This is a genomic window from uncultured Photobacterium sp., assembly GCF_947039875.1.
In the GTDB taxonomy this organism is placed as follows: domain Bacteria; phylum Pseudomonadota; class Gammaproteobacteria; order Enterobacterales; family Vibrionaceae; genus Photobacterium.
Window position 1 is genome coordinate 1 of record NZ_CAMRAN010000007.1, and the last position, 57671, is coordinate 57671.

Consider the following 57671-nt stretch of genomic DNA (forward strand, 5'->3'; position numbering starts at 1 on the left):
TGAAGCCGGTAGTGAAGCCGGTAGTGAAGCCGGTAGTGAAGCCGGTAGTGAAGCCAGTAGTGAAGCCAGTAGTGAAGCCAGTTGAAAAAACCAAACCAGTTATAAAGAAACCTGCGACAACAAGTTCTGCATGGGTGATTAAAATGGGTACGTTTGGTAATTTTGATAACGCGAATGCTTTGCTTGCAAAACTGCGCTTGAATGGTTATCGAGCACAATTAATCCCACGAAATGCTAAACCTGGTCAATATGTAAAGGTGATTGTGGGTCCTGATGTCTCAAAAGCGAAGCTAACGGGGCAAATTGCAGAATTGAAAAAAATTACTGGTCTAAATGGTAAATTGAACCGATTTGATGCAACAAACCCTTAGGTAAACGTTTGCGTAAGCGTTTTTTCTGTTAGAATACCCATCAACAAAACGAGCAATAACAAAAATGATCTGGATTGATTATGTAATACTGGGCGTGATCTGCTTTTCAGCAATGGTGAGCTTGGTCCGTGGTTTTGTTAAAGAAGCACTGTCATTAGTGATTTGGTTTACTGCGTTTTTTGTCGCAAGTAATTTTTATACTGAATTGGCGGTTTATTTTACTAACTTCAATGACAAAATGTTGCGTAATGGTAGTGCGATTGCCGTGCTGTTTATTGCGACATTGATTGTTGGCGCAGTGGTAAACTATGTTATCGGTCAATTAGTGCAGAAAACAGGTTTGTCTGGCACTGATCGTGTTTTAGGTGTTGTTTTTGGTGCAGTTCGTGGCGTGCTTATTGTGGCCGCAGTATTGTTCTTTATTGATACCTTTACTGGTTTATCTAGCTCAGAATGGTGGAAAAAATCTGAGTTAATACCTCAATTTGGTGCAGTAATAGAATGGTTCTTCGAATATATCAAAGAAAGCTCTAGCTTTTTACATAGCATTAAATAGTGCAAGATTAACCGCGGTTGCTGACGCTATTGTTTAAAACGGTAACGTCAGCAGCTGTTATTTTATGCAGAACGAGGATTAAGGGAATGTGTGGTATTGTTGGAATCGTGGGATCAACCCCGGTAAACCAGTCTATCTATGATGCACTTACAGTGTTGCAGCATCGCGGCCAAGATGCTGCTGGTATTTGTACCTTAGAAAGCAATCGTTTCCGTCTGCGTAAAGCGAATGGTTTAGTTCGTGATGTCTTTGAAGCTAAACATATGCAGCGCTTACAAGGTGATGTGGGTATTGGACATGTGCGTTATCCAACGGCAGGGAGTTCTAGTGTCTCAGAAGCTCAGCCGTTTTATGTGAACTCTCCTTATGGTATTTCTTTAGCGCACAACGGTAATTTAACCAATGCTGCGGATATTCGAGAGACCTTATTTGAACAAACCAAGCGTCACGTTAATACAACTTCTGATTCGGAGATTTTACTAAATGTGCTTGCCAACCAACTAGCACAGAGTCAAAGCTATCCAATCAGTCCGAATGATATATTTAAAGCTGTAAGCGATGTCCATAGCATAGTAAAAGGGGCTTATGCCGTTGTTGCTTTAGTTATCGGCCATGGTTTAATTGCCTTTCGTGATCCTAATGGTATTCGGCCATTATGTTTAGGTAAGCGCGAAGAAAACGGCCAAATAGAGTATATGGTTGCGTCAGAGTCGGTGGCCTTAGATGCGGTTGGTTTTGATTTTATACGTGATGTTTCACCTGGCGAAGCGATTTATATTACCTTTAATGGTGAGCTTCATACGCAGCAATGTGCACTTAATCCACAGCTTAACCCATGTGTGTTTGAGTTTGTCTATTTTGCACGTCCAGATTCCTTTATCGATAAAGTGTCGGTTTATGGCGCGCGTTTAGCGATGGGCACTAAGCTAGGCGAAAAAATCAAGCGTGAATGGGCTGATATTGATATTGATGTTGTGATCCCCATTCCGGAAACCTCATGTGATAGTGCACTGGAAATTGCGCGTACGTTAGATAAACCTTATCGCCAAGGATTTGTTAAAAATAGATATGTTGGCCGTACGTTTATCATGCCGGGTCAGCAGATGCGTCGTAAATCAGTCCGTCGTAAATTAAATGCGATTCGTTCTGAATTTAGAGATAAAAATGTATTGCTGGTAGATGACTCAATTGTTCGTGGTACTACGTCTGAGCAGATCATTGAGATGGCGCGTGATGCCGGTGCAAATAAAGTCTATTTAGCGTCAGCGGCGCCTGAGGTTCGCTTTCCAAACGTCTATGGTATTGATATGCCAAGTGCTAATGAGTTAATTGCGCATGGTCGTGAAGTGGATGAAATTGGTAAATTAATCGGTGCAGATGGTCTGATTTTCCAAGATTTAACTGATTTAGTGGCAGCGGTAGCTGAAGGTAATCCTGATATTACATTATTTGAAACATCAGTATTTAATGGCAGTTATGTGACTGGTGATGTTGATCAACACTATCTTGATTACCTTGATGCGTTACGTAATGAAGATTCAAAATTACAGTCTGAATTACAACAAGATTTAGCAAACCTTGAGCTATATAACGAAGGCATGTAATTTTACAGATGAAATAACGCTAAAAGCGATGGACTAATATCTGTCGCTTTTTTTTTGATAAGTAAGTGCGCAATTAAGTCATGATGCCTTATCTGTCTTTATCTATTGAGACATTCTCGGGTATAAGAGCAGTCAGGTCTTCTTGTGGCTTAATGAACTTGATCACTTCATCATAGATTGTGATTTATAAGAAAAAATAGAGGGGAGTCGGTTGATATTGGTTTTATGGCGAAGATTACTTGGAAAATGGAAATGCCGCTCCTAATTTATTTGGCGGCATTTTTTCTTTGTTTGGGACTAATTAGTGTTTTTCAAGGTCAAAGTAATGACTTGCAAAATCAATAAATAGACGTAGTTTTTCTGGTTGGTAATCACGGTGGTTATAAATCAAATATACGTCACGTGGGTTAGCTGACCAGTTTTTAAGTACCTGTACCACATCACCTGCTGCAATGTATTTTTCTAACATTACGTTTGGCATTAGTGTAATACCTAGGCCTGCACTACATGCTTTACGAATGACATTGAGTTCACTTGCTTCAAAGCGTGCGCGTTCGTTAATTGTAACTGTTTCGCCATTTTGGTTGGTTAAGCGCCAGCGTAACAGCGGATTACCTTTTAATAGCGTATGTTCATGCAGATCCTGAGCATGCTTAGGTTCTGGGTTCTTCTTAAGATAATCAGGACTTGCGACTAGAATATCTTTTACTTCGTTAATGCGACGTGCAATAAGGGTTGAATCGCGTTGAGGGCCAACCCGGAACATAACATCCCAGTCGGTTGGATCAAGTTGATCGGGTTCATTGCTCATAAATAACTGAATACTGATCGCTGGATGTTCCTGCATAAATGCAGTTAACAATGGCTGTAGCATTACCTTGGTGATATTGGCTGGTGCAGCAATGCGTAGTTTACCTGCTGCGCCTTTGCACTCTTCACTGATATGCTCTGTAGTATCAAGTAACTGTTGTAATAGTGGCGCACAGTCATGATAAAACTTCTGACCAGCTTCAGTCAGCGACAATTTACGAGCATGACGATTCAAAAGGCGAATGTTAAGGCCTTCTTCAAGTGCTTGGATGCGACGAGTTAGCGTCGCAACGGGAACCTGTGTCTTGCGTGATGCAGCTGTATAACTACCATTTTCCACAACCATGCGGAATAGGTTTAGATCGTCAAGTTTCATATCAAAGTCATTTGTGAAAACTGATAATGGGTAATTGTATAACAAAACGAGTCAAAATCACCCCCTTTTGTTATGTATTTTAAATAAAAATATGTTATGCGCTATGTTTATTGATCTGAGATGGATTTTTATGAATTTTTCAAAGTTTTAACATCTCTATGTTTGAGGGTTAAATATAAACAGTTATGAGCAATTAATTTATTCTCTATACTTAGTGATAGCACATGCGTGAAATATATCCATATAATAAAATTTGGTGATCGTAATTGGTATTGCTAAATTTAGCTTATACACTCATAGACGTAGTCATGAAAAAGGAGAGACTTTTGCTTAAAGGGAAAAACATACTTATCGTAGAAGATGATCCTGTGTTTCGCACCATGCTTGTTGGTTTTTTAAATAGCCAAGGCTGCCACGTGAGAGAAGCAGAAGATGGCTTAATTGGGCTAAGAGCTCTAAAAGATGAGATTCCAGATATACTATTATGTGATTTGTCGATGCCAGTCATGACGGGAATGGAGTTTGTTGAAGAAGTTGCACTGCAATATCCAATGATACCCGTAATTGTCATTTCGGGTACTGGCAACATGACTGATGTCGCTCAAGCATTACGGTTAGGGGTTAAAGATTTTTTAATTAAACCTATTGATAATATTATGATGCTGAAGTCATCTATTGTGTCAGCATTAAAAATGCAAGATAGTGCGAGACAAAAACAGCAAGATTTTTCTCAGCGTTGGGTTGTCGGTGGCGATGATTCGGGTTTAGTTGAAGAAGAATTACAATGGCATATTTCAGAATTAAAAAATAACCCTCAGGCTGCCCGTGAATTATTAATGGGGTTAATGCCGGACCTTCAATCTCGCTGCGGACGCTGGAAGCTAAGTTATCGGGCGTTACAAGCAGCAGAGATCTCGCCTGTCATCTTTGATTATATCTGGTTAATTGACGGTCAACTGGCATTCTATATGGTAGATACCAGTTCTGGCGGTGAAAATAGCACGGCAACGGCATTATTAATTAGGGCATGTTTTAACGATTTTTTACGCCAGCAAGGCAATTATCTAAGTAGTGTACAGCACTTAGTGACTCAAATTGAATTAGGTTTACAGTACTCTGGTTATGCGACGCCAGTAAAAGGCCTATTTGGTGTGTTCAATTTAGCAGAGAAACAATTGCATCTTATTGCGGCAGGGCTTGGTGGAAAGTTACAAGTGGGTGAGCAGTGTGCAATGATAACCGCAGGGCAGTGGTTAGGTGATCGAGCCTGTGATAATCCACTTGCTATTTTACCTATGTCTGATCTTGGGGGACGATTATCTCTTTGTGATATTGAACATGCTAATTTTAGTGTTAATTTCGAGACGGTTATATAATCTTATAATATTGAAATACAAAAAAGGGAGATGCATCGCTGCATCTCCCTTTTTATTTTATATCACAATTAAGCATTAGCTGGTTGTGGTTTTGTCTCGCTGTCATTATCCACTGCGTCTTCTGCACCGTGCATCCACGAGATTAGCTTGTTAGAGAATAACAATAGTAATACGCCTGCAACAACCGCAGTGATCGCAATACCAGAGAAGATTGCTAATGGACCTGCTTGACCGATACTTGCACCAACAACACCTGCGATGTAGTTTGCGATTGCGTTAGCACCAAACCATGCCCCCATCATTAATGATGCTAGGCGTAATGGCGCTAATTTAGTTACCATTGATAGACCAATTGGTGATAGACATAACTCACCAATAGTATGGAAGAAGTAAGCACCGACCAGCCACATCATTGATGTTTTTACGGTTACATCACCATTTTGTTCTAGTGCAGCACCGATCATACAAGCAAAGCCCAGTGCAAGAGAGAACATTGCTAACGCGAATTTAACCGGTGAATTCGGTTCACTTTTCCCCATTTTAACCCATAGCGCAGCAAGAAGCGGTGCACATAGAATAATGAAGAATGGATTCAGTGATTGGAACCATGCTGCTGGTACTTCAAAGTTACCAATCATACGGTCAGTATATTCTTGAGAATAAATATTCATCAGGCCGCCAGCTTGTTCAAAGCCAGCCCAGAATACGATAACAAAAGTACACATCACTAAAATTACTTTTAAACGATCACGTTCAATTTTCGTCAGTGGTTCTTTTTTACCACTTGCATTTTTTGCTGCGTCGCGTACGGCTGCTGGTACCGTACCGATATCGCCTAAATAGCGTTGAGCAAAGAAAACTTGAATTAATAAACTCATTAGCATACCGATGCCTGCGCATAGGAAGCCTGCTTTCCAGCCATAGACAGCAGATGCTGTACCTGCAATAACACCCGCAAGTAATGAACCAATATTGATACCCATGTAGAAAATAGTGAAAGCACCGTCACGACGGTTATCTCCTTCAGAATATAAGTCACCGACCATAGTTGAAATATTGGGTTTAAATAGACCGTTACCTACAATAAGGAATGCCAAGCCGATGTAGAAAGTAGTAACGGCATGGGGATCAACCACACTATGCGGTAAGGCTAGTGTAAATTGACCAATAGCCATTAATACGCCGCCAATAATAATGGAGCGACGTTGACCTAAAATGTTGTCGGCAATCCAACCACCAATAAGAGGAGTAAAGTAAACTAAGCCAGTGTAGATACCGTATAAGTTAAGCGCTTCTTCTGTGGTCCACCCAAGACCACCATTAATGGTTTTATCTGTTAGATATAAAACCAGAATTGCTCGCATAGCGTAATAAGAAAAGCGTTCCCATAGCTCTGTTCCAAATAAAAGGAACAAGCCTTTTGGGTGGCCCAGGAGGGTACCACTACTATTATGACTCATAGGATTCTCTATTTTATTTTAATTAGTGTGTGTTTGCTCATTCATGTAGGTTTATAAAGCACAATATATTTAACTGCAAGTTTTTACATTTAACAAACAATGATAAAACATTATAAACATCTGATAAATAAGTAATTGTGTATTTAACGTCCAGTTATGAAAAATCAAATTTCATTCTGTAAAGCTATATCTTACACTATTCTATAATTGAGAATTAGTTTTTTGTATTGTTTTCACGGTTCGTACTGGTTGGTTATATCATCAGTTGAGAATATTCATATATGTTACAATTGAGAAGGTAAATATTAGCTAATAATATCGTATTAGTATGTCAATATAGAATATAAATGCAGTGAGTTACCTCCTTAAATAGAGCTAATGATGATAGATGTAAATCAGTATTAATTTTGGTATATACTAATGAAAGTTAACATTTTATTGGGGGGATAATGAAAGATTGGTATCTACTTTATTGTAAGCGTAGTGAACAAGAACGCGCAGTGATAAATCTTGATCGTCAAGGGGCTGAATGTTATTACCCTCAGGTTGTGGTAGAAAAAATTGTTCGTGGTAAACGTTGTGAATGCTATGAGCCGTTATTCCCAAGCTATGTTTTTGTTACTTTTGATCCTGAACAATTAAGTTTTACTACGGTACGCTCAACGCGTGGGGTCGCAGATTTTATTCGTCAGGGAGCAATGCCTCAAATTGTTAGTGAAGAGCTTGTTTATAATTTGATGCTCAATGAAGATAATGATTCATATAAAGATATGTTTGAATCATTACCTCAGCAAGGGGATAAATTAATCTTAGAGCAAGGTAAATTTAAAGGTCTTGATGCTATTTATCATGAGCCGGATGGTGAAAAACGCTCATTTATGCTGATTAATTTGCTGGGTAAACAAGTAAAAGTCAGTATAGAAAATACCGACTTAGTGAAAAAAAAATATTAACAGCAACAAAAAAGCGAGTATGTTGCTACTCGCTTTTTGTATATCCCATTATTCGCACTATTCTTTGTGCATATGTTTACGCTGAATGATATTGTTCACAGGCTAGCAATGTATTCTCAATTAAGGTTGCTACCGTCATTGGTCCTACACCGCCAGGGACTGGAGTTATATGCTTTGCACGCTGACAAGCGACATCAAATTCAACATCACCACATAACTTGCCATTTTCAAGGCGATTAATACCTACATCAATGACTGTTGCGCCAGGTTTAATCCAATCTCCAGGAATGAAATTAGGTTTACCGACTGCAACTACTAAAATATCAGCTTGATGAATATGGCCTTCAAGATCTTGTGTAAAACGATGGCAAGTTGTTGTTGTTGCACCTGCCAGCAAAAGCTCTAATGTCATTGGACGTCCAACAATGTTCGATGCACCGACAATTACTGCATGCTTACCACGTACTTCTATATTGTAACGCTCTAATAACGTAATAATCCCTTTTGGCGTACATGAGCGTAATTTAGGAATACGCTGGCTAAGACGGCCGACATTATAAGGGTGGAAGCCATCAACATCCTTTTCTGGATCGATGCGTTCAAGAATTCGTGTGCTATCCATACCCGCAGGTAGCGGTAATTGCACGAGAATACCGTCCATTGTGGGGTCTTGATTGAGTTCATCAATCAAATCGAGTAATTGCTGCTCAGATGCTGTGCTGGGTAAATCGTATGATTTTGAAATAAAGCCAACTTCTTCACACGCTTTGCGTTTACTACCAACGTAAATCTGCGAGGCAGGATCTTGACCTACGAGAACAACCGCTAACCCAGGTGCGCGTAATCCGGCATCGGTGCGAGCTTTGACTCTTGCAGCAACTTCTTGTCGTACAGTTTGGGATATGATTTTCCCATCAATAATTTGAGCGCTCATGGTGATCCTTTGTTGTGTTGGTTAACGTATCAACGCTGATATTGTGGCAGATTACAAATGTAATTACCATTAAGCAAACGTTTGCTATTTGATAATATATTGAAATTGAATCAAGAATTAAGGTAAGAGTAGAAAATGACGAATAAAAAGAATGTTGCCGAAAGAAATTATCAGTAGGGAAGAGGAGGAATGTTTGACGTGGTTTGCTTGAAATATTTGCTTAAATAGGGTGTTTTTGTTGTATATTTAACCAGTTAGCCATTTGATATCGGAAAAATAGAGTAAAGGGATTGACCTTACCTTACAGCTACGTATAATCCTGCCTCGTAGCTCCTTGCTACACAATGATGCGCCCTTAGCTCAGCTGGATAGAGCACGTCCCTTCTAAGGATGTGGTCGCAGGTTCGAATCCTGCAGGGCGTACCATCTCTTCTCTTCATTATCATTTCTTTGATTCATCAATCTCCTATTTTCTAGTATTAGATCTATTTCACGACTATTTTTCTATTCTACTATTGTTGAAATTTTTCCTAATTAGCTCGTTTTTCCGACATTTAAACTAAAAAAAAGGGTTTTAAAGCGATTATTTTCATTTTTCCCCTTGAAATGATATTTCTAGCCCCTATCTTGTAAGGCAGTTAAAGAGATCGCTCGCGTTTAAAGGTATCTACCTCGACGTCACGCTTACGTGTCGTTATAATAGCGCGCTCTGATAAGTAGGTGACCTACTATCAGAATCTTGATGAAAGAATTTAGGCGTTATGGTTTTCGAGCTGTAACATGAAAGGATGCCACCGTCAGTAAATGGCTGTTCGGCAACACCACTCAGAAAAGCTGAGTAAGTTTTGAGGTTAAATATAATGCAAGTTACCGTTGAAACCACTGAAGGTCTAGAACGCCACCTAACTATTACAGTTCCTGCTGCAAACATCGAAGATGCTGTTGCTGCTGAACTACGTAAAATTGCTAAAACTCGTCGTTTCGACGGTTTCCGCCCAGGTAAAGCACCAATGAAGATGGTTGCTAAAATGTTTGGCGCTTCTGTACGTCAAGACATCCTAGGTGAAGTAATGCACCGCCACTTTATCGAAGCTATCGTTAAAGAAAAGATCAATCCAGCAGGCGCGCCAACTTTTACTCCAGTAGAAATGGCTGAAGGCAAAGATCTAGTATTTAAAGCTTCTTTTGAAGTTTTCCCTGAAATCGAACTAGTTGGTCTAGACAAAGTTGTTGTTGAGAAGCCAGTTGTTACAGTAACTGATGCTGACGTTGACGGCATGCTAGATACACTACGTAAGCAACAAGCTACTTGGACTGACGTTGAAGCAGCAGCTGAAGCTGATAGCCGTGTAACTATCGATTTCGTTGGTACTATCGATGGCGAAGAATTCGACGGCGGTAAAGCTGAAGGTTTCGCACTTGCTATGGGCCAAGGTCGTATGATCCCTGGTTTCGAAGAAGGTGTTGTTGGTCATAAAGCAGGTGACGAATTTACTGTAGAAGTAACTTTCCCTGAAGAATACCATGCAGAAAACCTAAAAGGTAAGTCAGCAGTGTTTGCTATCACTCTTCATAAAGTTGAAGCACAACAGTTACCTGAACTAACTGAAGAGTTTGTTGCTAAGTTTGGCATTGAAGATGGTTCTGTTGAAGGTCTTAAGACTGAAGTTCGTAAGAACATGGAACGTGAGCTTAAGCAAGCTGTTAAAGGTCGTATCAAAGATCAAGTTCTTAACGGTCTTGTTGAGCAAAACGACATCACTGTTCCTGCAGCGCTTATCGATCAAGAAATCGAAGCACTACGTAAGCAAGCTGCACAACGTTTTGGCGGCGATGCTAAGAATATGCCTGAACTACCACGTGAATTGTTCGAAGAGCAAGCTAAGCGTCGTGTAGTTGTTGGTCTATTAGTTGGTGAAGTAATTAAAGCTGAAGAACTAGCAGCAGACGAAGAGCGTGTTAACGCAATCATCGCTGAAATGGCTTCTGCATACGAAGATCCAACTGAAGTAGTTAAATACTACGCAAGCAACGAGCAGCTAATGAACAATATGCGTAACGTTGCTCTAGAAGAGCAAGCAATTGATGCACTTCTAGCTAAAGCTCAGGTTTCAGATAAAGAAGTTAGCTTCAACGATCTAATGAATCCTGCTGCTTAATTTACTGAAATTGCTGTAGAGATTTGAATTATCTCAAGTCTTCTGCTAACAATGGTCCGTGTGAATACTTTCATTCGGGCCATTTATTTTAGGGAAATAAGATTATGAGCTACCAAGCACAAAACGGCATGTCACCGATTATGGATGCGCTGGTACCTATGGTGGTCGAGCAGACTTCTCGTGGTGAGCGTTCTTACGATATTTATTCCCGTCTCCTAAAAGAGCGTGTGATTTTCTTAACCGGTCAGGTTGAAGATCATATGGCTAACTTAGTTGTAGCCCAGTTGCTATTTTTGGAGTCAGAGAATCCAGACAAAGACATTTTCCTTTACATTAACTCTCCAGGCGGTTCAGTAACAGCGGGGATGTCTATCTATGACACCATGCAGTTTATTAAACCAAATGTTAGTACAGTATGTATGGGCCAAGCATGTTCAATGGGTGCATTCCTATTGGCTGGCGGTGCTCAAGGTAAGCGTTATTGTCTACCTAACTCTCGCGTCATGATCCACCAACCACTAGGTGGCTTCCAAGGCCAAGCATCGGATATTCAAATCCATGCACAAGAAATTCTAACGATTAAACAACGTCTGAATGGCTTATTGGCTGAACATACTGGTCAACCATTAGAAATTATTGAGCGTGATACAGATCGTGATAACTTTATGTCTGCAGATCAGGCAGTAGAGTACGGTCTTGTTGATGCTGTATTGAGTAAGCGTGACTAAACTGTGTTATTTTGCAATTCGCGATGCGGGTTTAGTAAAGCAAAATAAGTCGACTTGTTATACACTCAAGACAAGACAATGATGGGATACCCCAATAAAGAGGTTAGCGAATGACAGATAAGCGAAAAGAGGGAAGTAGTAGCAAGCTACTTTACTGCTCTTTCTGTGGCAAAAGTCAGCATGAAGTTCGCAAGCTAATTGCTGGTCCTTCTGTTTATATTTGTGATGAGTGCGTTGATTTATGCAACGACATTATTCGCGAAGAAATAAAAGAAGTAATGACAAAAAGCGATAGCGACGAGCTGCCGACACCGCAACAAATTCGTGACAACTTAGATGATTATGTCATCGGTCAATCACATGCTAAAAAAGTGTTGGCTGTTGCTGTATACAATCACTATAAGCGTCTACGCAATGGCGATAAAAATAGTGATGGCGTTGAATTAGGTAAGAGTAACATCCTACTTATTGGTCCAACTGGTAGTGGTAAAACATTATTAGCTGAGACACTAGCGCGTATGCTTGATGTTCCATTTACAATGGCTGATGCAACAACATTAACTGAAGCTGGTTATGTTGGTGAAGACGTTGAAAACATCATTCAGAAGTTGCTACAAAAATGTGATTATGACGTAGCTAAAGCCGAGCGCGGCATTGTCTACATCGATGAAATCGATAAGATTTCACGTAAGTCGGATAATCCATCAATTACACGTGATGTATCAGGCGAAGGCGTTCAGCAAGCATTGCTGAAGCTAATCGAAGGTACCGTTGCTTCTGTGCCACCACAAGGTGGTCGCAAGCATCCTCAACAAGAGTTCTTACAAGTTGATACTTCTAAGATCCTATTTATCTGTGGTGGTGCATTTGCAGGCCTTGATAAAGTTGTTGAGCAACGTGTAGCAACAGGTACAGGCATCGGTTTTGGTGCTGATGTTCGTTCAAAAGATCAAACAGATACACTGAGTGATTTGTTTAAGAAAGTTGAACCACAAGATTTGGTGAAGTACGGTTTAATTCCTGAATTCATCGGTCGTCTACCTGTTACTGCAACACTTGGTGAACTTGACCAAGATGCGTTAGTTCAAATTCTACGTGAGCCTAAAAATGCCCTTACTAAACAGTATGCAGCATTATTAGCGCTTGAAAATGTTGAATTAGAATTCCGTGATGATGCGTTGATTGCTATTGCTAAAAAAGCGATGGAGCGTAAGACAGGTGCTCGTGGCCTACGTTCTATTGTTGAAGCAGTATTACTTGATACTATGTATGAGCTTCCGTCTCTAGCTGGTGTGAGTAAAGTTGTGATTGATGAGTCTGTAATTAACGGTGAGTCAGAACCATTACTGATTTACGAAAATACAGAACCACAAGAAACGGCTAGTGCTGAGTAAGTACTCAATATCTGCGTATAAAAGCTAAAAAAGGGAGGCTTTTGCCTCCTTTTTTATTTTCTGACATTTCATACATTGAAACTTGATGCTTTACCCCCATATACTCAATATAAGCTAACTCTAATCGTATTAAATAACTATGCTGTATCCAGCCGAGTTATTTAATACGATTAGTATGGACAGGAAGAGAGAAGAATATGAACCTGGAGCGTTCTGAGCGCCTTGAGATCCCGGTTCTACCTCTACGTGATGTAGTGGTATACCCTCATATGGTTATTCCATTGTTTGTGGGCCGGGAAAAATCAATTCGTTGCCTTGAGTCGGTAATGGAAAACAATAAACAGATTCTGTTGGTCGCTCAAAAAGAAGCAGCCACAGACGAACCGTCGATCGCTGATCTTTATGATGTTGGTACCATTGCAACGATTCTTCAGTTATTGAAACTACCGGATGGTACAGTCAAAGTGTTGGTTGAAGGCCAACAACGTGCCAAAGTTGAAGATCTGGCTGATGATGAGTTTTTTACGGCTAATGCTGAGTTTTTGGTTACGCCAGAAATGGATGAGCGTGAACAAGAAGCTCTCGTTCGAACAGCGATAAGCCAGTTTGAAGGCTTCATCAAACTAAATAAAAATATTCCACCAGAAGTATTAACATCGTTGAATGGCATTGATGATGCTGCGCGTTTGGCTGACACCATCGCAGCACATATGCCATTGAAATTAGCGGATAAGCAAAAAGTGCTTGAAATTGTTGATATCACAGAGCGTTTAGAGTTCTTGATGGCAATGATGGAATCTGAAATTGATCTGATGCAAGTTGAAAAACGTATCCGTGGACGCGTTAAAAAGCAGATGGAGAAAAGTCAGCGCGAGTACTATCTTAACGAGCAAATGAAAGCTATCCAGAAAGAGTTGGGTGAGCTTGATGACGCGCCAGATGAATTTGAAGCGTTAAAGTTAAAGATTGAAGCATCAAAGATGCCAGCTGAAGCGCGTGAAAAAACAGAGCAAGAGCTGCAAAAATTAAAGATGATGTCACCGATGTCAGCCGAAGCAACCGTTGTTCGTGGATATATCGATTGGATGCTGAGCGTGCCTTGGCACAAACGGTCTAAAGTGAAGAAGAATTTAGCGAAAGCTGAAGAGATTCTAAATGCTGATCACTATGGTTTAGACCGTGTTAAAGAACGTATTCTTGAATATTTAGCCGTTCAAAGCCGTGTTAATAAGCTTAAAGGCCCTATCCTTTGTCTTGTCGGTCCTCCTGGTGTTGGTAAAACCTCGCTAGGTCAATCTATTGCTGCTGCAACGGGACGTAAATACGTGCGCATGGCATTAGGTGGCGTACGTGATGAAGCGGAAATCCGTGGTCATCGCCGTACTTACATTGGTTCAATGCCTGGTAAATTAATTCAGAAAATGGCAAAAGTGGAAGTGAAAAATCCACTATTCCTATTGGATGAAATTGATAAGATGTCTTCTGATATGCGTGGCGATCCTGCTTCAGCATTACTTGAAGTTTTAGATCCTGAGCAGAATAGTTCATTTAACGATCATTACTTAGAAGTTGACTACGACTTATCAGATGTCATGTTTGTGGCAACCTCGAATTCAATGAATATTCCAGGGCCATTACTTGATCGTATGGAAGTGATCCGTCTTTCTGGTTATACCGAAGATGAAAAACTGAACATTGCGAAAAATCATTTACTTGAGAAGCAAATTCAACGTAACGGATTAAAGTCAAGTGAGTTAACGATTGAAGACTCTGCATTAATGGGGATTATTCGTTACTATACTCGTGAAGCGGGTGTACGTAGTCTTGAGCGTGAAATTTCTAAGCTATGCCGTAAAGCTGTGAAAGAAATTTTGTTGAACAAAGACATTAAACACGTTTCTATTAGCCAAGATAATCTTAAAGATTATTTAGGTGTGCAGCGTTGTGATTACGGTAAAGCTGACGAAAGCAACCGTATCGGTCAAGTGACAGGTCTTGCGTGGACAGAAGTCGGTGGTGATTTATTAACTATCGAAACAGAAGCTATGCCAGGTAAAGGCAAGCTTACATACACCGGTTCTTTAGGTGATGTAATGCAAGAGTCTATTCAAGCTGCAATGACAGTAGTACGTAGTCGCGCTGAGCGTTTAGGTATTGCGAGTGATTTCTATGAAAAGCGTGATATTCATGTTCACGTACCTGAAGGTGCAACACCTAAAGATGGCCCAAGTGCGGGTATTGCAATGTGCACTGCATTGGTATCAAGCTTAACAGGTAACCCTGTACGTGCTGATGTTGCAATGACGGGGGAAATCACGTTACGTGGTGAAGTATTACCGATTGGTGGCTTGAAAGAGAAACTATTAGCCGCTCACCGTGGTGGTATTAAAACGGTGTTAATTCCAAAAGAAAATGAACGTGATCTAGAAGAAATTCCAGAGAATGTTATTGCTGATTTGGAAGTGCGTCCAGTGCGTTGGATTGATGAAGTACTCATGTTGGCATTGCAGAATAATCCAACAGGCATTGAGTTAGTCAATGTACAAAATAGTGACCTAGAGCTAAATTAATTAAAGAAAAAACGCTTTCAAGAGTAAAAAACTTGTCAGCGTTTTTTTGTGTGGCTATAAGGTATATCTAATCCGCATTATGCGAACTAATTTTAAGCCTTGATAGTTGATTATGATGAGCTATCAAAGCAATAATATTTTTTATTTGATTACTCTTTACGCGAATACAGACTTAACTATCGCGTGTAATCAAGGTTCATTCAGAGGATCTAATTGTGAACAAAACCCAACTAGTTGATAAAATCGCAGAAAGTGCTGATATTTCTAAAGCATCTGCTGGCCGTGCTCTTGATGCCCTCATTGAAACTGTAACTGAAACCCTAAAAAGCGGTGATCAAGTTGCATTAGTTGGTTTTGGTACTTTTTCTGTTCGTGAGCGTGCAGCACGTACTGGCCGTAACCCACAAACAGGTGCAGAGATCCAAATTGCAGCGGCAAAAGTTCCAGGTTTTAAACCAGGTAAAGCGCTTAAAGATTCTGTAAACTAAAACATATTGGCCATTGTGCCATTATGTTGTCATGTTTTCATGGCTTAAAAATTGCTACCGGAAAGGGTATACTTACTCGGTACAATCAAAGCGCATCGGTTGATGCGTTTTTTTTACATAAAATAGCCTCATAGCAACAGACTACGACAAATATCTTGTGAGATATTCATCATCGCGTTGTTTAATTGCGTTTATGTAACAATTCTCTATGCTGTATGTGGCTTATCGGTCACAGGTTATCTATATTGATAGAGCCAAGTTAATTAAAACAAGAGTATCGATATAGCAGTAGCTATTCAGTTGTTGTTGTATAACATGTAGTAAATAGTATGGTGCAGTCATCATGGTGATGTCAGTAGCAGTGTGCATTAATTTGATAGTAGTTCGAAACCGAGCCAGATCGAACAGTAGGAGAGACGGCAGATTATGATGGAGCGATTGCGCGAAGGCGCTAACAGCATCTGGGTTAAGATTATTCTAAGCCTAATTATTTTATCTTTTGTATTTGCTGGCGTCGGCAGTTATCTGGCGAGTGGAAATGAGCAAGTTGCAGCAAAGATTAACGGTAAAGATATTAGCCAACGTCAATTTGAGCAAGTTTATCAAAGTGAGCGTAACCGTATGCAGCAGCGTATGGGCGATTATTTTTCAACTTTGATGAGCGATCCCGCTTATGTGAAGCAATTCCGTCAAAGTGTATTAGATCGTATGGTGAATGATGAACTTATTCAACAGCGTGCTAATAAACTTGGTCTTAGTGTTAGCGATGCACAAGTAAAACAAGAAATTCTTGCGATGCCTGCATTTGCCGTTGATGGTGTATTTAGTAACGAGCAATACAACATGGCATTGCGCCGTGCTGGCTTTACTCCTGATCAGTTTGCAGAAACTATCCGTAAAGACATGCTACGTCAGCAATTCCTTTCAGCACTACAAGGTAGTGACTTTGTGTTAGCCGATGAAGCTGATGAGCTACGTAAGCTTGAATCACAGCAACGTGTTGTTCGTACATTAACATTAAACCTTGCTGACTTTACTCAAAAAGTAAAAGTTACCGATAAAGAAGCGCAAGATTTTTACGATCAAAACCCGAATTTGTTTACTCGACCAGCACAGATCAAAGTATCTTACGTTGAGCTATCAGATAAAAGCTTAACCAAAGATATTAAAGTATCAGAGCAAGCTGCTGAAACGTACTACAAAGATAATCAAGCTAAGTTTAGTTCTGCTGAAGAGCGTGAAGTTAGCCACATCTTAATTAAAGGTGATACAGCGGCTGCCAAAGCGAAAGCAGAGGCATTACTTGCTAAGCTACAAAGTGGCGCTAATTTTGCTGAAGTTGCTAAGCAATCATCTGATGATACGTTCAGTGCTAAAGATGGCGGTAAATTAGAGTGGTTCACTAAAGGCATGATGGATCCAGCATTTGAGCAAGAAGCTTTTGCCCTTGCTAAGCCTGGTGATATGTCTGGCCTTGTGAAGTCATCATTTGGCTACCACATCATTTTACTTGATGGTATTAAAGCTGGAAAAGTAAAACCATTTGTTGATGTTAAAGCAAAAATTGTTGCTGAATTACAACAACAGCAATCGGCTGACGAGTTCTATAAGTTGAAAAGTAAGCTAGCTGAAGTAGCCTTTGAATCTCCAGATTCACTTGATGCTGCAGCTGAAGCTGTTGATGCTAAGATTGTTAGCACTGGCTATATCACACCAGCGGCTGAAAAAGGTGTGTTGGCTAACAAACAAGTTCAAGAAACACTGCAAAGCCCAGAGGTTCATGATGATGGTATGAATTCTGACGTAATTGAAGTGGGTCCTGAGCATGTGATTGTGGTACGTGTTGATGATGCGCGAGCTGAAGCGGTATTACCGTTTAAAGACGTTGCTGCTAAGGTGAATGCATTGGTTGCGAACCAAAAAGGTGAACAACAAGCACAAGCTAAAGCTGATGAGATCATTGCTGATCTTCGTAAAGGTAAGAATGATATTGTTGTTAAAGATGGCTTCAGCTTTTCTGGCGAACAAACAATCAATCGTTCAGGTCCAAATGTAAACATTTCAAATGTCGCGTTTAGTTTACCTAAACCAACAGCAGATAAAGCAACTTACGGCATGGCTCGTGATAAAAACGGTAATGTTGAAATTATCGCGCTTGATAAAGTTGTTAACATGAAGTTGGCTGGCGAAAAAGTAAATAGTCAGTTTGCAGAGCAAATTGGGCAGATGTTTGCTCAAGAAGATCTAGCTGCGACGCTAAAAACATTGCGTGAATCAGCTGAGATTAGCTACCCAATGCAAGACGCATCGAAAGATTAATTGAAACTGTAATGTAAATAGACGGGGCGCTTTGTGCGGCCCGTCTTTTTTTTGACTAAAAAATATCGACTGTCATTTCAATAGGAGTTCAATTGCATATTATTCGTGTTCACTTTCAAAAGGAATAGAATGAACATGACAATAAAATATCAGCTGTTTAAAGCCATCGTTGTAGCGGGAACACTAGTATTAGCCCCTGTAACTTATGCCAATCCTGATCAGCACAAAGGTATTGATATTATTGTGAATATTAATGATGCTAATGCCGAACAGCTTGATAAGTTATTAGTAGGAATAGGGCCGGATAAAGCTGAAAATATCATTCAATATCGTATTAAGTATGGCAAGTTTGCTTCTGCTGATGATCTTGCAAAAGTCAAAGGTATTGGTGTGTCAACAGTCGATAAAAATCGTAAGCGCATTAAGTTGTAGTGAACAATTATATAGGCTTTATTTATTACGACAGGCCACCAGCGCCTGTCGTTTTTATTGAGCACTATTTAAGCTTTACGGGTTGTGACAAGCGCGATAATTGCACCAGATATAGCCCCTATTAAATGGGCTTGAGTGGCAACTTGTACCCCTATTAATTCAGCTGAACTTGCTGAGCCGCCAAAGCATTGTTCCCAACCTATCTTGGCTATGAGCCCGACAAATAACAACCAACCGCCTTTGGTTTTAGTTTGAATATCACGTACCGTTCCCCATGCAAATAAGCCATGTAATACGCCTGAAAACCCTGCATACCAAGTAATCTGTGTGGCAAAGAGTCCTAAACCTATGATGGTACTGATGCTTAAAATTAATAAGTTATAATAACGCGGTGTAAAATGGGCGCGGAAAATAAAGCTGATAATAATAAATGCACCCGCATTCATAGCGAGGTGAATCCAATTGGTGTGGGTAATATTTCCTGTTAGGATCCGCCATACCTCGCCATTAAGTATCGCTTGGCGATCCCATACTAACAGTGGCTGTAGTTGGGGGATTTGAGCAATAATCCCTATAATTAATGCGATAATAATGTAATTGCGAATAGACAAGGCAACCTCAATGAGTCGGTATTGTGAATACTGTGGTAAGGCAAAAAAAGCTTGTATTTGCCACTGGATTGAAAACATCACAGCAACAACGGAAATCTGGATCTTACAGCATCCATCTGAAATTAAACGTGCGATAGGTACAGCAAGAATATTATCACTTTCTCTACCAAATAGCCGACTTTGGGTTGGAGAAGATTTTTCTGATAATGATGAACTTAATATCTTACTGGCTGATCCTGAGCGTGATGTGTATGTCGTCTATCCCGGTGAAGGTTCGGTGCCGATATCGAGTGTTGCTGCAATGGCAAATAAGCAACGTCTACAAACGGTTATTCTATTAGATGGCACGTGGAAAAAAGCGTATAAAATGTGGTTGTTGGCAACCAATTTACACCATTTGCCGCTAGTTAATTTAGACAATGCAGACAATGGTAATTATCGTATTCGCAAATCACCCAAAGAGCAGGGCGTATCAACCGTAGAAGCCGGCTATTTAGCCCTATCTGCGTTTGAAGCTGATGTTGATAAATTTATGCCTTTACTAACTACCTTTAATCACATGATAGATTTTCAGATCAAGCAAATGCCACAAGGGGTGTTTGAGAAGAATTATTTGTGAGGGAAAGGATAATTTCTCCGTCATTCCCTACAGTGAATGCCCGCGAGGGCGATAGGGAATCTACTATCCGTGTGTTGTAGGTTACTGTGGTTATATATACGGTTTTCACTGGTGTCTTTAAAGCTCAAGTTCGTGATGAATAGATCCCGGATAGCCTCGTGCCTCAACTTCCGGGATGACGGCTAATGGCCTGAGTGAATGCAAAGCCCAACCCCGTCATTCCCTACAGTGAGGTTACGAACGAGATAGGGAATCTACTACCCACGCGTTGTAAAGTCTCTCTACACTCCATGCCCTTCGTTACCTATTTCCAGCATGATTGATGGCTGGAACAGAGTGTTATACAGTCGCTGCGAAAAGCCATCTGTCATACCTGAAATATAATCAGCGATGATCCGCATCTCATTGTCGCCGTTATCGACCGCATGTTGCCAATGCTTACGGGTAGCTTCTGGTAGTAAGCGTTCAGGATCTGATGCAAACGCATCAAACAATTCCATGATTAATTGTTGTCCTTTATATTCTAGTAACTGAATTTCAGGCTTTTTAACCACATAATCACTGACAAATTGTTTCAGCACATTCAATGCATTTTCCATTGGCAGTGACAGAAATGCATTCCACTTTAATAATGGCTCTTCAAAACTGTGTAAGCCATCTTGCAGTGTTGGTGCGATTTTAATTGAGGTTAGTAAAGCATTGACTAACGCGCCGATCGCATCTTTACGTTGATGATGGCTAGCAAACATATGTTCACTTATCTCACCAATTCGCTGCTCTAGCCATGGATCACCACATTCAGCAATTTTTGATGCGACAGCTTCTTGCCATTGATCGCGATTAACGATCCCCATCACGATTGCATCTTCAAGATCATGAACCCCATAAGCGATATCATCCGCTAACTCCATGACTGAACAATCCAGTGATTTAAAGCGGGTTTTATTATGTTGTTCGGGTAGTAGTGAGTGATTACGCATTTGTTTAAATAATTGACGATCGTGCTCTGATAATGGTGCTAACACCCAATCAAAGACCGTTTTATCATCATCATAAATACCTTTTGCTGGGTGCCATTGCTTGGCTTTTAAATGACGAAAGTTCATCACATCCGCAGCGCGTTCTACTGCTGTTGTTTGGCTCAGTAATGCTGGGTATTTAAGCAGCCCTAATAACGTACGCCGAGAGAGGTTCATGCCGTAATGTTCAGTGTAGGGTTCCAGTAAAGTAACGATACGGAAGGTTTGCGCATTACCTTCAAAACCACCGTGATTACGCATCATGTAATTTAATGCGACTTCACCACCATGGCCAAAAGGCGGATGACCAATATCATGCGCCAGACAAAGACTTTCCATTAAACTAGTTGATGAGAGTAACGAGTGGAATTGGGGCTGTTTTAATTTTAGCTGCGCCACAATGCCGGTGCCTATCTGTGAGGCCTCAAGCGAGTGGGTTAAACGGGTACGGTAGAAATCATGATTACCCGCACCATGCACTTGAGTTTTGGCTTGCAGACGTCGAAATGCGGCTGAGTGTAAGATTCGTGCACGATCACGTTGATAGGCTGAGCGGTGATCATCTCGACGCATTTTTTGTTCGTCGCTGTGACGTTGTTGCCAGCAAGGATCAATAATAAAGGCTGTCATTAGCTGATCTCATCTAACGTTAAATTAAAGCTATCGGCGAAGGTGGTAAGAAAGTAGTCCATTTCAGGTGTGCGGCGTTCAGCTAAGGTTTCTTCTAGGCGTTTTTTTGCCTTAGTAAATTCATGATTACCCGCACTTAATTCTTCTAGGCATTTGAGATAAGCACATAAAGTATCGGCTTGTTTAACGATGGCTGCATTTTCAGGATCTAATTTGTGGCTATCAACTAACGGTGCATAATCATCATGAAATTCTTTCGGTAGCATCGACAGTAATTTTTGTTCAGCCGCCAGTTCGATTTTTTTGTATTCTTCAGCAATGGTGGGATTGAAATATTTAATAGGTGTTGGCATATCCCCCGTGATCACTTCACTGACATCATGGAACATGCCTAATAATGCAATACGTTCAGGATTAACATTGCCGCCAAACTTACGGTTTTTAATAAGTGCCAGTGCATGGGCAACAAAAGCAACTTGAAGGCTGTGCTCTGAAATATTTTCAGTCTCAACACTGCGCATTAATGGCCAGCGTTGAATTAAACGCATCCGCGCGAGATGAGCAAAAAAATGGCTTTTTTCCATGGGATATTTCCCTATAGCTAAAATACTGATGGCTTGAGTATACCAATACTGTTGGCTTGGTGGGGGAATTAGTTGTGAATGGTTTAACTGTGCAAATAAAGAAAAGCCTCGGGAATAAACCGAGGCTGATAATCGTGTATTGTTAACGACGATAAGTAATAGTCGTGTTATTGACGATAGCTGTGCAAGAAGCGCTCAAGACGGATCATTGCCTGCTCTAAGTCATCGACTCGCGGTAGCGTTACAATACGGAAGTGATCCGGTTGTTTCCAGTTAAAGCCCGTTCCGTGAACCACTAATACTTTTTCTTGAAGTAAGAAGTCCATAGCAAAGCGTTGATCATCGACAATGTTGAATTTTTTCTGATCTAGCTTTGGAAATAGGTATAACGCACCTTTGGGTTTTACACATGAAACTCCAGGGATTTGCGTCAATAAATCATATGCTTTATCGCGTTGTTCGAGTAAGCGTCCGCCGGGTAAAATCAATTCATTAATACTCTGATAACCACCCAATGCGGTTTGAATCGCATGTTGCATTGGCACGTTGGCACATAAGCGCATAGAAGACAGCATCTCTAAGCCTTCAATATAGCCTTTTGCTTTATGTTTTGCGCCAGATAGCACCATCCAACCGGCACGGAAACCACATACTCGGTATGATTTAGACAGGCCATTAAAAGTGATACAAAATACGTCCGGTGCTAATGGCGCAATCGAAGTGTGTTTGGCACCGTCATAGAGAATTTTATCGTAGATTTCATCGGCAAAAATAATCAGATTATGCTGACGTGCAATTTCAACGATTTCTAATAAAAACTCACGGCTATAAACCGCACCAGTTGGGTTGTTAGGGTTGATCAGTACAATACCACGTGTATGAGGCCCAATTTTCTTTTTGATATCATCAAGATCAGGATACCAATCAGATTGCTCATCACAGGTATAATGTACAGCGGTACCACCAGAAAGTGATACTGCGGCCGTCCATAATGGGTAATCAGGGGATGGTACTAAAATCTCATCTTTATGATTAAGCAATGCTTGCATCGCCATTACAATCAATTCAGAGACACCATTACCGATAAAAACATCTTCAACATCAAGGTCTAATAAGCCGATTTTTTGATAATGTTGTACAACGGCTTTACGTGCTGAGTAAATGCCTTTTGAATCACAGTAACCTTGTGATGTTGGCAAGTTGCGGATCACATCAACCAGAATTTCATCAGGGGCATCAAACCCAAATGGCGCCGGATTACCAATGTTAAGTTTAAGTATTTTTTGGCCTTCTTCTTCCATGCGTTTTGCATGCTTAAGAACGGGACCACGTATGTCATAACAAACATTATTGAGCTTGGATGACATCCCGAAATTTTGCATATAATACTTTCCTGATGATAATTTTTGGTATCCTCACAAATTACACTATAAAACCAGTTTAAAGGAACACCTTTCAGGATAAAATTTGGAAAAATAGTTTTTTGTGTTATTTCGAACCCATACTGGCTGTGGTATTAACTACAGTTATTGTTAATGTTCAGCCATTTATGCTGAAATATAGCCAAAAGGAATGATGTTACTTCATTAGTCAGATGCTATTGAGTGAGGTAGAATACTCAGATCATTTGTCTTTGCTGATAATCAATGGTTTTTTAGCTAAATAGCCATTGAAATAAGAACGATTATCAGCAAAGAGCCAAGTATGTCCATGATTGGCATATTTTTATCTTTCAGCCAGGGATGAGCCGTATTGGTGATATTTAGCTGAGCGAGGTTATCTTGACTGCGTTACAACAAGCTGTTGCATTATTGATTGCTAACATTAAACAAGCATCAGTAACAACTCAACGATTATTAGTGAAATTAGAACTGCCTGCAAATACTGATTTAATTGATTGGATGGATGCGCAATCTTTATTTCCTAAATTTTATTGGCAATCTCGAGATTGTCGTGAGGAAGTGGTTGCTTTAGGGCAGATAAAAACGTTTACCGATCCACTCATCGCTGAGCAAGTCATTGATGACGATCAGCGTGTTTGGGGTGGACGTTCTTTTGATGGACATACTGATCGTAACCGACGCTGTTTATCGTCTTTTTTCTTTTTGCCATTACTTGAAATCATTCGCTTTGATGGCGAATGGCATCTTGCGGCCAATTTGAGCGACGATAAACCTCGTATGCTAGCAATGCTGCAAAAAATCGTTATCAATCCTGACATCGTCACCGATATTGATAGCCGTATTTTAAGTCGTAGCTATAGCCCTGACTTTGCAGGCTGGTCAACCATGATTGATCAAGCATTAACGGGGATTGCTAACGATGAATTTGAAAAAGTGGTGTTGGCACGACGGACAACATTGCAACTTGATCATCCCGTATTGCCCGCCCAATTACTCAAAGCTAGCCGCGCCAGTAATAGCAATAGTTTCCATTTTTTAATGGCGCTAGATGCTGAGCATTGTTTTGTCGGGTCGACACCTGAGCGTTTATTTCAACGTCATGAGCGTGCATTACAAACTGAAGCATTGGCGGGCACGATTGGACGCGGAGCCGATACTCAAGAAGATCAACAATTGGCACAGTGGTTATTGGCGGATACAAAAAATCGCTATGAAAACCGCTTAGTAGTTGATGATATTGTTGAACGTTTGGTTCCGCAGTGTGAATCAATGAATGTTGCACCAGTGCCTGAATTGGTGCAGTTACGCAAAGTGCAGCATTTAAAACGCAGTATTGATGGTCAGCTTAATGATGCTGTATTTAGTGCCAATCTACTTGATAGCCTACAGCCAACGGCGGCCATTGCTGGTTTACCCCGTGATGCGGCGTTAAATTTTATTGCTGATCACGAACCGTTTGCCCGTGGTTGGTATAGCGGTGCTGTGGGGTATATTGGACAAAAACACAGTGAGTTTTGTGTCGCGATACGTAGTGCGATGATCAGTGGTGATGATTTACATTTGTTTGCAGGGGCGGGTATTGTTCCAGGTTCTGTTGCCGATAGTGAATGGAAAGAGCTCGATCGCAAAACATCCACCTTGTGCAGTTTGTTTGAACAACCATGTTCTGATGATGTGAATATTATGGATAAGATGGGATATAAAAGCGCATGATACAGCCACCATTAACAACGAGCCAATCATACCGAGCTGCATTAAATGGTTGTTGGGCAAGCTTAATGCTTGAAGAGTTAATGAGACTGGGTGTGCAGCATGTCTGTATTGCGCCAGGTTCTCGTTCGACACCATTGACGTTAGCGGCAGCAAAACTAACGCAACTTACGATTCATACCCATTTTGATGAGCGAGGTTTGGGTTTTTTAGCTTTAGGTTTAGCTAAAGCATCTCAATCTCCGGTAGCAGTTATTGTTACATCGGGTACTGCGGTCGCGAATTTATTACCCGTAGTGGCTGAAACAGGGCTTACTGGTGAAAAACTGGTATTGTTAACCTCTGATCGCCCCGCTGAATTAATTCAATGTGGTGCTAATCAAGCGATTCGTCAACATGGGATCTTTTCTGATCATGTAAGCCATTTTTTAGATGTACCTAGTCCGACTTTGGATATTGACCCTAATTGGTTGTTGTGTGCTGTTGATGATGTGATGCAGCAACAACAATTACAGGGTGGTTCGGTACATTTTAACTGCCATTATCCTGAACCACTGTATGGCGATGATGTTGATTTTAGTGAGTATCTTGCGCCTGTTGCTCAATGGCAGCTGGACGCTACACCCTATTGCCAACACCACGCAGTGCTATCTTCTGCGACAGCAACAATTGATTCGACTCAATGGCAAACATTGTGTGCTCAAAAAGGGGTGATTGTTGCTGGACGATTATCGGCGAGTGAGCTTAAAACTGTGCAACAATTAGCCTCTACGTTAGGCTGGCCATTGCTGGTGGATCCACAAGCGGGTGGCAGCAGTGATTTTGCAGGTTTTGATGGGTGGTTACAAAACGGTGCCTGTCAGCATCATCTTCAACAAGCACAGGTGTTATTGCAATTTGGTGGCCGTATCGTTTCAAAACGGTTATTACAGTTTATTGGTCAGCATCAGTGGCAGGCGTTTTTACTGATTGATCCGCTGGCTGGACGATTAGACTCTCATCATCGCCGTAGTCAACGTATTCAAGCCAATATTGATGCATGGGCGCAAGCAGCAATAGCGTTAACAACCGAGTCATTACATTCACAATGGGCACTGCCGTTAGCTGAAGCATCGCAACGTTATTTTGATATTGTTGCAGCTCTCAGTAACCGTTTTTCTGAATTAGGCTTAGCCGCACAAGTTATGCAGTGGATAGCGCCTCAAACCGAATTGTTTTTGGGTAATAGCATGATTGTTCGATTGTTGGATATGTGCGCTAAATTACCCTTAACCGTGACATTTGCTAATCGTGGTGCTTCTGGCATTGATGGTCTTATTGCGACTACCGCAGGTGTTCAACGTGCTCGTAAAGCGCCATTAGTGTGTCTGATTGGCGATACTTCGCTACTCTATGATCTCAATTCATTGGCACTATTGAATCAACATCAATACCCGATTGTGGTTATTGTCACCAATAATGATGGTGGTGGTATTTTTGATATGTTGCCTGTGCCTGATCAGCAAAAAGATGATTTTTATCGCATGCCTCATGGGTTTGAGTTTAGCCATGCGGCAGCGATGTTCGGTTTACAGTATTGCGCACCAACCTCATTGAATGCTGCTGAAACAGCTATCCGTAATGGTCAATCACATATAGGTACAACCCTGGTTGAAATTAAAACGCCAGCGGGTGAAGCTGGAGCAATGTTAAAGGCATTATTTGCTGAGGTTGAGCATGCTACTTTATTCTGAGACTTTTGGTACTAAAGCCGATCCCAATCAACCGACGTTAGTTTTTTTGCATGGTTTATTGGGTAATGGTCATGATTGGCGCTATGTAATTAGCCAACTGGCCATGACTCAACAATGTATGACCATCGATTTACCCGGTCATGGGCTGAGTGCGTTTGTTGATGTTGATATGACAGCCGCAGCTTTAGACGGGGGATTTGATGCTATTTATCACGCACTGAACACAACCTTAGCTCATCGAGGTGTTACTGATTACGTGCTTATTGGGTATTCGATGGGGGCGCGATTAGCCATGTATCATGCTTGTGCATTAGCCGCTGATCCTTCTGTATCTTCGAATGGACCTCGATTAATTAAAGTGTTGCTTGAAGGCGGGCATTTTGGATTACCAAGTGCTGAACGAGAGCCTCGCTATCAACATGATCAGCGTTGGGCGGCACGGTTTGCTCAGCAACCATTAATCGATATATTACAAGATTGGTATCAACAGTCCGTTTTTACATCATTGACGACAGCACAGCGACAAGCCTTGGTTACTAAACGAAGTGATAATTTAGGTGCTGGTATTGCTAAAATGATGTTGGCGACCTCGCTTGCTAAACAGCCACAATTATTACCTCAATTACAACAGCTTTCTGTTCCAGTGCATTATCTTTGTGGTGAGCATGATACTAAGTTTCGAGACTTAGCTGCGGCTTGTGGTTTAGCCGTGACAGTCATTGATAATGTGGGTCACAATATTCATATTGAACAACCTGTTGCTTTTACGACGGCATTATTAGCCTTTCTTGGTTAATAATAAGGTTATAAAGTAAATAAGAGACTCTGTTTTCTGGCTAGAGTGTTTGTTAGATACAGCTTTAGTAAAATATAAGGAAATGTAATGCGCAGCGCTAAGTTATTTCAATACCAACTTCCAATGGATTCTGGAGTTATTTTACGAGACCAACGATTGGTTACACGTGAAGGTTGGGTGGTTGAGTTATGCCAAGATCAACAATTAGCTTATGGTGAAATTGCGCCATTACCAGAGTTTAGTGTTGAGACTGCTACAGAAGCGGGCGAGCAAGCACAACAATTACTCTCACAATGGGTTGCCGGTGAAGCACTTGATTTAGATGCTGCCTTCCCTTCTGTTGCTTTTGGCATTAGTTGTGCGATGGCTGAGTTAGCCGCAGAACTTCCGGTTATGGGTAATTATTTAGTGGCACCTTTATGTTGTGGTGATCCTGATGATTTAGTGGAACGGTTTAATCAGACGCCAGGCGATAAAGTGGCTAAGATTAAAGTGGGTATGTATGAAGCCGTGCGTGATGGCATTGTGGCGAATATGCTACTTGAAGCGATTCCGGATATGAAATTACGACTTGATGCAAACCGTCAATGGACACCATTAAAAGCCCAACAATTTGCGAAATATGTTAAGCCTGAACACCGTAGCAGTATTGCCTTTTTAGAAGAGCCTTGCCGTTTACCGAGTGACAGTTTAGCGTTTGCTCAACAAACTGGAATCAATATTGCTTGGGATGAAACAGTACGTGATGCTGGATTTGAAGTAAAAGCTGAACCAGGCGTAGCCGCGATTATTATTAAACCTACTTTAATTGGCTCTCTTGCACGATGCATTGCATTGATCGAGCAAGCACATGTTGTTGGATTGATCGCGGTGATCAGTTCTAGTCTTGAATCAAGTTTAGGGTTAAATCAATTGGCACGTTTAGCACAATGGCAAACACCCAATGTGATCCCTGGTTTAGACACTATGCAATTATTTCAAGCTCAATTAATGCAGTCATGGCCTGGTTGTGAATTACCAGTGATTTCTTTATCTGAATTAGACATTGTATGGCACAAATAACCGAAGAATTTCAAATGTGGCCTTGGCAATATTGGGCTGAGCAACGACCAACCGAAATTGCGATTGCATTAGGTGATGCAGATGCTGGCGCGGTTACATGGAATTGGATTGAAGTTACCGCCAATATTGAAACTTATGCTCAACGACTTGTGGCTCAAGGGGTTAAGCGTGATCAATTGGTTGCGGTGGTTGCACCAAATAGTATCGATGTGTTATGGCTATTATTAGCCATTGTTAGGGTTGGTGCTCGTTATGTTGGACTGAACCCTAAATTGCCATCTAAGGCGTTAAATAATCAACTGATGGCACTTGGTAGTGATCATATTTGGTGCCCAGATATGGATGTGGCTGAGCTATTACCCGGATCTACGTTATCTTTGACCCCCGAGATAACGTCTGAGCGCATTATTCCTGTAATGTGGCAAGAACATCGCCCGGTGTCATTAACGTTAACCTCTGGCTCAATAGGGGCACCTAAAGCTGTTGTTCACCATCCGCAATCGCACTTAGCGAGTGCGAGTGGGTTATTAAAGCAAATGACTTTTACTGCTAACGATAGCTGGCTATTGTCGTTGCCATTATTTCATATTTCAGGATTAGCGATTGTTTGGCGATGGCTATACCGTGGTGCTCGTATCATCTTGGTGGAACCAGCATTACAGCAGCAAGCATTACAATGGGTAAGTCATGCTTCATTGGTGCCAACCCAATTGCAACGCTTCCTTGATTCTGAATATTCACGCCATCACCAACTACAACAGGTATTATTAGGTGGGGCTACAATTCCTGTCAGCTTAACCAAAGCAGCAGAACAAGCAGGTATTGAATGTTGGAGTGGTTATGGCATGACAGAAATGGCATCAACTATAACCGCTAAACGCGCCAATAGCAGTACGGGTGTCGGGATGGTTTTACCGAATCGTGAGCTTATTTTACGTGATGGTGAAATTTGGGTACGTGGCAAAGTCTTATGCCTAGGTTACTACCGAAATCGTACGATTTTTTCGTTATTGGGCTGTGATGACGATGATAGCTGGTTTGCAACCAAAGATTTAGGCGAGTGGCATGATGATGAATTATTTATTCGAGGTCGTGCCGATAATATGTTTATTTCTGGAGGTGAAAATGTACAACCTGAAGACATTGAACTGGTGTTATTACAACACGCTGCGGTTAACCACGTTATCGTATTGCCAGTAGACGATCATGATTTTGGCGCTAGACCTGTCGCGATATTAGCCACGGCACAACCACTCGATAGTTATTTAATCGGTCAGTTAGTGATATATATGTCGCAAAATGTAGTACCACATAAACGACCGATTCGTTATTTGCCATTACCTGAATGCTTTGCCAAAGATGTAAAGGTTTCCCGTTCAGATTTAGCCAAGTGGTTGGCTTCGCAAGCCTAAAAGTAAACGTATAGAAATACAAAGGCGAAGTATAATAGCTTCGTCTTTTTATTTTTAACTTTTTATATAGATAACTTTATTGGGATTAGTTTTATTTGAACGCGAATGGTCGCGTTATAATTAGCGTTTATCACCACGTAACTCCATCACTTGCTGACGTAATAATTGGCTGTTGGTCGTTTCTGATGGTACACAATCTCCAGCAACAATGGTGACTTTTGACCAAAAACGTTTAGGCAATTTAAGTAAGGCATATCCGCCTTCACGACTAAAATAACTGCCCCATAATCCTTGTAAAGCCACGGGAATCACCGCAACACTTGAACGCTTAATGATCAAATCAATACCGCGCATAAAGGGGGCTATTTCGCCATCCTGTGTTAAATGACCTTCCGGAAATACACACACAATATCCCCTTGTTCTAAGTAGTCAGCAACTTGATCAAACGCAGTTAGAACTGATTTTCGATCATTAGAATCAACTGGAATAGCTTTGCAAGCACGACAAAAAGTGTTGACGATCGGCAGGTTGTAAATCTTCTTATCCATTAGGAAGCGAATAGGGCGTGGACAAGCGCCAGCTAATAGCAGAGCATCCATATAGCTAACATGGTTACAAACGAGTAATGTGCCTCCCTGCTGAGGAAGTTTGTTAAGATTGTAATGCTGGACACGGTACATAGCATGAGTAACGACCCATACTACGAAGCGCCAGAAAAAATCAGGGGCTTGAAAATAGATATATATTAAGACTAATCCGTTTAATCCTGATAATACTAAGAAAAATTGAGGGATAGACAGCTGTAATAACGATAAACAAATAATGCCAGCAATGGCACTGATAACCATAAATACCGCATTCCAAATATTATTAGCTGCAATAATTTGAGCGCGCTGATCTTCTTTGGCACGTTGTTGCATCAAGGTATATAACGGCACGATAAAAATACCACCAGCGACCCCAAGCAATAATAGTGAGATAAAAACAGGCCATAGTGAGGGTTGTGCAACGAACGTTAAGATTGAGTTACTGACAGGAATAACACTAGGCGTCATGGCGTAGAGTCCAAAACTAAACAGACTGATTCCAAAACAGCCGATAGGAACGATACCTGGATCAATGCGATGTTGTGATAACCGATCACATAACATCGAACCAATAGCGATACCGATTGAAAATAAGGTCAGTAAGAAAGAAACAGAAGAGGCTTGGCCACCTAAATTGGATTTAGCAAAATTAGGAAACTGAGTTAAGTAGCACGCACCAAGGAACCAAAACCAACTAATACCTATAATACACTGAAATATGATTTTATCTTGCTGAGCCATTTTCATGGTATGACGCGTTTGTTGCCATGGACGCCAATGAAATTTGATATGAGGTTGGCTTGGTGGTGCAGGTGGAATAGCCAGTGAAGTAATATAGCCTAAAATAGCAAAGATAATCACACTAACGGCAGCAATGTAGCGGCTATTATCACTGTTCGCGATAACGCCGGCGATAATTGTTCCAAGTAAAATAGCCAGAAATGTTCCTGTTTCAACTAATGCATTGCCTGAGATTAATTCATCTTTTTTAAGGTGTTGCGGTAATAGCGCATATTTAGCTGGACCAAAAAATGCTGATTGGGTGCCCATCAAAAACAGTAAAAATAACAGTGAAAGATAACTTTGGTAGATAAAGGCAATAGCAGCACAACACATAATAATCACTTCTGCGAGTTTGACTATTTGCATTATTTTCGCTTTATCATAAATATCAGCGAGAATACCGGCTGAGGCTGAAAATAAGAAAAATGGCAGAATAAATAATCCCGCAGCTAAATTAATTAATAGATCAGCATTAAGTGGAAGTGTGTGTATTGAGGCATAAGCAATAAAAATCAGTAGAATGTTTTTATAAACATTATCATTAAATGCCCCTAAAGCTTGTGTCAGAAAATATGGTAAAAACCGGCGTTTAGTTAACAGGTTTGACTGAGGCTTAGGGGACATTCTGCTGTTCTCGTTAAATTATTTATGCCATGAATTAAGGTAGGTATCTAATAAATTATTGATCAATGCTTTACCATCAACGGGCGTTGAAGTAAATAATTTATCATCTACAGTTAATAAAGTAATGCCGTGTACGCCAGCCCAGATAACTCGACTTGCTTCAAGCACTTCTTTATCTGTCATTTCATCATTAATTTGACCAATTAACATTTCAAGCATACCTGTCATATTATCAATACGTTCTGTTTGCCACTCAGGTAAGTCTTCGCCATTCATTGTATGTTGGAAAATTAACTGCCAACGGTAAGGATGTGCGGTTGCAAAATCAAGATAACAGAAAGCAAGGTTACGTAGTGCTTCTTGGGAAGACGTTGACTCACGAACACACAGTTCAGCTTGTTGGAATAATTCGTCAAGTGTTTGAGCGATAGCATGAAGGAGTAGTAGATTATAGTTACCAAATACATTAACTAAGGTACTTGGAACATAGCCAATCATCGCCGCGACTTTACGTAAACTTAGTTCATGGTGTGGATGTTGATCGAGAAAGATTTTGACTTGCTCAAGAGTCATATTTACTAATTCTTCGCGGGTGTGGTCATTTCTTCTTGCCATGAAATTATACTCTTAAAATATGTTTGCAATTGTTATAATTAGCTTAGTGATAAGCTGCTTTTTTAATTATTCTCATCCTTGAACTATTGTGAAAATATAAACATCCCTAAATGTAAGTATTATTGAAACATAGATGGAGCCTTAAGAGGCTGTGCATATATGACATAATACTAATCACCGCATTTAAATATTAAGCATTGCTTTTTTTTGTATTTTCTAGTGAGACTTGATCATTTAGCGTCCAAAAATCGACTAGAATACCGATTAAAAAGAAACCAAACGTGCACAGATAAAGGATACCAGTTAGCCATTTACCCATATACATACGGTGGATACCAAATACGCCAAGGAAGGTTAATAGTAGCCATGCAATGTTGTAATCAATTTCACCACTTGCAAAACGTAACTCCGATTCACGATTCATTGATGGGATTAAAAATAAATCGATTAACCAGCCTATACCAAACAAACCGAGTGTTAAAAACCAAATAGTACCAGTTACAGGTTTACCATAATAAAAACGATGAGCGCCTGTAAAACCAAAAATCCACAATAAATAACCCACAAATTTACTATGTGTATTGTTCTCTTGCATAGTTAGCTCCATTGAGAAAAGATCATAATAATTAATAAAAGTAACATTGTTGAACAGATATTGTTAACTTTTATTGGTGCGATAAAAAACAGTATATAATAATAAACGTTTACTGCGGATAATATATGGCATGATATTGGAAATTTCACCTTTTAGGTTGTATTAGGTCAATTTATTGCGAATAAATACGCATAGTAAATTTCTTTATGTTTAATTATATGAAAATCACGCATAAGTAATGTCCATATCATGAATATCAATTATCTGATTATTATGTGTTTAGTGTGTTGTTTTAAATAACCACAAGCAATGTTAAACATTAGTAACAATTTTAATGAGTGATTAAATTGACATTTTGTAGCGAATAGCTACGATGCTTAGAGTTAATGACGAAGGTATATCGATTATTATGAAACGCTTTTTTACCGTATTTGCTCTTATTGTGGCTGTGTCGTTTACAGCATCACATGCAGAAGCAAAAAGATTCGGTGGTGGTAAGTCATTTGGTAAAAGCTTTAAAACCGCTCCGGTTCGTAAGCAGCAACCACAACAGACTGACACTATTCGTAAACAAAATCCAACCGCAGCATCATCGGCGAAAAAAGGCCTAATGGGTGGTTTGTTAGGTGGTCTTCTTGCTGGTGGTTTGTTAGCCGCTTTCTTTGGTGGCGCATTTGATGGTATCCAGTTTATGGATATTCTTATTATCGGTGTGATTGCTTTTGTATTGTTTAAACTATTTAAAGCAATGCGTGCGAATAAAGGTACACCGATGGGGCACCGTGAGTCTTATGCTGGAAATTCTCCTCGTCAGCCTCAACAGCAACGTCAACAACAGCAACAATTCCGCCAAGGTGCAGCACAACAACAATCATCTGGTTTTGAATCAACAGATAGCGATGTGCCGTTTAACTTACCGCCAAACTTTAATATGAATGCATTCCTAAATGGTTCGCGTGATCATTATCGTATTATTCAAGGCGCATGGAATCATAACGAATTAGAAAAAATTCGTGAGTACGTGTCTCCCGCTTTATTAGTGGATTTAACTGCTGAGCGTGCAAAGCTGTCTGAAGAACAACATACAGAAGTGATGTACGTTGATGCAGAACTTGTACGTGCTGATCATGATGCAAATATGGCTCAGTTAAGTATTAAGTTCAGTGGCCGTTATAAAGATAGCGTTGAAGGTGTAGAAGAAGATATTAATGATGTATGGCATTTAGAGCGTGATTTACGCAAACCTAATGCACCATGGTTAATTGTTGGTATTCAAGCATAATCGCGACAAAGAACAGTCAAAAAGCCGCTAATAGCAAATTGTTTCATATATTATGATGATTTTGTGAAGCGGCTTTTTTATATCTCTCAATAGCTTAGGTCGTTTTTCATACAACGCTGAAACTTAATGACTGATAGATGTTCAATTTTTTGACGTGGATCTCATCTTGGTAGAGAAAGATCTTCAGATATTGATCTCTGCACCTAGTTTTCTTACCAACAAACGCTAATATTAATAATAGATTATTTATCCCACTGGGATTTTCCATATTAAGAGGTGACTATGCTGTACACTCCCGATATCGTTGATGAAATGAATCTGCTGGTAAAATTCCCTATGCACAGCAATATGGAAGGTATTAAGGTTCATAGCGATGCAAGTCCTACTGTTATCTCTGCAGCGCAACGTTTGTATGCGAAAGGATTAGTGACTGAAGAGGATGGAGGATATTTGACATATTCTGGCCATCAAGTGGTAGAAAATGCTAAAAATGCATTACGTATTCTGACTGGCGCGGCCAAAGAATAGCATTATTCTTCAGTAAGCAAACAGCAATAATCACTCGGTTATTTGCTCAAGCTCGGTAATAATTGTTAAGGCTTGCTCGTTGGTATTACCACAAATATCAGAGCAAGCTTTAAAATTATGACACACCGCTGGGCGTTCTGGGTGACCAAAGAGTTTGCATAAATTGTTTTCATTTAACTGCACGCAACGTACCCCCGCAGGTTTACCATTCAGCATTCCTGGAATTGAAGATGATATACTCGGAGCAATACAGCATAATGAATACCCTATTTCTAATATTTAGAAATGAATGCTAAGTGCTTGTGTTTGTAAGTGTTATTTTTGTTTTTCTAAAAAAACCATTCTGATAAAAATTTATAGATTTTTTTAGTAAATGCTGTTGTGTTTTTCTAACTTTACAATCTAAAAGCTTATTTTTTTCTTATCAATTGATAATTATTCCGTGAAATACGAAATTTCCCACTAAATCATTATCATCTTGAATTATATTTCTCCCATGACGTGTTAAGTAACTATTTCCCCAAAGTGTTTCCTGTTGAAGTAGCATAGTTAATTTGGCCACCTAGTTAGAGGTGATATCATCACCTCATAATTTAATAGGTGACACAATGACTAAAAGAATACGTCCTAATTTTACACCCGAATTTCGATTAGAATCTGCACAACTCGTTTTAGACCAAGGCTACTCGGTAAAAGAAGCCGCTGAAGCAATGAATGTCGGTAAATCAACAATGGATAAGTGGGTTCGACAGCTTAAAGATGAACGTGGTGGGATTACACCCAAAGCAACACCAATGACACCTGACCAGCTTAAAATTCGTGAATTAGAAAAGAAGATTAAACGGATTGAAATGGAGAAAGAAATACTAAAAAAAGCAACCGCTCTTTTGGCCTCGGACTCATTCAAAACTTCATTTTAGTTGATGAATTAAAAGCTTATTATCCTGTATCTATCCTCTGCAATGTCTTTGACATTCATCGCAGTAGCTATAAATATTGGGCTAAACGGCCCAAAACGCAGTCAAAAGAGCAAGTGCTATTATCTAGTGAAGTGAAGGCTGCACATCGTGCTAGTGGTGGCTCTGCAGGAGCCAGAACGATTGCAGGTATCGTTACAACTAAAGGCGTGCCGTTAAGTCGATATAAAGCCACTAACGTCATGAAAAAATTAGGGTTAGTTAGTTGCCAGGTTAAGAAGCATCGTTATAAAAAAGCAGAAAATGCACATCTAAATATCCCTAATACATTAGATCGCCAGTTTGCAGTTACTGAGCCTAATCAAGTTTGGTGTGGCGATGTGACATATATTTGGTCAGGACAACGTTGGTTGTACCTTGCTATTGTGATTGATTTATTTTCTCGTAAGGTCATTGGCTGGGCAACGTCAGGCTCACCCAATACAGATCTAATAGGTAAAGCCCTTTCGATGGCTTATGAAGTTCGAGGGGCACCTAAAGGTGTCATGTTTCATTCCGATCAAGGCTGTCATTATACAAGTAAACAATTTCGCCGATTACTTTGGCGGTATCAAATTACACAAAGTATGAGTCGACGTGGAAATTGTTGGGATAACGCCCCAATGGAACGCTTTTTTAGAAGTTTTAAAACAGAATGGATGCCAACGGCGGGTTATCGCTCATCGAATGAAGCTAAAGTGGCGATCACTAAATACATTATCCGATATTACAACCAAGTCAGGCCCCATCAATATAACGGTGGCTTGACGCCTAATGAATCAGAACGCCGATTTAATAATGAATACAAATCAGTGGCCAATTTTACTTGACCACTTCATGTCTAGGTATTCTATTTGGTGTAATCTGATAATCTTTGAAAGATAAAACTAGTAGTTAATAAAAAGTAAGGCTTAAATTATTAATTGTTAGATTATTGTCGAAATAAATTAAAAGTGATTAGCCTAACATTTTCGAGTTGACTCTATTAATTCAAGTGCGTACTTATGCATATAATGTTAAAATTATCTGTTTTTTTTAGAGTTCTGGTTTAGTTATATGTCCCAATTAAAAGTCCAATTTATAAATGCAGGTATCGGTGATTGTATTCTCATTACTGATTTGGAGACGGATAAGAAAATATTAGTAGACTCTGGTCCAAGTCAAGGTGTTGGTAGAGCAACTGTTACGAGAGTATTATTTCAAACCTTGAATAATAATAATGAAGTTGATTTAGCTATTCTCACGCATAACGATGATGATCATATTGGTGGTTTTGAGGGACTAATTAAAAACGACATTATTTCAATAAATAAAATAATTTTTAACAGTGTCGCTGAATTAGAAGATGAGCAATTAGTTAATTCTAGCAAGGCATCATATAGACAAGATTTAAACTTATACAAGATGGTAAAGGATACAAATATTCCCATAGAGAGTATCGTGGTTGAGGCCGGTAGTTCAAGTGTTCTTGAATTGGGAGATATCACCCTACGATTTATTTCCCCAAATGATATTAAAATGAGTATGTTGAAAAGGTGGGCTATTAAAGAAAAGAAATTAGCAGAGAAAAAAGAAGAAGTACGTCTTGCTAAAAAATCATCTAAGAATGCTACTGTTTATACTTCTCTAGAACAAGCACTGACAGCTATAGAGGTAGAGGATAAATTCGATGCTGACAAGAGGGAACCAAATGGGTCTTCTTTAGCATTTATATTAGAGTATGGAGAGTCTCGTTTATTATTTCTTGGTGATTGTCATATGGATATAGTTGAGGCTTATTTAGCTTCTAAAGAGCAACCTCAATATTTTGATTTTGTAAAACTTTCTCACCACGCTAGTGAACATAATAATAGCCCAGAATTTTTTAACTTGATTAATTGTAAAAACTTTGTGGTTTGTAGTGATGGTGATAATAGTTATGGTCACCCTTCAATGAAAACCATTGCTAGGTTAACGAAAAGATTTCCAGACTCATTTATACATTTCACATCGGATAGTGAGTTAATACGTAACTTCACAAAATCATTTTCTAGTAGGTGTCATTATCCAACTAACGATATATTAGAGTTTAAATATGAATTATCAAAATAATATTGTTACTGTAAAAGTTGGGCTTCTAGATAGTAGTGGTTATGCATTTAAGAGCGTTTGTGGGAAGAGTAAATATGTTATAACTTCAAAGCATAGTATTTGTGAGGATAAACCTAGCTGTCTCTATATATCTGAAGGGAATAATGCTTGTCGGACTTGTCAATTATATGTAAATATTTCTCAAGTTAAAATTAAATTCGGTGATAATAATCTAATAGATATTTGTAATTATTTTTTATCAGATAAATCAGATGTTGCTATCTTAGAACTAGAGTCTGAAAGAACTGATTTAGATTTATTAAAATGCTCATTTTCTGATGCTAATGAATATTATATTTGGAAATATAATAAAGATAGTTTGATCTTAGATAGTAAACGAATAAAAGAAGAGTCATATGCACTTTACAATCTGAAAAGCCCTACTTTTACAGAGTTCCTTCCTAAGAGTAAGGTCATACCTGGGTACTCTGGGACTCCAGTTTTTTCAATAGATGAAAAAGGTAGACCACTTATTCATTCTATACTTACTGATAATGAATCAAATAATGATATTGGTGCAGAGATAATAACTCGTGAATTACTTCATGAATTATCACTTAAATCTTCAGTGATAATTAATAGTGACTTCAGTTTATTGTCTCATGATATTAACAATACTTTCATTGAGGATTGTTTTGAGTTTTATTATGAGCAGGAACTTGAGAATGAAAATAAATTAAAAGTATATTCATTACCTTTTACAGACTCAAATAAGTTTGATTTATCAAAAGTGGTAGATCTTCTTACTAGTAATATGACTCGTAGTGTATTCTCGCCTAGAGAAGTAGAGCTAGCGAAAGGCAATGATATGAAAGTATTCCAAGCTTTCAGTACATTCCTATCTGAACCAACTGACAAATATAGTAAACCAGCTTTATTACAAAATTTGATTGAATCAGACTTGTCTGCTCCAACGCTGTATAAATCAACCAAACAAGATGATTTCAGTTCAATACATGTGAGAGAGTTTTTCCCAGAGCAATTCGAATTTATCATGACTAAGTTTTTTAGTGATACTGAGCTTATTGAAGCAATTAGTAATTGTGTTAATTCTATAAAAGAGGCTAATAACAAAATAAGTGGAAGTTCTCTGTTGCTTGATCAACAATTTGTTAGTCAATCTTTATCAGTGAAGTATGCTGACCTGATTTCGAAGTTAGTCCTTCCTGATAATGATACTCATATTGAATATAATTTTGGTTTATTAAGCACTTATATAGTGGATATTGATCCAAGTATATACCGAGAGAGGGTCTTGAATAATAAAAGATGTGCTGTTAAAGATAGAATCATAGAACACTTAAATGATAAGTATGAAAAAATTTCATCTATATTCAATGATAATTTCTTCATGGGAAAAACTTGTTATCTTTACCTAATTCCAATCAATGAGACTGGAGAGTTGAAGAAATTGATGTATGCCAAAATAAATCAGGGTAATAATGGTTGATATATGAGTCATAGTATAAACTTGATTGACAAATTAACTTCAGACGCTATAAAAAGTCCTCATTTTATTCAGCTATACGAAAAATTATCTATTGCTTATGCAAATAGTAAGATTAATATCGACTCATTAATTGTATCAAAAGATACTGACCATTTGTGTCGATATGCGGATATTTTTAGTTTATCAGATAAAGCTGAATATAGAGTTCTAGCATATCGTATTATTGTTAAACTCTTAGGTGTGTCTGAAAAAAACACTGACTTAGGTAGTATAGCTCGTTCTATTTTTACTAAACTTGGTTTATTTATCTCAGAGTCTAGATTTAGTGAAAAAGAATTTCCTTTACCCTATGAAGTTGAGGTTGGGAATATACTTAAAAAAGATCGTCAGAAATTACCTTATGGTAATGAAATATTAACAGATTCACAATACAAAGTTTTTAAGAGTCTAAATAGTTTGGATAGCTTTAGTTTCTCAGGTCCAACATCATTTGGTAAGTCATTCATAATTAGAAACTACATATTTAGTTGTATTAATGATGGTAAGAACGTTGTCGTATTAGTACCTACTAAAGTTCTTATTGAAGAATATATGAGGGAAATTAGAAAAAAAGCAAAAGACAATGGTTGGATTAGTATAAATATATCGAAAAATGCACAATCTTATCAAAATGATAAAATAAATATATTGATATTAACTCCCGAGCGGTTTAATAATTTAGTTTATAGTGAAATAGAACTAAATATAGATGTATTAATTGTGGATGAGGCCCATAAACTAGGTGATGATGATGAGCGGTCAGTAACATCTTTTAAGGTTATTCAGGAAGCAACTAATAGGTTTAAAAATTGTAAGGTTATCTTTAGCTCTCCAGTAATAAGTAATCCTTCTATTTTCTTAGAGTCTTTCGGTTTTAATGGTAAAAATTCAATTGAAGCGATTGAAGGTCCAGTAACCCAAAATTTATTCTTCGTAGATTTAATTAATAATACCAGTCAGTTTTATAATGAAGTAAGTAAAGAGTTCTGTACATATACTCGAGAGTTGGACTCTCAAGATATGTTTAGCTTTATAAGAAGTATTACATCATCTTCTAGTTCGTCACTTATATACTGCTCTTCAAAGTCAGGTTCGGTAAACGATGCAGTATTATTTGCTGAGCGCTTACCTAGTTTGAGTAACGAAAAACTAGTCGCAGCATCAAAAAACATAAAGGAGCTAATTCATAAAGACTATTTCCTTTCAGATATATTGCTTAAGGGGGTAGCATTCCATAATGCAGACCTGCCTAAAAGTGTAAGAGGTATTATTGAATCATTATATCAATCTAGAGATATATCTTACTTGTTTTGTACGTCGACCTTGCTTGAAGGCGTTAACTTACCAACAGGTAATTTGTTTTTGAGGTCTTTTAAAACTAAAGGAAAGATTACTAACAAAAATAAGCTAGATTTTTGGAATCTTGCTGGGCGTGCTGGGAGATATACGAAAGAACTAGATGGTAATATTTTTTGTGTTCAAGATAACGAAGATAGTTGGGGAAACATCGTTGATCTTGTTGATAAAAAGAATGAGGTAAAAGCCGACACATCGGCTCTAAAACGTCTTGAGCGTGGTCAAAAAATCATTAATGTGCTTAAAGATGGGGCGTTAAATGAGCAAAAGCAAGAGCGTATAATGGAGCAGATTGCAAATATGGTTCTATCTGACTATATGGAGTATAGAGGTAAACCTCATCCATCGAGTCTAATTAATCTAGTACCCAAGAAGTTTCATCGTAGGTTAATGAAAGCTTTAGAAGAAAAGTTTAATAATAGTGGTATTAATGAAGTACCACGTAATCTTTTCTCTATTGGACATAATATATCTATTGAGCGTCATATCAACGTACTATCTGATATAAAAGAGAACCCACTAATCCTAGGTTCATTAAATGGTAAAGATACATATCCATTACTTGAGAGGATATGTAGTGTATATAATTTGAAGTTCTCAAAGCCTCAAATTAATCGACTTTATCGTATTATGCAACAATGGATCCACGGTTTTACTTTGAAAGAAATTATTACTAATTCTTTAGAGAATAGTTTAACAGTAAAAGTTAATCGTAATAGTCCTTCAGAAGAATTTGATAGCTCTAATAAAGCTCATGTTAACGCTATAATCAATGGTGTAATAGCTTCAATTGAACATGATATTGGTTATACATTAGAGTTATATGTTAATCACTACTATCAGCATCTTGTTAATGCGTTAGGAGGTGAGAACTCTGGTATTAATCTTTCGACTTATCTAGAACTTGGAACAAACGATAAGTTTGAGATTGCTTTACAAAATCATGGTCTTAGTCGCTCTGTGGCTGCCGAATTATGTAAATTCTATAAAGATTTTATCAAGTTTACTGATGAAAATACTGTTGTGTTAATTGATACTATGGGATTGTTATCTAAATTAGATAGAAATAGTATTGCTTTTGCAGAGATAAGTAATCTTTAGTTTGTATAGTAATTGAACTCATGAAGTCAGGTCTTACGTTTATTCTTAGTGGTCTAGGTGTTATCTAGACCATTTTTTATAGAAGTTGTTACGACTAAGCTATTTTGTATTTGTGAACATCGGTAAAGGCCAAGGTTGACTGGTTTAGGATACTATTTGATTGAGCGGTGTAATGGACTTTCTTTGAGAAAGCAAGAATATCTTTACGTAAAAATTACCAAGCGCTTATCTACATAATTATCTTAAATATTAAGCTAGTTCTTTGTTATGGCTAAAATAATTAGAATGATATTCCATTTTCACCGACTTCATTGATGAAGGTCATGTATTACAATTCGATTAAGTGCAATTTTTGCAATGTAAAAAGGGATAAAATGTACAGTCTTACAAATATAATAGGCACAAATACTTATATTGCATCCGCAACAAATAATGAACTTTATCTTTACCATTGGACTAATGAAAGTGCGTTAAAGTCTATTTTATCTATCGGAAAAGAAAATGATTGCAAAATTTATGGTTTAGATGCTAAAGGTCAAGTTAATTTTTTTCCATCTTTTGAGTTATTTAATCATGATGTAGTCAGAGATCTTTCTTCAGCAAAGAGAGCGTTTAATGTTTCTAAGACGAAACATGGAGAAAATCAATATTTGTTAGCTTTCAAGCTAACTAATCTTGCTCAAATTTCAAATTTAGTTTGCTATACAAAGGATGCTTTTGCGAGTGTCAGTAGTATTCTTAGTTCAACTATTAGGCTTCAAGGAATTGGTTTTCCAATATTGGTACACTTCATCGATAAATCTCCTGATATTGATTATATAAATCATAATCAAATAAATTGCTTAAATAATTGTTGGCATACTGCTTTTTATTTAAATGATGGTCATCTAAATGGAGTTAATATTACATTTGTAGGTGTTATCTCTATGTTCTCTAGAAGGGATAAAAAGCTTGTTGCTTTCGAAAAGAAAAAGTTTGTTTTGCGTAAAACAAATAGGGAACATAATGAACTTGTGAAAAATATCAAGTCTAAAGTTGGTGCAAACGTAATAATCTTACGTTAAAGAAATAACAGAAACATATAAGGATATGAGTTAGTCTTGAAACACATATCCTTAATTATTAAAGGATTATTGTTCGTAAAAACTTTAAAATTAAATTCCAATTGTTAATGTTAAGTTACGAATAGCGAAAGGCCTCAATAACTCTTTGTTTAAATTGGCTTAAAACCAAATCTTGGTGGTACGATTCTATTAATTTAGCTGTGCTGTTTATTTTTGTTTCGTTTTGCCATAAGAACTCACTCTGTGAAGATGTAGTCTTGCCATTAGTTATTACATTTGATGATAAAGTTGTTTTATTATTGCTGTGGGGTATAAGTATTTCTGTGGTATCTTTTAAATGCATGCAACTATCTGGTATATCATTTTCTATTTCTTCTGAAAACTTTATTAAATTAGGCTCGGCAAATGTATAGAGCCAAGCTTCTTGGTTTTTATCTTTGGTTGTTCGTAGAATTCGACCTAATACTTGACGAAAATATAATTCGGTTTTTATATTGGTTAGATGGCAACATACTTGTAGTCGTGGAATATCCGCCCCCTCACTAATCATACCGACACTTACTATCCATTGTGTATTACTCTTCTTAAATTTATCTATTCGGTTTTGAGCAAAATTATCTTGATAAGTAACAATAGAAGTAGTCTGTTTAAATTCAACTTCGAGTATTTTCGCTAATAAACGTGCATGATTAACAGACGAGGCAACAATGAGACCTCCCGCGCTAGGATTTATATTTCGAATGTTTTCTAGTTTTTCGATGGCTTGTTGTAATAGGTGATGAATGGCCTTTTTATTCTCTAATATAGCGGAATAACTGACTTCTCCATCTTTGATAAGTCTATGAATAGAAGGATAGACTTCTTTTTTTCCTTCTACATTTAATGTTGATTGCTTACAGTCAACTAAAGTTATTTTGGGGCTACGACATACGCGATCTTTAACTGCTTGATATAAAGTGTACTGATAGTCACATATTATTTTTCCTTTAGGATTAGAATAGGAGACTAGAGCGATAGGTGTGTTATCCGAGCGCCAAGGAGTACCAGTTAGAGCAAGCGTATAAGTAGATACTTGCTGTACATTGTAAAGAAGCTGATATCCCCAACTATTACTGTTATGTTCGTTATCCCCACCACAATGGTGAATCTCGTCGAACACACAAAGGACTTTATACTTTGCCAATTTTGCCCAAAAATTCTCATTTAAATGTGTTAGTGATTGGTAGGTAATTGATTGACCGAGCGATCCAAAACTTCCATCGACTGGGCAACTTAAAACTTTCTCGAAGGTATTTTGGATATTGGATGAAGTGATTTTGGATGGTGAAATGCAAACAACAAAGTCGATTTTAGATCGTTTTAATAGCTGCTTTGCTAAATGAGCTGCCATCAATGTTTTTCCTGCACCAGGTGTAGCTTGTGCAAGAAAGTGTTTTTTTCCTAATCTGTAATTTGAGAGCGCTTTAGATATACAAGTCTCTTGCCATGCTCTTAACATGAAACCCTCTCATGTTTTTTTAAAAGCGATATCGCGTTTGTCCAAACATTCAATTGTGCCATTAAAGTTGCAGATTTTTGTGTTGTATTTTTATAAGTCGGTTGAAGTATTGTCTGTAGTGTTTTTGAACGGTTCATTAACCGCTTATATTCATCTAATTCTACTAGTATGACAGTTAATTCTGTTTCAATATCTTTTCTTTCTTTTTCAAGTTGTTGTGCTGTTAATGAAGATTCTTCTTTCAATATATTAGGGCTACATTGTTGATGTTCGCGTTTTTTTACTTTCTCGAAATTTATGGTGTAGAAATTTTGTGTTTTTAAATAGCGTTTGGATCTTCCTGAACCTGAGCTTTTTAATGCCCCTATGGTTTCAAGGTACTCAAGTTTTCGTGCAACGAAGAGTCTAGCTACGTTGTTGTTTTTATATTGATTAGATGATGTTTGAATTATGTCTCTTATTTTAATAACACTGAATGTATCAAAATCGATTTGTTCCAATGCATTAAAGATGTCTTGATTAATTTTTACTTTTGAATTCATTTTGTATCTAATTTCTCTGAACTTTTGCGGATTATAGTCCGTGGTAATAAATGCATCAAGAGGAGATAGTCTTTGATTTTAAGAGCTTTTTAAAATGAAAGACTTAGCAAAACGGTTTGGTGCTAATTTGCGCGGGAAACGTAAAGAAAAAAGAGTTGCTCAAGATCAATTAGCTCTACAAGCAGATATAGACAGAAGTTATATTGGAAGAATTGAGCGTGGAGAGGTAAACATCACACTAGAAAAAGCTTATCAGCTTGCAGATGCGCTTGAGTGTGATGTAAGGGATCTTTTACCCAAGAATAGAGATTCTGCTTAAATTGAAAAAACATGAAGATTAGATAAGGGAGATTAATATATTTAGGTGCTTATTATGTAAGAGCTTCTAATTCAGTTAAGGTTTTCAAGGCAAGATCAGGCCCTGAACCACAAATCCAATCATCATTTGTAAACTTATGGCAAACCTCGGGGCGTTCAGGTAAGCCGAATAGTTTACATAAATTGTTATCATTTAGCTGAATACAACGAACACCTGCTGGTTTGCCATTTGGCATACCTGGAATTGATGATGTAATTGATGGTGCAATACAACAGGCACCACAGCCTTTTTTATAGCTGACAGATATGCATGGAGACCAGTCTGTAATATTTATTTTAGCATTAGCCATTTTTAACGACTCTATTCATTTATGATTTATACGAATATTAATTAAGACCGAACATTATAATACGTCTGTCATTGTTAGGCTATGTTCTTTGATATGAACTGAATGTTCTGTTTGTTTTATAAGTTATTTTTTTTTCCTTATTTATGTTAAAGCTAACCACATTTAGTTCAGTGTATCCTTTTTCTTCTAAGTGCATAATATATTGTTGTATGTGAAAGAGTTGGAACTGAAGCTCTAGGCGTCTGGCTTCAGAATATCTTAATTTTTCACGATAAAGATTTTTTTGTTTATAGTATTTTTCTTTGAGCCGTAGTGCGTTTGCTAGATTTTCTTTATCAAAAGCAGTTTGACGAGCATTCTTTTTTTTTGGTTCTGCTTCCTCTTTGATTATGCGAATTTTATCTTTCAACTTATGGTAAGCCTTAGTATTATAATTTAAGGCGCCGTTGGACAGGCCTGCCCGTTTTTCTATGGCGTATTGGTTAACTTTCCTACCCTCTGCAATTAACTCTTTTAATGCCTTTTCGACTAATAAAACAGTTTTTTCAATTCTAGAGATCATAATATAACTCCATAATATTCAAGGGCATCTTTATAATAATCCATTTCTAATCTGAAATAGTCGCAAGTTGCGTCTGATTGTTTGCTATCTAAGGCAGTATTTAATTGTTGTTTATAGTGGTTATACCGTTTTATCCAAATAGGAATTGAGTCTTTATCAGCAACCAAGTTCTCACAATTAGGGTTACATTTAGCTGATTGTACTATTGTTGCCATACTACAATTTTGACCATTTAAGCAAAATAAACCATTACCTAAGGACATTAGCTTAGATTTATTGCGTCTTGCCATTGTTATTGCTTTTTTAAGTGAAGGGTAGACTTTCTCTAAGTCGTGTTTACCTTTCTGAGACGCTAGCAATTGACCGCCTTTACCGTATAAGTTGGAACCTTCTTGAAACTTGATAGCATTAGTCGCGGCAATCTTTATATCTATTTCTGCAAGCTCCTTAGCCATTGCTTCAGGTATTGCCTTATTATGAATAGAGTTCTCAATTCCTCCTATCCCGTACCATTCTGTCATTGTCCGAGTTAGGTGTTTGTATTGCCAGCTTAGATCACTCATTTCTATCAATCCAAGACGTCTTGAATGAACTGCAATACTACGTCTGAATTGGTGTGTTTTGATTGGCCAAAACGCGTCTTCAAATATTTCTGATTCTATCGCTTTGGGATTTTCGATATTTGGATTCAGACTATAAAAGTCCTTTAAATTTTCTTTACTAATTAAAATATTATGAGTCTTTGACCAATTAGCAAAGAATTCTGATTGCCTTTGATGAAGCATTATTTCTAGTTTACCTGAAGCGGCAAATTTTTTTGCATTTAAGCAAATAGGATAATTATTTAATTCCTCTTTTGGTATATCAAAGAAAGCTTCTGCAATCATTGTTATCTTGTTAAATATTTTTACAATGTAAGGGGCTGCTGCCCAGTCCTGATCTTCACCATTTTCGCTTGCAAATTTAGATAGAATAGCTTTAACACCTACATAGTTATCTTCTTCAATTAATGAACCAAACGTAATAGTTTTGGCCTCAGATATACGCATTCCAGTCATTGATTGAATAGCTGCACGAGCAGTAATTACAATGGTGTTATAATAATTTGTCCATTCGAGCTTATTAATTCTATATTTTGCATATTCTCGAATGATATTTACTTGCTTGTTCTCTGAATTGATAAAGTTATCTCTTTGACGTAAATGTTCTATATCTTTATCTGAACGTTTTACTATGATATTGTCACGAAAAGGTGCCCCTAGGTTATAAATATATTCAAGATCTGATTCGTGAAATATACAATAAGACTCGAATTTCTCACAGATTCTATTTGTTTTTGAATGTCGAATTAATATTTTAATATTTGATTTGTTTATAAATTCCTTGTTGATTAATGCTATTCTTCGAAGAGAATTTATATCTATAGAAATATTATCAAAATAATCCATAAATGATTTCCATATACTTGCCAATATATCAAATGGCATGCAGTAAACTTGGTTAGATTTTCGTTCAGGTAAAAGGTCACTAAGACCAATCCTTAATTCAAAACCAAGCTCAGCCAGCTTTGTGTGATTAATATTAGTCGCACTATTTAGTGACATATAATAGTTACGTATTGTTGCGGCTGATCTAATATCTGATTTTTCAAATTCAGCTCTGAATTTTTCTAATATTGGAGCTCTATTTAGATCATAAATCGATTTAATTCCCAATGATTGGCATGTGCGAGCAATTTTTACTATATTCTCTATATTACGAATTAAGCTTGGTAACTTACTGTTTTTGTTGAATAACCATAGTATGCATACACCCAGTATTTTTACCTCAAATTTAAGTTGGTCGTTAAGCCCTTTAAAATTTACTGCTCTAACTGTTTCGCCACTGTAGGTAATCATTTTATTTGACCAATAATCAGCGCTGAACAAAATCGATTCTTTAATATTACTTGATGGAATTATTATTAGATTATCTATCAAAGTTATCTTATTTTGATTTAGTGCATCATAAAGAAGTTGTTCAGATGGAAGCTTATGATAGTCTTTTTGGTGTGTTGTTTTGTATCCACCAAATTTATATAATGCGTTATTAATATTTATTTTAGCTAAATTATCCATATGGATGAAATACCTTCATTAATCATTTTTTTATTTGCTCTAGCAACTATTTTTGGGTCAACTAAAGCGAGTCTTAAATCTAATTTTTTAATTAGTTCATTATATTTTTCTACAGCAACTTTAGAACCGATATAAGTAACTTTATTTAGAGTTATCATTTCTCTAAATGAAATTAGTTTATAGATAGCTTGTTCATTCTCAATAACAGCACATTTATCGCATGTAACACAAGATAGTAAATCGGCACAGGCTTTTGGCTTTCTACCAAAGCTATTTTGTTGACGAATATATATAATTTCTTCTTGTGTTGTGGGGGCAGATCTTTTACAGCCAAATCCATTAGGAAGTAATGGTGTGTCGTTAGTGATGTCTTTTACTAGGGTAATATTTAAATTTTTTGCAGCTTGTTGACGATTCGAGAATGTCATAGAGGAAACACCACCATCAATCAAGGTATTTAGCATTTTTGATACATTAGCTAACGCCTCAAATTTATTACCTTTGGCATAGTTTTTCTGATAGGTCCCCCAAGTATGTTGTGCTTTTTCCGTTATAATTAATGGATTCTTAAGTATACTATCTGCGTATTGCTCTGCACTTTTACGTAATTTAGGACCGTTAAACTCTGGAACTTTATAGCCTTGTTCTACTAGTTCTCTAAAGAGTAAGCCATTTCTAAATAATGATGTTTTAATGATTAATGGAGTGATTTTTTTCTCTTTGTTGATATTAAAGAAGAGCTTGTTCGTCTCGAATGTGTAGTTCTTTTTTTGATAAACCTTGACTAACTTAGTTCGAAGATTGATAAAGTTCTGTAGCCATTTATAACCTGCTCTATCACTGTCAATTAAACTTTTTCCAATCCCAAGTCTAACAAAAGTGAAAGCTCGCCCTTTAAATTTAAAATTTGAATCAGTGTTACTATCTTCATCAAAGGTAATTTCAGAAGGCTTAAGATTGAGAACTTGTTCTTTATTGCCCCATGTGTAAAAAATGAAGAGATAATAAGATACCCACATAAAATCTCGAATTAAACGACAAGTGATAAATTTGTAGTTTATCTTTTGTTTTTTGATCCTGATCGATATCCTTCCATGTAGCCAAATTTTTTCCATTGGTGCTAAAATGTGGGTAGAGTTATTACTACATTCAGCTAAATTTATTTGTTCTTCTATGTGGTTACGTAATCCATTATACGTTTTCAATAATAATTGAATGGTTAATATTAATTCAGATTTTCTTAGAGGTTGAGATGAGGAATTTAAAGCGCTTTTTTTAGGGCCAAAAGAATGATTTATAGGTCTTTCAAGTTTTCCACAAAATCTTAAGAAACAATTAACCGTTGATAGTAGCCCCATAACGGTACAAACAGATTTTGATTTTTTTCTAATCTCTGAATGCAGAATATTACAATATTCTGCAACGCCATCATCTGAGCCTATTTCGAAATGATTAGTTGCTTGAAACCATAAAAAAAAGTGAAGACTTCTAGCTATTGTAAGTCTTCCACCAATAGCGTAAGTAGTTAAATAATCTCTAATAGATGTGGCAAGAATAAGTAGTTCTCTATCAATATGTGTCCCTGCATATTGGTTGTAATAGTCTTCTTTTGATCTTCGTGGAAGCGTTTTGCCAACATATGCAATATACCCCTTGATTGCATAAGGATTTAAGTCTAGGTATTGTATGTTAATAGTTCCAGTGTCTTTGTAGGGAACCATGAAATCAGATTGCCAGTACCTATTCATAAGTCATCCTTAAATGCTTCTATTACTAGCTGATCCATTACCTCAGCTACGGCTTGATTGATTGATTTCCGTTCTAGATATCGAATGTATTTTAAAGTTGTGCTTACATTAGCATGGCCTAATACGTCTTTAGTTTGTCTTAGTGCTACAGAATGATCGCCGTTAGTTACTTTTAGTGCTGAATTTAGAAAATTGGTGCCAAAGGTTGCTCGACAATCATGAGGATGATGTGGGAATGAATGATCATGTTCTTTTTGGTACTGCTTCTTTATTTTTGTCCAACCACCGTAAAAGGTTTCAGGTTTAAATGGGTTACCTGCCTGGGTGATGAAGATAGGCGCATATCCTTTGTCAATATTTTTAAATTCATTACTGTGTACGCTATATAGAATTTTTTGTCTTTTTTTATAGGTATCAGTATCTATGTAATCTAAAATCTGCTCGTAGAGGCTTGAAGTAATGAATAATTCTCGTTTTATTCCGAATTTAGTAGCTACACCTGTATTAGGTGATATTACTAATCCCTTGATTAAGGCTCCTTCTGAATTGAGCAATGTTTCTTCATTGAATAGCATCGTGTTTATTGTCACGGCTTCCTTTATTCTTAAACCACAATTAAGCATTAGTTTTAAAATTAATTGATATTCAATACTAATCGCTTTAGCTGATGCGATTTGAATATTAATTTGCTCTGTAAGATCAAGAGGGTTCAATGAAGAGCTGTGTTTTCGTGGTGTTTTGAGTCTTAAATCTGTTGATTGAATAGGTCTTTTACCATCAATAATACAGACCTCATGCTGAAAAAATACACCGGGTTTCACGTATTTCTTTGCTTCTAAAAACTCATAAAAGCTTTTGATTGTGTTTATGTATTGACTAGCAGTAGAGGCGGCTATTTCTTGATTTTGGATTCGAGTCATTAATTCGTAGCGAAATCCATAGGTTGGGGTTCTCTGTTTTTCAAAACATGGCTTGAATGGTTCGATATCATGTTCATTTAGCCAAAGACACCAAGTTTTGAAAGCTTTTGCTGTTGATGAAAGATCCTTTGCGCCATTGCTTGCTTTACCGATTAAATAAATGTGGATGAGGTCTGCGAGGTCATTTTTAACAGGACCAACCAATACAGGTACCTTAATTGTTCTATATGGCGATTTGAACTCTACAGCTCCATTAGAAGGGTGGAAGATTGTCTCTATCTCACCAACTCTTAACTGTGTGTAGATAATTTCCAACAGCATTATTAATTCCTTCAGTGATAATCTTTGAGTTAATCAATTTCATACAATAAAGGTGTAGTATTAAGTGGTTGTTTAGGTAAGTGTAAATAAGAGTATGGTTGGAGGGATGCAAACAATCAAACTTGGAGCAATAAATAAGTTATTAATGATGGAAGGTTGTAGTTGTTAGTTAAAAATGAGTGGGATGAACAGAGAGGTTAATCATTTATCTTTGATTTCTAAGTTGTAAATCAAGGGTGAAATTTCTAACTGGTAAATTTAAGGGTAGCTCCACAACCTAAACGACATTCCATCATATTTTTCTCTTTCTGCTTTACACATTGGTTGCGCAAATTACCATTGTTACTCCAAAAAGCCAAATAACTTGATGATTTTATCGATCTCGATTATTTACATATCGGTAATTTATTCCTACTCTAAATGATAATAGCTATTATTTCTGTCTGTATTGGTGATTAATAGGTATTTTTAATTTGCAGTTTACCGTATTGATCGCTATAAAAACCGCCTGCTTTATTTTTTGATAAGCTCATTCATTATTGTGGCGTATTGAACGACACAAATAACAATACTGGTGTAAGTATCATGACCCATTTTTGGCAACAGAAAGACTTAGCGACAATGACAGATCAAGAGTGGGAATCACTTTGTGATGGCTGCGGTAAATGTTGTCTACATAAGTTAATTGATGATGATACCGATGATATTTATTACACTAATGTCGCGTGTAGTCTGCTCGATAATCAAACGTGTTCATGTAAAGATTATGCTAATCGATTTGAGTCTGGTGAAGAGTGTCTTAAATTAACTCGTGAGCGTATTGATGAGTTTGTATGGCTACCTGAAACATGTGCTTATCGCTTGCTAGCTGAAGGTAAACCGTTACCTGAATGGCATCCATTAATCACGGGTTCTAAAGATGCAATGCATACTGCGGATGAATCGGTACGTAATAAAATTGTGTATGAAATTGACGTAATTGATTGGGAAGACCACATTTTAAACCATCCTAATCGTATTAGTGAATAAGCCGCTAATTGTTTGTTGATTTAATAAAAATGCCCTCGTCACTGACCGTTTCGAGGGCATTTTTAATTTGATTACACTCTAAGTGCTAATTATGGACGAGCAAAAGTATTACAGACTTTTGGATCGCCTGATTTAAAACCTTTTTTAAACCATGAAATACGCTGTTGCGAACTGCCGTGCGTAAATGCATCGGGTTGTACGGCTTGCCCGGCTAACTCTTGTAACCGATCATCGCCAACAGCACTGGCTGCATTGATCCCTTCTTCTATATCACCCGCATCAAGCATACCTTGTTGATTGACATAGTGACCCCAAACACCAGCGTAGCAGTCAGCTTGAAGCTCTAATTTTACACTGAGTTTATTGGCGGTGACTTTATCGCTTCGCTGTTGTAGTTGATGCACTTTATCACTCGTACCAAGTAACTTTTGAACATGGTGACCGACTTCATGAGCAATAACATAAGCAAAGGCAAAATCACCAGGTGCGCCTAATTTTTTGAGTTCTTTAATAAAGCCAAGATCAAGGTAGATCTTTTGATCTGCAGGGCAATAAAATGGACCCGTTTGTGCTGAACCTGTGCCACAGCCTGTGCGCGTAACATTGTTATACAGCACTAGTGTCGGTGGTTGATATTTCCCCGATAGTTGCTTGTTCCAAACACTTTCAGTGGTGCCAAGAATAGCGGCGACAAATTGCTTATTCTCATCATTTGATTCTAGCGCGGCTTTCTTTGGCGTGTGAGATTGTTGTAGACCAAGAGAGGAACCGCCACCAGTGAAATATTGAAAAGCAAACAATAAGCCGCCAATGACTAAAATGATTCGACCTATTTTACTGCGCATCAGTAAGGGAACTAAACGCAATAACCCCGCCGCTGGTACACCAGCTTGAGCTGGGCTATCGCCACGTCGATCTTCAATGTTTGAGCTTTGGCGAGAATTCTTCCAACGCATTATCAATCCTTTACTTTTATGGGGAGTCGCTGATTAAATAATGGCTCAAAAAATATATGTTAGTGGTATTTTTCTTAACAAGAATATATTGATGAGCCAGTGAATGATAGTCGTGAATATATCTAACTATATGATTAAATATGTTTTTTAAGCGGTTAGCGACAATTGTTGTTGTGCAAGTTCTAATCGTTCAATAATTGGCGCTGCTTTATTGAGACAACGAATATCAGTAAATAATAATTTCGCTTGTGGATATTGATGACGTAAATAAGCAAACCATTGTTTAACACGGTTAGGGTAATATAGGCCTTTATCGCCTTTGATTTCAAATTGCGAGTAGGTTAATAATAAGGCTAACACTTGTTCCCATGTCATCGGGGCTTGGTTATATTTAACCACATTACCTAAATTGGGTAAGTTTAATGCGCCACGACAAACCATTAATGCATCAGTATGGGTTGCGGCTAAACATGCCTGACCATCAGCATGGCTCCAGACTTCGCCATTGGCAATAATCGGTAATGTAACATGCTGACGAAGTTGACGAATGTAATCCCATTTGATGGTGTCTGCTTTATAACCATCATCTTTTGTTCGAGCATGAATAACCATTTCATCAGCGCCAGCCTGCGCAATAGCGTCGGCAATCTCAAAGCATTGTTGCGGATCGTCCCAACCTAAACGTACCTTCGCGGTTACAGGTTTGGTTGGATTAACCGCGGCACGGGTGGCTTTTACTATCTGATAGATTAACTCCGGCTCTTTTAGTAATACCGCACCACCACGGCTTTTATTTACTGCTTTGGCTGGGCAACCAAAGTTAATATCGATGCCAGCAGAACCAAGGTTACACGCACGGTGAGCATTTTCAGCCATCCATTGTGGATCTTGACCTAATAGTTGAACGCGAACCGGTGTACCTGAGCGTGTTTTACCGCCTTGATGTAATTCAGGACATAAACGATAGAAAACACTATTGGGTTGTAGGCTATCAATGATACGTACAAATTCAGTTACGCAAAGATCATAGTCATTAATCTCGGTTAGCATCTCACGCATTAGATGATCTAATACGCCTTCCATCGGGCCTAAAATAACTCGCATAGGGGTGTTTGCTCTACTGGTAAATAGCTAAGGGGCAAGAGTCTAGTGCGAGTTGGCTAATTTGTCATCTTTGTTTTTACTTTGATTGCAGATGATAGCCTGAAATAATTGTGGTTGGTCGTAATTGGTGCTTATCACATGTGATGGCCAGTTTTAGTATACTGGTTGCGACATCTTCGGCAGGAATAGGTAGGTAGTGTTGCAGTGGGCCAACCATTAATGGATGAATAACATCAAAAATACGTTGAATAACTAATTCATCTTGGCGGGGTTGATTTCGTTCGCCTTTAAGTGGGCCTGGACGAACAAAGACACAATGTTCAAATGCTAAAGTGGTTAATGCTTGTTCCATCTTCCCTTTACAGCGTAAATAATGAGAAGGTGAGTATTTAGAGGCGCCTAAGCTGGATACCACGAAAAGATGCTTTACACCCAAATTTTTCATCGTAATAGCGACATTTTTAACTAAATCAACATCAATCGCTTCAAGCTCTTGTTTTGTGCCCGCCTTTTTTTTGGTTGTTCCTAAACAGATAAAACCATATTCAGGTACGGGTTGATCATTCTCCCAAGCAATAATACGTAATTGACTGTCTATAATTTGATGTAATTTCTTACTATGGAAAGGTAATGGGCGACGAGCTAAGGCGTAGATATGATCAAAACGTGAGTGGTCGAGTAATTGATGTAATAGCTCAGTACCGACTAAGCCGCTGGCTCCAGCAATAATCGCATTCAGTGAACGGGGTGACATAAGTGTATCCATCATATATAAGTCGAGGGCTATAAATAACGTATTTTTATTTAATTTGCTTTTAACTTTATCAAATTTTAGTGATTAACGGCGATTAATGGTGTCGTTATGGCTATTGCCATGCATATTCGACGTATAATAGCGGTAAAGTGAATCAAAAGAATTAACCTGTAGGACATCGAATGAATACATTAATGACGTTACCATCACATTGGCAAGGTATGTCTGCGGCTTTTATTGAAGGTGCTTTATTTGCAGCGAATGCTAACCCAAAGCCAATGGAGCCGGAAGTATGGCTGCCAGTTTTAATCAATGGCGGTGGTGATGAAGCTGCGGTTGTCATGGTTGATGACGCCGATAAAATGCCAATTCTTAGTCATTTTGAAATGCAATATCGTAAGGTTAAAGCGGGTGAATACCAATTACCAACGAATTTGATTTGGCAGCAAGATGGCAGTAATCAAAATGCGTTACGTGAGTTTGCGCAAGGATTTTTGGCTGTATGGGTATTTATTGAGCCTAATTGGCAACAGCAAACCGTTTCTGATGGCACCATGCGCATGTTGTCAGCACTATTAACCACCTTAATGTTACTGGTGGATGAAGCGGCAACATTGGCGCAAATGGAACAAGCGGGTGTTACTGGTATGCCAGCAGCCAGTGAGTTATATACACAGTTACCCTTAATGCTAACCGAAGTGATGATGGCGGCGGATCAATTGCAAATAGGTTCTGGTGCTCAAGCAATTAATCCATTTAAAGGTATTGGACGTAACGATCCTTGTCCATGTGAAAGTGGCAAGAAATTTAAACAATGTTGTGGTAAAACGCTGTAATGACAATAGCAAAGCCACATGTCATTGTTGTTGCAGGGGTAATTGAAAAGCAGGGTTATTATTTCATTGCTCAGCGGTTTGATGATGCGAGTCAGGGGGGGCTGTGGGAATTTCCTGGTGGCAAAGTTGAGCAAGGTGAACCCCCAAGACAAGCCCTTGAACGAGAACTGTCTGAAGAGCTGTCGATAACGACTACAACGGGAATGTGGCTTGCTGATAGTGTGTTTGATTATGGTGATAAAGTCGTTGAGCTTAAAGGTTATTTATCCCATTGGCAGCAAGGGGATATTATGCTCAATAGCCATCAAAAAATAGCGTGGGTTTCATTACGACAATTAGCGGATTATCAGTTTTGTGCTGCTGATTATCCTATTATTGCCGCGTTACAACAGTATATAGCTTCAAGAGATAGCGATATTAGCTAAGTACACGTTGCTACTATAGTTATAGTGGCGCATAAAAAAAGCGAAGCATTGTGCTTCGCTTTTTTTATATTCGTTTTTTATGCAGCTGTAATAGCTTAGCGCTTGTTACCAAAAAATTGTGCAATAACCATCACGGTCCAAACCATAAGGTTGGCAGCAAAAATGATCACTAACCATTGTGGCATTGAAAGATCAAGGAAGGTCCATACCACTTTGGCACAATCACCATAGGCTTCAAACATCCATGGAACCCAATGGTTAAGTGGTGCCCATGAAGGAAATTGGACAAATAAATCACAAGTAGCAAAGGGTGATGGGTTAAATTGAAATCCTACATGTTGATAGGCTAATTCAAGACCACGGTAAGCACTAAATCCCCAGCCAGCTAATCCTAACCAGCGTAATAGGCCATTTTTAGGAGCCAGTAAACCAATTAGAGCGGCAATACCAATCCCCATCATTGCAACACGTTCATAAACACACATAACGCATGGTGCGAGTTTCATGACATGTTCGAAAAAGAGTGCGGAACCTTCAAAGAAAATAATGGATAGTAGTAATAACAACCAAGCTAAACGTGTTTTTGAAAAAGAATTAAGCACTTTCATTCTGGATACTCTAATGACTAACTGAATAAAACAAAGCCCTGAACATCAGGGCCTTGAAATGATAAATGGCACTTATTACTGAGCGTTATTCAATCATAGCTCTACAGATAAGTAAATCGTCATTAAGTCGATTGTGTTCTTTTAATGACCTACCGCAGGAATTAATGCCGCAGCATCTACTGTGCCTTGTGTTAACCAATTCATGCTATAGAACCAATCAGTCATCGGGACTAATAATAATTCAATACCGGCTAAACCAACAAAAGTTAAGACGATTGTATAAGGTAAAGCCATATACACCATACGCCCGTAAGAAAGACGAATCAGTGGCGCAAGAGCAGATGTTAGAACAAATAAGAAGGC

The 57671-nt window shown here is 38.2% G+C and carries 52 protein-coding genes and 1 tRNA gene (1 of these 53 running past the window's edge); 30 read left to right on the forward strand and 23 right to left on the reverse strand.

The window, feature by feature from the left end:
* From Q0V26_RS03975 to purF, 3 genes are all read left to right on the forward strand, one after another.
* Window positions 1–371: SPOR domain-containing protein (locus Q0V26_RS03975; RefSeq protein ID WP_297478278.1), on the forward strand; the 371-nt coding region annotated here is incomplete at its 5' end.
* A gap of 64 nt (window positions 372–435) precedes the next feature.
* Entirely contained in the window at window positions 436–927 is a 492-nt protein-coding gene (cvpA, locus tag Q0V26_RS03980; protein WP_297478280.1) for a colicin V production protein, read from the forward strand.
* A gap of 86 nt (window positions 928–1013) precedes the next feature.
* Entirely contained in the window at window positions 1014–2531 is a 1518-nt protein-coding gene (gene purF / locus Q0V26_RS03985; protein ID WP_297478282.1) for an amidophosphoribosyltransferase, read from the forward strand.
* A 301-nt stretch (window positions 2532–2832) separates the two neighbouring features.
* Here the strand turns inward: purF and Q0V26_RS03990 are convergent, their stop codons facing one another.
* Complete coding sequence (locus Q0V26_RS03990) at window positions 2833–3717, reverse strand: LysR family transcriptional regulator (RefSeq protein ID WP_297478284.1); 885 nt, start codon at window positions 3715–3717, stop codon at window positions 2833–2835.
* Between the two features lie 326 nt (window positions 3718–4043).
* Between Q0V26_RS03990 and Q0V26_RS03995 the strand changes: the two genes are divergently transcribed.
* Entirely contained in the window at window positions 4044–5093 is a 1050-nt protein-coding gene (locus tag Q0V26_RS03995) for a response regulator (RefSeq protein WP_297478285.1), read from the forward strand.
* Window positions 5094–5161: 68 nt separating this feature from the next.
* Here the strand turns inward: Q0V26_RS03995 and Q0V26_RS04000 are convergent, their stop codons facing one another.
* Window positions 5162–6553 (reverse strand): peptide MFS transporter, encoded by a 1392-nt coding sequence (locus tag Q0V26_RS04000; protein WP_297478287.1) that lies wholly within the window; start codon window positions 6551–6553, stop codon window positions 5162–5164.
* Window positions 6554–7002: 449 nt separating this feature from the next.
* On the opposite strand from Q0V26_RS04000, the gene rfaH reads away from it, so the two are divergent.
* On the forward strand, window positions 7003–7506 hold the full coding sequence (rfaH, locus tag Q0V26_RS04005; protein WP_297478289.1) for a transcription/translation regulatory transformer protein RfaH: 504 nt from the start codon (window positions 7003–7005) through the stop codon (window positions 7504–7506).
* 76 nt (window positions 7507–7582) lie between these two features.
* On the opposite strand, the gene folD is transcribed toward rfaH, so the two are convergent.
* Window positions 7583–8440, reverse strand: a complete 858-nt coding sequence (gene folD, locus Q0V26_RS04010; RefSeq protein ID WP_297478291.1) for a bifunctional methylenetetrahydrofolate dehydrogenase/methenyltetrahydrofolate cyclohydrolase FolD — start codon at window positions 8438–8440, stop codon at window positions 7583–7585.
* A gap of 349 nt (window positions 8441–8789) precedes the next feature.
* On the opposite strand from folD, the gene Q0V26_RS04015 reads away from it, so the two are divergent.
* The 8 genes from Q0V26_RS04015 to Q0V26_RS04050 all read left to right on the forward strand — a co-directional run bounded on the left by Q0V26_RS04015 (window position 8790) and on the right by Q0V26_RS04050 (window position 18530).
* Window positions 8790–8866 (forward strand) — tRNA-Arg (locus Q0V26_RS04015).
* Window positions 8867–9300: 434 nt separating this feature from the next.
* Window positions 9301–10599: a trigger factor gene (tig, locus tag Q0V26_RS04020; protein ID WP_297478292.1), complete on the forward strand. Its 1299-nt coding sequence runs from the start codon at window positions 9301–9303 to the stop codon at window positions 10597–10599.
* Between the two features lie 104 nt (window positions 10600–10703).
* On the forward strand, window positions 10704–11327 hold the full coding sequence (gene clpP, locus Q0V26_RS04025; RefSeq protein WP_080157990.1) for an ATP-dependent Clp endopeptidase proteolytic subunit ClpP: 624 nt from the start codon (window positions 10704–10706) through the stop codon (window positions 11325–11327).
* A 110-nt stretch (window positions 11328–11437) separates the two neighbouring features.
* Entirely contained in the window at window positions 11438–12721 is a 1284-nt protein-coding gene (gene clpX / locus Q0V26_RS04030; protein ID WP_297478296.1) for an ATP-dependent protease ATP-binding subunit ClpX, read from the forward strand.
* 197 nt (window positions 12722–12918) lie between these two features.
* On the forward strand, window positions 12919–15291 hold the full coding sequence (lon, locus tag Q0V26_RS04035) for an endopeptidase La (protein ID WP_297478298.1): 2373 nt from the start codon (window positions 12919–12921) through the stop codon (window positions 15289–15291).
* 215 nt (window positions 15292–15506) lie between these two features.
* The gene (hupB, locus tag Q0V26_RS04040; protein WP_297478300.1) at window positions 15507–15779 is read left to right on the forward strand and encodes a nucleoid-associated protein HU-beta; all 273 of its coding nucleotides are present in this window, start codon (window positions 15507–15509) and stop codon (window positions 15777–15779) included.
* Between the two features lie 426 nt (window positions 15780–16205).
* Window positions 16206–18098: a peptidylprolyl isomerase gene (gene ppiD, locus Q0V26_RS04045; RefSeq protein WP_297478302.1), complete on the forward strand. Its 1893-nt coding sequence runs from the start codon at window positions 16206–16208 to the stop codon at window positions 18096–18098.
* A gap of 135 nt (window positions 18099–18233) precedes the next feature.
* The gene (locus Q0V26_RS04050; protein WP_107276364.1) at window positions 18234–18530 is read left to right on the forward strand and encodes a helix-hairpin-helix domain-containing protein; all 297 of its coding nucleotides are present in this window, start codon (window positions 18234–18236) and stop codon (window positions 18528–18530) included.
* A gap of 68 nt (window positions 18531–18598) precedes the next feature.
* On the opposite strand, the gene rrtA is transcribed toward Q0V26_RS04050, so the two are convergent.
* The gene (gene rrtA, locus Q0V26_RS04055; protein ID WP_297478306.1) at window positions 18599–19141 is read right to left on the reverse strand and encodes a rhombosortase; all 543 of its coding nucleotides are present in this window, start codon (window positions 19139–19141) and stop codon (window positions 18599–18601) included.
* Between the two features lie 10 nt (window positions 19142–19151).
* On the opposite strand from rrtA, the gene Q0V26_RS04060 reads away from it, so the two are divergent.
* Window positions 19152–19760 (forward strand): tRNA-uridine aminocarboxypropyltransferase, encoded by a 609-nt coding sequence (locus tag Q0V26_RS04060; protein WP_297478308.1) that lies wholly within the window; start codon window positions 19152–19154, stop codon window positions 19758–19760.
* 281 nt (window positions 19761–20041) lie between these two features.
* On the opposite strand, the gene Q0V26_RS04065 is transcribed toward Q0V26_RS04060, so the two are convergent.
* The 3 genes from Q0V26_RS04065 to Q0V26_RS04075 form a co-directional block, all read right to left on the reverse strand.
* Window positions 20042–21409, reverse strand: a complete 1368-nt coding sequence (locus Q0V26_RS04065) for an anti-phage deoxyguanosine triphosphatase (RefSeq protein WP_297478310.1) — start codon at window positions 21407–21409, stop codon at window positions 20042–20044.
* Window positions 21409–21993, reverse strand: a complete 585-nt coding sequence (gene yfbR, locus Q0V26_RS04070; protein WP_297478313.1) for a 5'-deoxynucleotidase — start codon at window positions 21991–21993, stop codon at window positions 21409–21411. Before yfbR ends, Q0V26_RS04065 begins: the two co-directional genes overlap by 1 nt.
* 167 nt (window positions 21994–22160) lie before the next feature.
* A complete protein-coding gene (locus tag Q0V26_RS04075; protein WP_297478314.1) occupies window positions 22161–23375 on the reverse strand; it encodes a pyridoxal phosphate-dependent aminotransferase in 1215 nt (404 codons plus the stop codon).
* Between the two features lie 384 nt (window positions 23376–23759).
* On the opposite strand from Q0V26_RS04075, the gene Q0V26_RS04080 reads away from it, so the two are divergent.
* From Q0V26_RS04080 to menE, 5 genes are all read left to right on the forward strand, one after another.
* Entirely contained in the window at window positions 23760–25109 is a 1350-nt protein-coding gene (locus tag Q0V26_RS04080; RefSeq protein WP_297478439.1) for an isochorismate synthase, read from the forward strand.
* Complete coding sequence (gene menD, locus Q0V26_RS04085; RefSeq protein WP_297478316.1) at window positions 25106–26839, forward strand: 2-succinyl-5-enolpyruvyl-6-hydroxy-3-cyclohexene-1-carboxylic-acid synthase; 1734 nt, start codon at window positions 25106–25108, stop codon at window positions 26837–26839. Before Q0V26_RS04080 ends, menD begins: the two co-directional genes overlap by 4 nt.
* Window positions 26823–27635 (forward strand): 2-succinyl-6-hydroxy-2,4-cyclohexadiene-1-carboxylate synthase, encoded by an 813-nt coding sequence (gene menH, locus Q0V26_RS04090; protein WP_297478318.1) that lies wholly within the window; start codon window positions 26823–26825, stop codon window positions 27633–27635. Before menD ends, menH begins: the two co-directional genes overlap by 17 nt.
* Window positions 27636–27722: 87 nt before the next feature.
* Window positions 27723–28697, forward strand: coding sequence for an o-succinylbenzoate synthase (gene menC, locus Q0V26_RS04095; RefSeq protein ID WP_297478320.1), 975 nt, complete (start codon window positions 27723–27725; stop codon window positions 28695–28697).
* A complete protein-coding gene (gene menE / locus Q0V26_RS04100) occupies window positions 28685–30109 on the forward strand; it encodes an o-succinylbenzoate--CoA ligase (RefSeq protein WP_297478322.1) in 1425 nt (474 codons plus the stop codon). Before menC ends, menE begins: the two co-directional genes overlap by 13 nt.
* A gap of 120 nt (window positions 30110–30229) precedes the next feature.
* Here the strand turns inward: menE and Q0V26_RS04105 are convergent, their stop codons facing one another.
* From Q0V26_RS04105 to Q0V26_RS04115, 3 genes are all read right to left on the reverse strand, one after another.
* A complete protein-coding gene (locus Q0V26_RS04105; protein ID WP_297478324.1) occupies window positions 30230–32104 on the reverse strand; it encodes an MFS transporter in 1875 nt (624 codons plus the stop codon).
* Window positions 32105–32122: 18 nt separating this feature from the next.
* Window positions 32123–32719: a TetR-like C-terminal domain-containing protein gene (locus Q0V26_RS04110; protein WP_297478326.1), complete on the reverse strand. Its 597-nt coding sequence runs from the start codon at window positions 32717–32719 to the stop codon at window positions 32123–32125.
* A 190-nt stretch (window positions 32720–32909) separates the two neighbouring features.
* Window positions 32910–33314, reverse strand: a complete 405-nt coding sequence (locus tag Q0V26_RS04115) for a TM2 domain-containing protein (RefSeq protein WP_297478328.1) — start codon at window positions 33312–33314, stop codon at window positions 32910–32912.
* A gap of 409 nt (window positions 33315–33723) precedes the next feature.
* Here Q0V26_RS04115 and Q0V26_RS04120 point away from each other — a divergent pair, with 409 nt between their 5' ends.
* Both Q0V26_RS04120 and Q0V26_RS04125 read left to right on the forward strand, forming a co-directional pair.
* The gene (locus Q0V26_RS04120) at window positions 33724–34596 is read left to right on the forward strand and encodes a TIM44-like domain-containing protein (protein ID WP_080157973.1); all 873 of its coding nucleotides are present in this window, start codon (window positions 33724–33726) and stop codon (window positions 34594–34596) included.
* A gap of 282 nt (window positions 34597–34878) precedes the next feature.
* Window positions 34879–35124: a TIGR02647 family protein gene (locus Q0V26_RS04125; RefSeq protein WP_107276370.1), complete on the forward strand. Its 246-nt coding sequence runs from the start codon at window positions 34879–34881 to the stop codon at window positions 35122–35124.
* Window positions 35125–35154: 30 nt separating this feature from the next.
* Here Q0V26_RS04125 and Q0V26_RS04130 read toward each other — a convergent pair whose 3' ends face one another.
* The gene (locus tag Q0V26_RS04130; protein WP_363316459.1) at window positions 35155–35403 is read right to left on the reverse strand and encodes a YkgJ family cysteine cluster protein; all 249 of its coding nucleotides are present in this window, start codon (window positions 35401–35403) and stop codon (window positions 35155–35157) included.
* Between the two features lie 329 nt (window positions 35404–35732).
* On the opposite strand from Q0V26_RS04130, the gene Q0V26_RS04135 reads away from it, so the two are divergent.
* The 5 genes from Q0V26_RS04135 (at window position 35733) to Q0V26_RS04155 (ending at window position 43220) form a co-directional block, all read left to right on the forward strand.
* Window positions 35733–36910, forward strand: a protein-coding gene (locus tag Q0V26_RS04135; protein ID WP_297478332.1) for an IS3 family transposase whose coding sequence is annotated in 2 segments (ribosomal slippage) — window positions 35733–36003 and window positions 36003–36910 — 1179 coding nt in all. Because the reading frame shifts where the segments join, the coding sequence is not laid out codon by codon here.
* A 226-nt stretch (window positions 36911–37136) separates the two neighbouring features.
* On the forward strand, window positions 37137–38171 hold the full coding sequence (locus Q0V26_RS04140; protein WP_297478334.1) for an MBL fold metallo-hydrolase: 1035 nt from the start codon (window positions 37137–37139) through the stop codon (window positions 38169–38171).
* Window positions 38155–39660: a Hachiman antiphage defense system protein HamA gene (locus tag Q0V26_RS04145; protein ID WP_297478336.1), complete on the forward strand. Its 1506-nt coding sequence runs from the start codon at window positions 38155–38157 to the stop codon at window positions 39658–39660. The genes Q0V26_RS04140 and Q0V26_RS04145 overlap by 17 nt, the downstream gene beginning before the upstream one ends.
* Before the next feature lie 3 nt (window positions 39661–39663).
* Window positions 39664–42156, forward strand: a complete 2493-nt coding sequence (locus tag Q0V26_RS04150; protein ID WP_297478338.1) for a DEAD/DEAH box helicase — start codon at window positions 39664–39666, stop codon at window positions 42154–42156.
* A gap of 374 nt (window positions 42157–42530) precedes the next feature.
* A complete protein-coding gene (locus tag Q0V26_RS04155; protein ID WP_297478340.1) occupies window positions 42531–43220 on the forward strand; it encodes a hypothetical protein in 690 nt (229 codons plus the stop codon).
* A 115-nt stretch (window positions 43221–43335) separates the two neighbouring features.
* Here Q0V26_RS04155 and Q0V26_RS04160 read toward each other — a convergent pair whose 3' ends face one another.
* Together Q0V26_RS04160 and Q0V26_RS04165 are read right to left on the reverse strand one after the other, a co-directional pair.
* Window positions 43336–44718, reverse strand: a complete 1383-nt coding sequence (locus Q0V26_RS04160; RefSeq protein WP_297478342.1) for a DEAD/DEAH box helicase family protein — start codon at window positions 44716–44718, stop codon at window positions 43336–43338.
* Entirely contained in the window at window positions 44712–45260 is a 549-nt protein-coding gene (locus Q0V26_RS04165) for a hypothetical protein (RefSeq protein WP_297478344.1), read from the reverse strand. The genes Q0V26_RS04160 and Q0V26_RS04165 overlap by 7 nt, the downstream gene beginning before the upstream one ends.
* Before the next feature lie 94 nt (window positions 45261–45354).
* Between Q0V26_RS04165 and Q0V26_RS04170 the strand changes: the two genes are divergently transcribed.
* Complete coding sequence (locus tag Q0V26_RS04170; RefSeq protein ID WP_297478346.1) at window positions 45355–45579, forward strand: helix-turn-helix transcriptional regulator; 225 nt, start codon at window positions 45355–45357, stop codon at window positions 45577–45579.
* 52 nt (window positions 45580–45631) lie between these two features.
* On the opposite strand, the gene Q0V26_RS04175 is transcribed toward Q0V26_RS04170, so the two are convergent.
* From Q0V26_RS04175 to Q0V26_RS04195, 5 genes are all read right to left on the reverse strand, one after another.
* A complete protein-coding gene (locus Q0V26_RS04175; RefSeq protein WP_297478348.1) occupies window positions 45632–45928 on the reverse strand; it encodes a YkgJ family cysteine cluster protein in 297 nt (98 codons plus the stop codon).
* Between the two features lie 79 nt (window positions 45929–46007).
* On the reverse strand, window positions 46008–46490 hold the full coding sequence (locus Q0V26_RS04180) for a hypothetical protein (protein ID WP_297478350.1): 483 nt from the start codon (window positions 46488–46490) through the stop codon (window positions 46008–46010).
* Window positions 46487–48607 (reverse strand): hypothetical protein, encoded by a 2121-nt coding sequence (locus tag Q0V26_RS04185; RefSeq protein WP_297478352.1) that lies wholly within the window; start codon window positions 48605–48607, stop codon window positions 46487–46489. The genes Q0V26_RS04180 and Q0V26_RS04185 overlap by 4 nt, the downstream gene beginning before the upstream one ends.
* Window positions 48595–50355 (reverse strand): hypothetical protein, encoded by a 1761-nt coding sequence (locus tag Q0V26_RS04190; protein WP_297478354.1) that lies wholly within the window; start codon window positions 50353–50355, stop codon window positions 48595–48597. Before Q0V26_RS04190 ends, Q0V26_RS04185 begins: the two co-directional genes overlap by 13 nt.
* Window positions 50352–51596 (reverse strand): site-specific integrase, encoded by a 1245-nt coding sequence (locus Q0V26_RS04195; protein ID WP_297478355.1) that lies wholly within the window; start codon window positions 51594–51596, stop codon window positions 50352–50354. The genes Q0V26_RS04190 and Q0V26_RS04195 overlap by 4 nt, the downstream gene beginning before the upstream one ends.
* 585 nt (window positions 51597–52181) lie before the next feature.
* On the opposite strand from Q0V26_RS04195, the gene Q0V26_RS04200 reads away from it, so the two are divergent.
* Window positions 52182–52625: a YcgN family cysteine cluster protein gene (locus Q0V26_RS04200; protein WP_297478357.1), complete on the forward strand. Its 444-nt coding sequence runs from the start codon at window positions 52182–52184 to the stop codon at window positions 52623–52625.
* A gap of 89 nt (window positions 52626–52714) precedes the next feature.
* On the opposite strand, the gene Q0V26_RS04205 is transcribed toward Q0V26_RS04200, so the two are convergent.
* The 3 genes from Q0V26_RS04205 to Q0V26_RS04215 all read right to left on the reverse strand — a co-directional run bounded on the left by Q0V26_RS04205 (window position 52715) and on the right by Q0V26_RS04215 (window position 55439).
* Window positions 52715–53581, reverse strand: a complete 867-nt coding sequence (locus Q0V26_RS04205; RefSeq protein WP_297478359.1) for a neutral zinc metallopeptidase — start codon at window positions 53579–53581, stop codon at window positions 52715–52717.
* A gap of 147 nt (window positions 53582–53728) precedes the next feature.
* Entirely contained in the window at window positions 53729–54685 is a 957-nt protein-coding gene (gene dusC, locus Q0V26_RS04210) for a tRNA dihydrouridine(16) synthase DusC (protein ID WP_080157969.1), read from the reverse strand.
* A gap of 76 nt (window positions 54686–54761) precedes the next feature.
* Window positions 54762–55439, reverse strand: a complete 678-nt coding sequence (locus tag Q0V26_RS04215) for an NAD-dependent epimerase/dehydratase family protein (protein WP_297478363.1) — start codon at window positions 55437–55439, stop codon at window positions 54762–54764.
* 182 nt (window positions 55440–55621) lie between these two features.
* Between Q0V26_RS04215 and Q0V26_RS04220 the strand changes: the two genes are divergently transcribed.
* Both Q0V26_RS04220 and Q0V26_RS04225 read left to right on the forward strand, forming a co-directional pair.
* Window positions 55622–56275 carry an SEC-C metal-binding domain-containing protein gene (locus Q0V26_RS04220; RefSeq protein WP_297478365.1) on the forward strand — a complete coding sequence of 218 codons (654 nt, stop codon included), beginning with the start codon at window positions 55622–55624 and terminating at the stop codon, window positions 56273–56275.
* Window positions 56275–56700, forward strand: coding sequence for a (deoxy)nucleoside triphosphate pyrophosphohydrolase (locus Q0V26_RS04225; protein ID WP_297478367.1), 426 nt, complete (start codon window positions 56275–56277; stop codon window positions 56698–56700). Before Q0V26_RS04220 ends, Q0V26_RS04225 begins: the two co-directional genes overlap by 1 nt.
* 95 nt (window positions 56701–56795) lie before the next feature.
* Here Q0V26_RS04225 and dsbB read toward each other — a convergent pair whose 3' ends face one another.
* Entirely contained in the window at window positions 56796–57308 is a 513-nt protein-coding gene (dsbB, locus tag Q0V26_RS04230; RefSeq protein ID WP_297478369.1) for a disulfide bond formation protein DsbB, read from the reverse strand.
* Between the two features lie 141 nt (window positions 57309–57449).
* On the reverse strand, window positions 57450–57671 hold the 3' portion of the coding sequence (gene nhaB / locus Q0V26_RS04235) for a Na(+)/H(+) antiporter NhaB (protein ID WP_297478371.1). Its footprint extends 1368 nt past the window's final position; the window shows 222 of its 1590 coding nt (coding positions 1369–1590); the start codon falls outside the window, past its right edge; the stop codon is at window positions 57450–57452.

What these genes read in the sequence shown, in the direction of transcription:
- cvpA (WP_297478280.1), top strand. Translation starts at nt 436, where the DNA reads ATGATCTGGATTGATTATGTAATACTGGGCGTGATCTGCTTTTCAGCA.
- purF (WP_297478282.1), top strand. Translation starts at nt 1,014, where the DNA reads ATGTGTGGTATTGTTGGAATCGTGGGATCAACCCCGGTAAACCAGTCT.
- Q0V26_RS03990 (WP_297478284.1), bottom strand. Translation starts at nt 3,717, where the DNA reads ATGAAACTTGACGATCTAAACCTATTCCGCATGGTTGTGGAAAATGGT.
- Q0V26_RS04000 (WP_297478287.1), bottom strand. Translation starts at nt 6,553, where the DNA reads ATGAGTCATAATAGTAGTGGTACCCTCCTGGGCCACCCAAAAGGCTTG.
- rfaH (WP_297478289.1), top strand. Translation starts at nt 7,003, where the DNA reads ATGAAAGATTGGTATCTACTTTATTGTAAGCGTAGTGAACAAGAACGC.
- folD (WP_297478291.1), bottom strand. Translation starts at nt 8,440, where the DNA reads ATGAGCGCTCAAATTATTGATGGGAAAATCATATCCCAAACTGTACGA.
- tig (WP_297478292.1), top strand. Translation starts at nt 9,301, where the DNA reads ATGCAAGTTACCGTTGAAACCACTGAAGGTCTAGAACGCCACCTAACT.
- clpP (WP_080157990.1), top strand. Translation starts at nt 10,704, where the DNA reads ATGAGCTACCAAGCACAAAACGGCATGTCACCGATTATGGATGCGCTG.
- clpX (WP_297478296.1), top strand. Translation starts at nt 11,438, where the DNA reads ATGACAGATAAGCGAAAAGAGGGAAGTAGTAGCAAGCTACTTTACTGC.
- lon (WP_297478298.1), top strand. Translation starts at nt 12,919, where the DNA reads ATGAACCTGGAGCGTTCTGAGCGCCTTGAGATCCCGGTTCTACCTCTA.
- ppiD (WP_297478302.1), top strand. Translation starts at nt 16,206, where the DNA reads ATGATGGAGCGATTGCGCGAAGGCGCTAACAGCATCTGGGTTAAGATT.
- Q0V26_RS04050 (WP_107276364.1), top strand. Translation starts at nt 18,234, where the DNA reads ATGACAATAAAATATCAGCTGTTTAAAGCCATCGTTGTAGCGGGAACA.
- Q0V26_RS04060 (WP_297478308.1), top strand. Translation starts at nt 19,152, where the DNA reads ATGAGTCGGTATTGTGAATACTGTGGTAAGGCAAAAAAAGCTTGTATT.
- Q0V26_RS04065 (WP_297478310.1), bottom strand. Translation starts at nt 21,409, where the DNA reads ATGACAGCCTTTATTATTGATCCTTGCTGGCAACAACGTCACAGCGAC.
- yfbR (WP_297478313.1), bottom strand. Translation starts at nt 21,993, where the DNA reads ATGGAAAAAAGCCATTTTTTTGCTCATCTCGCGCGGATGCGTTTAATT.
- Q0V26_RS04075 (WP_297478314.1), bottom strand. Translation starts at nt 23,375, where the DNA reads ATGCAAAATTTCGGGATGTCATCCAAGCTCAATAATGTTTGTTATGAC.
- menD (WP_297478316.1), top strand. Translation starts at nt 25,106, where the DNA reads ATGATACAGCCACCATTAACAACGAGCCAATCATACCGAGCTGCATTA.
- menH (WP_297478318.1), top strand. Translation starts at nt 26,823, where the DNA reads ATGCTACTTTATTCTGAGACTTTTGGTACTAAAGCCGATCCCAATCAA.
- menC (WP_297478320.1), top strand. Translation starts at nt 27,723, where the DNA reads ATGCGCAGCGCTAAGTTATTTCAATACCAACTTCCAATGGATTCTGGA.
- menE (WP_297478322.1), top strand. Translation starts at nt 28,685, where the DNA reads ATGGCACAAATAACCGAAGAATTTCAAATGTGGCCTTGGCAATATTGG.
- Q0V26_RS04105 (WP_297478324.1), bottom strand. Translation starts at nt 32,104, where the DNA reads ATGTCCCCTAAGCCTCAGTCAAACCTGTTAACTAAACGCCGGTTTTTA.
- Q0V26_RS04110 (WP_297478326.1), bottom strand. Translation starts at nt 32,719, where the DNA reads ATGGCAAGAAGAAATGACCACACCCGCGAAGAATTAGTAAATATGACT.
- Q0V26_RS04115 (WP_297478328.1), bottom strand. Translation starts at nt 33,314, where the DNA reads ATGCAAGAGAACAATACACATAGTAAATTTGTGGGTTATTTATTGTGG.
- Q0V26_RS04120 (WP_080157973.1), top strand. Translation starts at nt 33,724, where the DNA reads ATGAAACGCTTTTTTACCGTATTTGCTCTTATTGTGGCTGTGTCGTTT.
- Q0V26_RS04125 (WP_107276370.1), top strand. Translation starts at nt 34,879, where the DNA reads ATGCTGTACACTCCCGATATCGTTGATGAAATGAATCTGCTGGTAAAA.
- Q0V26_RS04140 (WP_297478334.1), top strand. Translation starts at nt 37,137, where the DNA reads ATGTCCCAATTAAAAGTCCAATTTATAAATGCAGGTATCGGTGATTGT.
- Q0V26_RS04145 (WP_297478336.1), top strand. Translation starts at nt 38,155, where the DNA reads ATGAATTATCAAAATAATATTGTTACTGTAAAAGTTGGGCTTCTAGAT.
- Q0V26_RS04150 (WP_297478338.1), top strand. Translation starts at nt 39,664, where the DNA reads ATGAGTCATAGTATAAACTTGATTGACAAATTAACTTCAGACGCTATA.
- Q0V26_RS04155 (WP_297478340.1), top strand. Translation starts at nt 42,531, where the DNA reads ATGTACAGTCTTACAAATATAATAGGCACAAATACTTATATTGCATCC.
- Q0V26_RS04160 (WP_297478342.1), bottom strand. Translation starts at nt 44,718, where the DNA reads ATGTTAAGAGCATGGCAAGAGACTTGTATATCTAAAGCGCTCTCAAAT.
- Q0V26_RS04165 (WP_297478344.1), bottom strand. Translation starts at nt 45,260, where the DNA reads ATGAATTCAAAAGTAAAAATTAATCAAGACATCTTTAATGCATTGGAA.
- Q0V26_RS04170 (WP_297478346.1), top strand. Translation starts at nt 45,355, where the DNA reads ATGAAAGACTTAGCAAAACGGTTTGGTGCTAATTTGCGCGGGAAACGT.
- Q0V26_RS04175 (WP_297478348.1), bottom strand. Translation starts at nt 45,928, where the DNA reads ATGGCTAATGCTAAAATAAATATTACAGACTGGTCTCCATGCATATCT.
- Q0V26_RS04180 (WP_297478350.1), bottom strand. Translation starts at nt 46,490, where the DNA reads ATGATCTCTAGAATTGAAAAAACTGTTTTATTAGTCGAAAAGGCATTA.
- Q0V26_RS04185 (WP_297478352.1), bottom strand. Translation starts at nt 48,607, where the DNA reads ATGGATAATTTAGCTAAAATAAATATTAATAACGCATTATATAAATTT.
- Q0V26_RS04190 (WP_297478354.1), bottom strand. Translation starts at nt 50,355, where the DNA reads ATGAATAGGTACTGGCAATCTGATTTCATGGTTCCCTACAAAGACACT.
- Q0V26_RS04195 (WP_297478355.1), bottom strand. Translation starts at nt 51,596, where the DNA reads ATGCTGTTGGAAATTATCTACACACAGTTAAGAGTTGGTGAGATAGAG.
- Q0V26_RS04200 (WP_297478357.1), top strand. Translation starts at nt 52,182, where the DNA reads ATGACCCATTTTTGGCAACAGAAAGACTTAGCGACAATGACAGATCAA.
- Q0V26_RS04205 (WP_297478359.1), bottom strand. Translation starts at nt 53,581, where the DNA reads ATGCGTTGGAAGAATTCTCGCCAAAGCTCAAACATTGAAGATCGACGT.
- dusC (WP_080157969.1), bottom strand. Translation starts at nt 54,685, where the DNA reads ATGCGAGTTATTTTAGGCCCGATGGAAGGCGTATTAGATCATCTAATG.
- Q0V26_RS04215 (WP_297478363.1), bottom strand. Translation starts at nt 55,439, where the DNA reads ATGTCACCCCGTTCACTGAATGCGATTATTGCTGGAGCCAGCGGCTTA.
- Q0V26_RS04220 (WP_297478365.1), top strand. Translation starts at nt 55,622, where the DNA reads ATGAATACATTAATGACGTTACCATCACATTGGCAAGGTATGTCTGCG.
- Q0V26_RS04225 (WP_297478367.1), top strand. Translation starts at nt 56,275, where the DNA reads ATGACAATAGCAAAGCCACATGTCATTGTTGTTGCAGGGGTAATTGAA.
- dsbB (WP_297478369.1), bottom strand. Translation starts at nt 57,308, where the DNA reads ATGAAAGTGCTTAATTCTTTTTCAAAAACACGTTTAGCTTGGTTGTTA.